This window comes from Providencia sp. PROV033 (assembly GCF_028484855.1).
GTDB classification, from domain to species: Bacteria; Pseudomonadota; Gammaproteobacteria; order Enterobacterales; family Enterobacteriaceae; genus Providencia; species Providencia alcalifaciens.
The window spans coordinates 1-51,113 of the sequence record NZ_JAMPSW010000019.1; the positions used below are offsets into that span (position 1 = coordinate 1).

37 protein-coding genes and 2 tRNA genes are annotated in these 51,113 nt (G+C 42.5%); 12 read left to right on the forward strand and 27 right to left on the reverse strand.

Going from position 1 to position 51,113, the window contains the following annotated elements; genetic code table 11:
* Positions 1 to 163: 163 nt before the first annotated feature.
* A tRNA-Thr gene (locus PSF16_RS05175) sits at positions 164 to 239 on the reverse strand.
* Positions 240 to 244: 5 nt separating this feature from the next.
* Positions 245 to 332, reverse strand: a tRNA-Ser gene (locus PSF16_RS05180).
* A gap of 215 nt (positions 333 to 547) precedes the next feature.
* On the opposite strand from PSF16_RS05180, the gene rcsD reads away from it, so the two are divergent.
* Entirely contained in the window at positions 548 to 3,241 is a 2,694-nt protein-coding gene (gene rcsD / locus PSF16_RS05185; RefSeq protein WP_272688907.1) for a phosphotransferase RcsD, read from the forward strand.
* Position 3,242: 1 nt separating this feature from the next.
* Entirely contained in the window at positions 3,243 to 3,893 is a 651-nt protein-coding gene (gene rcsB / locus PSF16_RS05190; protein WP_272688908.1) for a response regulator transcription factor RcsB, read from the forward strand.
* A gap of 54 nt (positions 3,894 to 3,947) precedes the next feature.
* On the opposite strand, the gene rcsC is transcribed toward rcsB, so the two are convergent.
* Positions 3,948 to 6,803, reverse strand: coding sequence for a two-component system sensor histidine kinase RcsC (gene rcsC / locus PSF16_RS05195; RefSeq protein WP_272688909.1), 2,856 nt, complete (start codon positions 6,801 to 6,803; stop codon positions 3,948 to 3,950).
* Positions 6,804 to 6,950: 147 nt separating this feature from the next.
* Positions 6,951 to 9,554 carry a DNA topoisomerase (ATP-hydrolyzing) subunit A gene (gyrA, locus tag PSF16_RS05200; protein ID WP_272688910.1) on the reverse strand — a complete coding sequence of 868 codons (2,604 nt, stop codon included), beginning with the start codon at positions 9,552 to 9,554 and terminating at the stop codon, positions 6,951 to 6,953.
* Positions 9,555 to 9,883: 329 nt separating this feature from the next.
* Between gyrA and ubiG the strand changes: the two genes are divergently transcribed.
* The 4 genes from ubiG to yfaE all read left to right on the forward strand — a co-directional run bounded on the left by ubiG (position 9,884) and on the right by yfaE (position 14,646).
* On the forward strand, positions 9,884 to 10,606 hold the full coding sequence (gene ubiG, locus PSF16_RS05205; RefSeq protein WP_006660311.1) for a bifunctional 2-polyprenyl-6-hydroxyphenol methylase/3-demethylubiquinol 3-O-methyltransferase UbiG: 723 nt from the start codon (positions 9,884 to 9,886) through the stop codon (positions 10,604 to 10,606).
* Positions 10,607 to 10,940: 334 nt separating this feature from the next.
* Entirely contained in the window at positions 10,941 to 13,232 is a 2,292-nt protein-coding gene (nrdA, locus tag PSF16_RS05210; protein ID WP_006660310.1) for a class 1a ribonucleoside-diphosphate reductase subunit alpha, read from the forward strand.
* Between the two features lie 11 nt (positions 13,233 to 13,243).
* The gene (gene nrdB, locus PSF16_RS05215) at positions 13,244 to 14,380 is read left to right on the forward strand and encodes a class Ia ribonucleoside-diphosphate reductase subunit beta (protein WP_006661379.1); all 1,137 of its coding nucleotides are present in this window, start codon (positions 13,244 to 13,246) and stop codon (positions 14,378 to 14,380) included.
* A gap of 2 nt (positions 14,381 to 14,382) precedes the next feature.
* A complete protein-coding gene (gene yfaE / locus PSF16_RS05220; RefSeq protein WP_036961183.1) occupies positions 14,383 to 14,646 on the forward strand; it encodes a class I ribonucleotide reductase maintenance protein YfaE in 264 nt (87 codons plus the stop codon).
* A 200-nt stretch (positions 14,647 to 14,846) separates the two neighbouring features.
* Here yfaE and PSF16_RS05225 read toward each other — a convergent pair whose 3' ends face one another.
* A complete protein-coding gene (locus PSF16_RS05225) occupies positions 14,847 to 16,187 on the reverse strand; it encodes an anaerobic C4-dicarboxylate transporter (protein ID WP_272688911.1) in 1,341 nt (446 codons plus the stop codon).
* Positions 16,188 to 16,670: 483 nt separating this feature from the next.
* Here PSF16_RS05225 and tyrP point away from each other — a divergent pair, with 483 nt between their 5' ends.
* Positions 16,671 to 17,819, forward strand: coding sequence for a tyrosine transporter TyrP (gene tyrP, locus PSF16_RS05230; protein ID WP_432652901.1), 1,149 nt, complete (start codon positions 16,671 to 16,673; stop codon positions 17,817 to 17,819).
* 206 nt (positions 17,820 to 18,025) lie between these two features.
* Here tyrP and PSF16_RS05235 read toward each other — a convergent pair whose 3' ends face one another.
* Positions 18,026 to 18,568, reverse strand: coding sequence for a YfaZ family outer membrane protein (locus PSF16_RS05235; protein ID WP_006661376.1), 543 nt, complete (start codon positions 18,566 to 18,568; stop codon positions 18,026 to 18,028).
* 335 nt (positions 18,569 to 18,903) lie between these two features.
* On the opposite strand from PSF16_RS05235, the gene PSF16_RS05240 reads away from it, so the two are divergent.
* Positions 18,904 to 20,343: a catalase gene (locus tag PSF16_RS05240; RefSeq protein WP_006660304.1), complete on the forward strand. Its 1,440-nt coding sequence runs from the start codon at positions 18,904 to 18,906 to the stop codon at positions 20,341 to 20,343.
* 55 nt (positions 20,344 to 20,398) lie between these two features.
* On the opposite strand, the gene menE is transcribed toward PSF16_RS05240, so the two are convergent.
* The 6 genes from menE to PSF16_RS05270 form a co-directional block, all read right to left on the reverse strand.
* On the reverse strand, positions 20,399 to 21,838 hold the full coding sequence (gene menE, locus PSF16_RS05245; RefSeq protein WP_272688913.1) for an o-succinylbenzoate--CoA ligase: 1,440 nt from the start codon (positions 21,836 to 21,838) through the stop codon (positions 20,399 to 20,401).
* A complete protein-coding gene (gene menC / locus PSF16_RS05250; RefSeq protein WP_272688914.1) occupies positions 21,826 to 22,797 on the reverse strand; it encodes an o-succinylbenzoate synthase in 972 nt (323 codons plus the stop codon). Before menC ends, menE begins: the two co-directional genes overlap by 13 nt.
* Entirely contained in the window at positions 22,797 to 23,654 is an 858-nt protein-coding gene (gene menB, locus PSF16_RS05255; protein ID WP_006660301.1) for a 1,4-dihydroxy-2-naphthoyl-CoA synthase, read from the reverse strand. The genes menC and menB overlap by 1 nt, the downstream gene beginning before the upstream one ends.
* A 12-nt stretch (positions 23,655 to 23,666) precedes the next feature.
* Entirely contained in the window at positions 23,667 to 24,440 is a 774-nt protein-coding gene (gene menH / locus PSF16_RS05260) for a 2-succinyl-6-hydroxy-2,4-cyclohexadiene-1-carboxylate synthase (protein ID WP_272688915.1), read from the reverse strand.
* Positions 24,434 to 26,113 carry a 2-succinyl-5-enolpyruvyl-6-hydroxy-3-cyclohexene-1-carboxylic-acid synthase gene (gene menD, locus PSF16_RS05265; protein WP_272688916.1) on the reverse strand — a complete coding sequence of 560 codons (1,680 nt, stop codon included), beginning with the start codon at positions 26,111 to 26,113 and terminating at the stop codon, positions 24,434 to 24,436. Before menD ends, menH begins: the two co-directional genes overlap by 7 nt.
* A 127-nt stretch (positions 26,114 to 26,240) precedes the next feature.
* Positions 26,241 to 27,566 carry an isochorismate synthase gene (locus tag PSF16_RS05270; RefSeq protein WP_272688917.1) on the reverse strand — a complete coding sequence of 442 codons (1,326 nt, stop codon included), beginning with the start codon at positions 27,564 to 27,566 and terminating at the stop codon, positions 26,241 to 26,243.
* Between the two features lie 674 nt (positions 27,567 to 28,240).
* On the opposite strand from PSF16_RS05270, the gene PSF16_RS05275 reads away from it, so the two are divergent.
* Together PSF16_RS05275 and PSF16_RS05280 are read left to right on the forward strand one after the other, a co-directional pair.
* Positions 28,241 to 29,452: an alpha-xenorhabdolysin family binary toxin subunit A gene (locus PSF16_RS05275; protein ID WP_272688918.1), complete on the forward strand. Its 1,212-nt coding sequence runs from the start codon at positions 28,241 to 28,243 to the stop codon at positions 29,450 to 29,452.
* Positions 29,453 to 29,463: 11 nt separating this feature from the next.
* The gene (locus PSF16_RS05280) at positions 29,464 to 30,474 is read left to right on the forward strand and encodes an alpha-xenorhabdolysin family binary toxin subunit B (RefSeq protein WP_006660296.1); all 1,011 of its coding nucleotides are present in this window, start codon (positions 29,464 to 29,466) and stop codon (positions 30,472 to 30,474) included.
* A 54-nt stretch (positions 30,475 to 30,528) separates the two neighbouring features.
* On the opposite strand, the gene nuoN is transcribed toward PSF16_RS05280, so the two are convergent.
* The 14 genes from nuoN to PSF16_RS05350 form a co-directional block, all read right to left on the reverse strand.
* Positions 30,529 to 32,040, reverse strand: a complete 1,512-nt coding sequence (nuoN, locus tag PSF16_RS05285) for an NADH-quinone oxidoreductase subunit NuoN (protein WP_006661368.1) — start codon at positions 32,038 to 32,040, stop codon at positions 30,529 to 30,531.
* 9 nt (positions 32,041 to 32,049) lie between these two features.
* A complete protein-coding gene (gene nuoM / locus PSF16_RS05290; RefSeq protein WP_272688919.1) occupies positions 32,050 to 33,573 on the reverse strand; it encodes an NADH-quinone oxidoreductase subunit M in 1,524 nt (507 codons plus the stop codon).
* Between the two features lie 19 nt (positions 33,574 to 33,592).
* A complete protein-coding gene (gene nuoL, locus PSF16_RS05295; RefSeq protein ID WP_006660293.1) occupies positions 33,593 to 35,434 on the reverse strand; it encodes an NADH-quinone oxidoreductase subunit L in 1,842 nt (613 codons plus the stop codon).
* A complete protein-coding gene (gene nuoK, locus PSF16_RS05300) occupies positions 35,431 to 35,733 on the reverse strand; it encodes an NADH-quinone oxidoreductase subunit NuoK (RefSeq protein ID WP_006660292.1) in 303 nt (100 codons plus the stop codon). Before nuoK ends, nuoL begins: the two co-directional genes overlap by 4 nt.
* A complete protein-coding gene (nuoJ, locus tag PSF16_RS05305) occupies positions 35,730 to 36,275 on the reverse strand; it encodes an NADH-quinone oxidoreductase subunit J (protein WP_272688920.1) in 546 nt (181 codons plus the stop codon). The genes nuoK and nuoJ overlap by 4 nt, the downstream gene beginning before the upstream one ends.
* A gap of 12 nt (positions 36,276 to 36,287) precedes the next feature.
* Positions 36,288 to 36,830, reverse strand: a complete 543-nt coding sequence (gene nuoI / locus PSF16_RS05310) for an NADH-quinone oxidoreductase subunit NuoI (protein ID WP_004259834.1) — start codon at positions 36,828 to 36,830, stop codon at positions 36,288 to 36,290.
* A gap of 14 nt (positions 36,831 to 36,844) precedes the next feature.
* On the reverse strand, positions 36,845 to 37,822 hold the full coding sequence (gene nuoH, locus PSF16_RS05315; RefSeq protein ID WP_006661367.1) for an NADH-quinone oxidoreductase subunit NuoH: 978 nt from the start codon (positions 37,820 to 37,822) through the stop codon (positions 36,845 to 36,847).
* A complete protein-coding gene (gene nuoG, locus PSF16_RS05320; protein ID WP_036962981.1) occupies positions 37,822 to 40,554 on the reverse strand; it encodes an NADH-quinone oxidoreductase subunit NuoG in 2,733 nt (910 codons plus the stop codon). Before nuoG ends, nuoH begins: the two co-directional genes overlap by 1 nt.
* 88 nt (positions 40,555 to 40,642) lie before the next feature.
* A complete protein-coding gene (nuoF, locus tag PSF16_RS05325) occupies positions 40,643 to 42,001 on the reverse strand; it encodes an NADH-quinone oxidoreductase subunit NuoF (protein ID WP_006660288.1) in 1,359 nt (452 codons plus the stop codon).
* Positions 41,998 to 42,537 carry an NADH-quinone oxidoreductase subunit NuoE gene (gene nuoE, locus PSF16_RS05330; protein WP_006660287.1) on the reverse strand — a complete coding sequence of 180 codons (540 nt, stop codon included), beginning with the start codon at positions 42,535 to 42,537 and terminating at the stop codon, positions 41,998 to 42,000. Before nuoE ends, nuoF begins: the two co-directional genes overlap by 4 nt.
* A gap of 2 nt (positions 42,538 to 42,539) precedes the next feature.
* Entirely contained in the window at positions 42,540 to 44,342 is a 1,803-nt protein-coding gene (gene nuoC / locus PSF16_RS05335; RefSeq protein WP_006660286.1) for an NADH-quinone oxidoreductase subunit C/D, read from the reverse strand.
* A gap of 74 nt (positions 44,343 to 44,416) precedes the next feature.
* The gene (locus tag PSF16_RS05340) at positions 44,417 to 45,091 is read right to left on the reverse strand and encodes a NuoB/complex I 20 kDa subunit family protein (protein ID WP_004912254.1); all 675 of its coding nucleotides are present in this window, start codon (positions 45,089 to 45,091) and stop codon (positions 44,417 to 44,419) included.
* Positions 45,092 to 45,109: 18 nt separating this feature from the next.
* On the reverse strand, positions 45,110 to 45,553 hold the full coding sequence (locus PSF16_RS05345; protein ID WP_036962979.1) for an NADH-quinone oxidoreductase subunit A: 444 nt from the start codon (positions 45,551 to 45,553) through the stop codon (positions 45,110 to 45,112).
* 965 nt (positions 45,554 to 46,518) lie between these two features.
* Positions 46,519 to 47,436 carry a LysR family transcriptional regulator gene (locus PSF16_RS05350; protein WP_272688921.1) on the reverse strand — a complete coding sequence of 306 codons (918 nt, stop codon included), beginning with the start codon at positions 47,434 to 47,436 and terminating at the stop codon, positions 46,519 to 46,521.
* 790 nt (positions 47,437 to 48,226) lie between these two features.
* On the opposite strand from PSF16_RS05350, the gene PSF16_RS05355 reads away from it, so the two are divergent.
* The gene (locus PSF16_RS05355; protein ID WP_272688922.1) at positions 48,227 to 49,441 is read left to right on the forward strand and encodes a pyridoxal phosphate-dependent aminotransferase; all 1,215 of its coding nucleotides are present in this window, start codon (positions 48,227 to 48,229) and stop codon (positions 49,439 to 49,441) included.
* A 359-nt stretch (positions 49,442 to 49,800) separates the two neighbouring features.
* Here PSF16_RS05355 and PSF16_RS05360 read toward each other — a convergent pair whose 3' ends face one another.
* Positions 49,801 to 50,190: a hypothetical protein gene (locus tag PSF16_RS05360; protein ID WP_036978908.1), complete on the reverse strand. Its 390-nt coding sequence runs from the start codon at positions 50,188 to 50,190 to the stop codon at positions 49,801 to 49,803.
* Positions 50,191 to 50,396: 206 nt separating this feature from the next.
* On the opposite strand from PSF16_RS05360, the gene yfbR reads away from it, so the two are divergent.
* The gene (gene yfbR / locus PSF16_RS05365) at positions 50,397 to 50,978 is read left to right on the forward strand and encodes a 5'-deoxynucleotidase (protein WP_036978907.1); all 582 of its coding nucleotides are present in this window, start codon (positions 50,397 to 50,399) and stop codon (positions 50,976 to 50,978) included.
* Positions 50,979 to 51,113: the final 135 nt, after the last annotated feature.

A 51,113-nucleotide genomic window follows, 5' to 3' on the forward strand; every position in this document is an offset into this window, starting at 1 on the left:
TATATTAATTAATTCTATACTCATTCATTAGCATAATGTATGTATTAGTTATGCTAATGGCTAACCCACCGTCAGTATTACCGATAGTGACCATTATGCAGAGTTAGTTTTTATTGAGACAAGAAAAAACCCACTATCTCTTTCGAGATAGTGGGTTCTTATTTGGTGCCGGCTACCGGAGTCGAACTGGTGACCTACTGATTACAAGTCAGTTGCTCTACCAACTGAGCTAAGCCGGCTAATTTGGCGGAGAGATAGAGATTCGAACTCTAGGATGGTTACCCATCGGCGGTTTTCAAGACCGCTGCCTTCGACCGCTCGGCCATCTCTCCATGGGGCGCGATTATGGAGGAATCCCGAGGGCTTGTCTACCCCTGATAGTAAAATAATTGCATTTTTTTGTTCGTTTGACTAATCTTCACTCAATTGTTCTCTATTCCCCTCAAAAAATGCTAATATCTGTGCAAAATCGGTGTCTATAATGAGTCTAGGCGTATGATTTTTAATCTGATTAATCTAATTTGCCAGTGTGGCAGCGTGGGACTGTATGTACAAACAATCATTATTAAAACCGAATATTCTTTCTCGCATTTTTATTGCCTTTATTGTGCTACTCGTCACAATGCTTTCGCTGTCTCTCTATAATTATTACCACGCTTGGATGCTAGCCCATCAAACTGCGATAAATACCCTTGCTAATCGACTTGCTTACCAAATTGAAGATTATCGCTATCAAGCTACTCATATTTATAAGCTAGCCAATGATAAAGCCACGCCAGATTCGATGAGCGATATTTCAGTCACCGAAATGCGCCATGATGTTTATTGGTTAAGTAGCGCCAATCAAACAATTGATTCCGTTGTCTTTGGCCTCAACAAACCCAGTAGTAAAGTGTTGGCAACTAAATTAGCCAATTACATGGAGATCGTGTGGGGTGCACGAAATGAATTTAACTCTATGTACTATCTGAACGGTCAAGATAATACTTTAATACTGGTGACTACCCATTCCATCTTAAAGCCTGAGCTACGCTATAAAGAAAGCTATTTGACGCTGACCGCAGAGGATAAGCGTTCTGATATGATAGCCCAGTCGACCTTATTGGATCGCCGAGAAGTGCTCTCCAATATGCAGAAAAATGCACAAGATAATGTCTACTTCTATACTTACCGCTTAGTTTTTAACTCCCCTGGTCGTCTAAGCAGCGTCATCTCTTTTGATATCTCCATTAATTCAATTCTTCCATTTACCTTGAAGGGAGATGATATTTCCATTTCACAAAGATCAAACAATCAAGATATGAGTCAGTCTGGCAGTGAGTTGACGGGGACTAACCTCATGCTATCGCAACCTATCGAGGGCACGAGTTATCAGATTAACTATAACCTCTCATTAAAAAGTATTATTTTCGGCGTGATCAGTTACAACTTTTGGCTAATCACCTGTATGTTTGCAGTCAGTATTCTGGCGTTGCTCACCACCATGTTTATTCGCAAACGGATTATTTCACCCAATGCATCCATGCTTGATGAGCTCCAATTCAAGGATGCACTGAATAATGACATTCTCAACCATATCGCTTATGGCATCCTAGTCTTCGATTTCAATAGTAATAAAAAACTATTGAGTAACAGCATTTCTAACCAGTTATTGCCATCGATGGATCTTATTCATATCAAAGAGATGGCAACCGATCATAATGATGTCATTCAGGTCTCCATCGAGAATAATGTCTATGAAATCATTTTGGTAAATAGTCAAATTAAAGAAAATACGGTCTTGTTTATCATCATTGATAAAGATAAAGAAGTTCTTACCCAAAAACATCAAGAAATGGCTACTCGCGAATACCAGCGAAATATTCAGCTTAGAAAAGTGGTCTTCAAAAATATTTGCCAAGAAATTCTGCCCGCTATTGATAAAGTAAACGCTGAGTTTAGCCAATTGGCGATGACGCTCAATGAGCGTAATAACCCATTACTCACTGAAATCCAGAATCACCTATTTTATATCAATAATTGGTTTAAAAATATTGCGTTAATTAGCCAATTAGAAACTCAACAAATTGATTTTAAGACAGAAAAATTTGCAATTAGTCAAGTAATTAGCCAATTCCTTAAATACAATTTATCTCATTTAAATTGCAAAGGACTCTCATTTTATTTCTATAATAATATCAATCCTGATTCATTAATCGAAAATAACCCTGCTTATTTCCAGACTTTATTCCAATTAATTTGGGAATATTCAATAGAAACTACAGCCTTTGGTAAAATTATCATTTCTATTGACTACATTGAAGACAAAAATGAAATATCCATTGATATAAAAGATACAGGCATTGGATTAACGAATATTGAATTAAGTAACTTACAAAACCCATTTACGGGAAAAACTCAAGATTCAAATAAATTTAGGCGTTCTGGCATGACATTTTATCTCTGCAAGTTATTGACTAATAAAATGAAAGGCTCATTTACGATTAAATCTAGTGACGCTATTGGTTGCCACTATCAAATCCGGCTTCCGGCACTCATTCAGCAGCATGAATACCCTGCATTGCTTGAGGATGTTTTTATTCGTTTAAATATTCAGAATATTGATGCTCGTCGAATTGTTAAACAAACTTTATCCCATTATGGTGCTGAATTTCTTGATATAGATGAAAGTTCACCGCATAACCATTGGGATCTTTTGATCGCTGACAATGATGATGTTCCATTTAGTAATATTATTAAAATTAACGGTAATATATCTTCACTAAATTGTATTAAGTCAAATTACATTGAAGTTAACTACAATTTTGCAGATGAACTTATTGATGCTATCTCATTATTGATAGAACAAGCCGATAATGTAGAAGATAATAACGAATCAAGCCAACACTCATCGCAAAATCTCCGCGAAAATAGTCAAAAATCAAATGAATCTACCGATAACATTCTTTCTGAGTATCATTTAATTCTGGCAAATAGCGATTATAAAGATTTGTTTATCTCAACAGTACCGATAGATATTAATAAACTGTATAATAGTGAAAGTGTTGCGAATTTAGCCGAATTAAAAGACACTGCACATCGTTTAAAAGGAGTTTTTGCTATGCTTGAATTCCATTATCTTCATAAACTTTGTGAAGATTTGGAGCATTTCATAGCAGATGAAAACGGATTTGAAATAAAAAATTGCATTAGAGAACTGGATGTCTCAGTGAAAAGACTAATGCCAGAAGGTAACCAATAATATGAATAACCTAAATGTCATTGTTGCCGATGATCATCCTATTGTTCTTTTCGGTATAAGAAAGTCTCTTGAACAGATTGAATGGGTAAACATCGTCGGTGAATTTGAAGATTCTACTTCTTTAATTAATAACTTAGCACGCCTTAATGCAGACGTTCTGGTTACTGATTTGTCTATGCCTGGCGATAAATACGGTGATGGTATTACGTTAATCAAATACATTAAACGTCACTACCCTGACTTATCGATTATTGTCCTAACCATGAACAATAATACTGCGATCTTAAGTGCTATTCTTGAGCTTGATATTGAAGGTATCGTGCTAAAACAAGGCGCACCAGCTGACTTACCAAAAGCACTCGCCGCTTTACAAAAAGGGAAAAAATTCACCCCTGAAAGCGTCAGTAAATTGCTTGAGAAAGTTAATGCCAGTGGCTATGGTGACAAACGTTTATCACCAAAAGAAAGTGAAGTTCTTCGCTTATTTGCTGAAGGCTTCTTAGTCACTGAGATTGCTAAAAAACTGAATCGCAGCATCAAAACCATCAGTAGCCAGAAAAAATCAGCAATGTTAAAACTGGGTGTTGAAAATGATATTGCCTTACTGAACTATCTTTCATCAGTCAGTATTGATAATACCCCAACAGAATAATCCTTATTCTGACACCAAAATAAAAGCCCGTTATAGGGCTTTTATTTTTTCTATTCAATGTGTTATTGATTCGCTCGGCTTCACGTATTTTACCAACGATTCACGCAATATGCTGATAGACGTTGGCTTCGATAAGCAATCATTCATGCCAGCATCCAGACAGCGCTGTTTCTCTTCTGCCATCGCATTGGCAGTTAATGCCACAATTGGCTGTCTAAAGCCTTGTTCACGTAATGCTCTCGCCAATTGATAGCCATCCATATTTGGCATATTCACGTCTGAAAGCACAATATCGGCATGACAATGTTCAAGGTGTTTTAGTGCATCTAATCCATCTACAGCCGTGCTTGTCATGAATCCTATGCTTGCTAATTGTTCTGTCAGAAGCATACGGTTAATCGGATGGTCATCAACAATTAAGACTTTAAATTCATTCAGATCTGCATCCGCCCCTTCAAGCTCATTATTTTCTAAGCTTTCTTTTGTCTCTTGAGTCAATTTAACGATAAATTTATCAATCAGCATCGGCAACTTATCGAGCTGATAAGTGTTATACAGCCATTCGTTAGATTGCGTTTCAAATAACTCACCTGAATATAAACTACTGAGTCGAAGTAGATTTTTACCCTGTGCGACAAGGTATTCTGAATTATCCGTAATCATCAAATCATACGTTTCATTCTCACTCGCCTTTACCACATTAAAATCATGGTGTTCCAGCAACCTTGTGATGAAATCAAGCAAAAATGAATTCAATCCGGTCACAGCGATACGATAACTTTTGCGATATTCAGGGATATTGGACTCAATATATTGCTGACCATAAAGTGGAATGCGGATCGTAAATCGACTTCCTAATCCCGCTTGAGAATCCACGGCAATATCACCATCCATTAAGTTAATGAGTTTTTCGCAAATAGCTAATCCAAGTCCTGTCCCTTTATGCCCATTATTTTGATCGTAAACTTGGAAGAATGGATCAAAGAGTTGCATCACCACCGCCGGTGTCATACCTATTCCTGAATCTTTGACCTCTATTTTTAGGTAGTTTTCATCTTTCCACACATGCAGCATGACAAACCCAGAATCGGTGAATTTAATACTGTTATTCACAATATTAGAGATAACTTGTTGTAAACGTACCGGATCGCTGAGCATTAAATCAGGAATATTAGGCTCAATATACGAATAGAGTGAGACTTGTTTTTTCGTTGCCAACGGCACATAGTTAGCAAGTACATAAGCAAACACATTACGACAATTGAATAATTTATTTTCTATTTTCAGTTGTTTAGATTCAATTTTGGAAAAATCTAAAATATCACTAATGATTTGCAGCAGTAGCGACGAAGAGTTATCCATTGTCGAGACTAATCGAACCGCTTTATCCGATAATTCATAGCGTTGTAGCAACTCAATATTACCGATGATTCCATACAGCGGTGTTCTTAATTCATGGCTAACGGTCGCCAAGAACATGGATTTGGCTTGGTTCGCTTGTTCTGCGGCATCCGCGACGTCCTGTAATGATTTCTCCATCTGAACGCGGATGCTGATATCAATCAGTACACAAATCGCTACATCTTCATTTTGATAACGTGAATTCACGAAACTAATCTGTAAATGGGTACCATTCGTCGCCACAACATCAATGTAGTTGCTGGATTTCTGGCGAATAATTGTCAAAATGCGCTGCTTATCATCATCATTGAGCAAACGAAAATAGTTATGAGCAAGCTCATTACTCAGAATATTTCCGCCATCACTTAGTCTTAAGATAATGATCCCAACAGGTGCTGATGCCACAATTTTGTGGTTAAATTGCTCATGCTCCTCCAAGCGAATCGCCGTATTTGCCGCTGGCTCTAACATACGCCGTTCTAATAACCAAATTAAAAAGAAAATCAACGCACCTGATAAAATATTGATCAACAGTGCATAAATGATTGAAGTTTTAAGATTATCGATTAAATACGACGTTGAAATAGAATAAATAACAGTAAGCTGTGAAGGTGCTAAACGTTTCTTGAAAAAAAGTTTTGTGTAATCAGAGTTAAAACCAAAGTAGTTTATTTCCCCTGACGTCAGTAAGGGTGAGTTTTTAATGTTCACATCTGACGAGGTATAAAGGACTGGTTGATTTAAGTTGTTAATTAACGTGATTTCAACCGCTGCATTATTACGCAAATTGAATTGGTTTAAATTAATAGTACGCTCTATACCAATAAATCCAACAATTATGCCTTTCTCATAAATAGGGATCATCAAATAAAGTTGACCATTTGATGGCTGAGAATTGTGAATGATGGTATATAAATTTCGCTCTTGCCCCTGCTGCTTTAATTGCTTGTAGAGACGCGTGTTGTCATAAACGACTTTCTTTAACACGTCGATATCAGAAACCGCAGCACGAATAGAGTAATCCATCATGCAATAACTACCTGTACCAAAGACAAATACGTGATTTACCCCTTGAGGGATCGCAATACTGTCTTTCCAAAACATATTGAGTTGTTCAAAGGCAGAAAGATAGTTTCGCGTTCTTTGCTTAAAGACTTCACAGTCGGCTGTTGGGCTCAAGGGATATAAAGCATATGAGGCAGATGTCGGTAGCGTAATTTCTTCCTGTTGAATACCCATTTTTTGTTGATATTCTTGGTCTTTAAATTTCTGTTGCCTCGTCATCGAGTGAATTAGACGCAACGTAGCATTGGACTGTTGAATGTAAACTTGCAGATTTTCATAACCGGAATGGAATTGTTGGCGTAGGTCCGATTTATGCTCATTGAATTGCGTATAGAGGAAAAATAGCGTGATGAAAAGCCCCATTCCCCATAGCATAATGCCTAGGACACGAAAAAGATCTCTAGATAATCTGAGGGATGTCTTAAACGAGGGTAAATATCTCAATCCGTTACCTACAAGTACATTATCACTAACCCTGAGTATACTCGATTAACTCAATGAAAAGCGACAACCAATAACTTCCATGTATATTGCCAGTGTAAACATATAAAAACGGGCGGATAATCCGCCCGTTTAATTTGTGTTTTATACTTACTCTTCAGTGTCTACGCTGGTATCAATATCACCGTCAACATCAATACCATCTTCATCGGTATTTTCATCGTCTTCAGTTTCAGCAACACGTTGCAAACCAACCACTTTTTCATCTTCAGCAGTTCGGATCAGAGTAACACCTTGGGTATTACGCCCTACCACACTCACTTCGGAAACACGAGTACGAACCAAAGTACCTGCATCCGTAATCATCATGATTTGGTCTGTGTCTTCCACTTGGATTGCACCCACCACATGACCATTACGCTCGCTCACTTTAATGGAGATAACCCCTTGAGTTGCACGAGATTTCGTTGGGTATTCAGCCTCTTCTGTACGCTTACCGAAACCATTTTCAGTGACCGTCAGAATATGCCCTTCACCACGTGGGATAATTAAAGAAACAACTTTGTCGTTGTCCATTAATTTAATACCGCGAACACCTGTCGCTGTACGTCCCATCGCACGAACCGCATCCTCTGCGAAACGAACGACTTTACCTTGCGCAGAGAACAGCATGACTTCGTTACTGCCATTGGTTAAATCAACACCAATGAGTTCATCGCCTTCATTCAAGTTCACCGCGATAATACCCGCGCTTCTTGGACGACTGAAATCTTGCAGAGGCGTTTTCTTCACAGTACCGCTCGCGGTAGCCATAAAGACATAATAGCCTTCTTCGTACTCACGCACAGGCAATATAGCCGTAATGCGCTCATCTTGTTCCAATGGTAGTAAGTTAACAATTGGGCGTCCACGAGCACCACGGCTAGCTTCAGGCAATTGATACACTTTCATCCAATATAAGCGACCACGACTTGAGAAACACAAGATAGTATCGTGGGTATTGGCAACCAGCAGACGCTCAATAAAGTCTTCTTCTTTAATACGTGCTGCGGACTTACCTTTACCACCACGACGCTGTGCTTCGTAGTCAGACAATGGCTGATACTTCACATAACCTTGGTGAGATAACGTCACAACCACATCTTCTTGGTTGATCAAATCTTCAATATTGATATCTGCGGTATTTTCTGTGATCTCAGTACGACGCGGGTCATTATAAGCATCACGAATTGCTTCTAACTCTTCACGAATGACTTCCATCAAACGCTCTGGGCTACGCAGAATAAACAATAACTCTTCGATTTGTTTCAGAAGTTCGCGGTACTCTTCCAGCAGTTTTTCATGCTCAAGACCAGTTAATTTCTGTAAACGCAGATCCAAAATCGCTTGTGCTTGCTGTTCAGTCAGGAAATATTGACCTTCATGAACACCATATTGTGGCTCTAACCACTCAGGACGCGCAGCATCATCACCCGCACGTTCCAGCATTGCAGCAACATTACCCAGAGCCCAAGAACGGGCAATCAGCCCAGCTTTTGCTTCTGCTGGTGTTGGTGCTTTACGGATCAATTCGATAATTGGGTCGATATTCGCCAGTGCCACCGCCAACGCTTCAAGGATGTGCGCACGGTCACGGGCTTTACGCAGTTCGAAAATAGTACGACGTGTAACAACTTCACGACGATGGCGAACAAACGCGGCAATAATATCTTTCAGGTTCAAGATTTTTGGTTGACCCTGATGCAGAGCCACCATGTTGATACCGAAAGAAACTTGCAGTTGAGTCAGTGAATACAGGTTATTGAGCACCACTTCGCCAACAGCATCGCGTTTAATTTCAATAACAATGCGCATACCGTCTTTGTCAGACTCATCACGCAGTGCACTGATGCCTTCAACACGTTTTTCTTTAACTAATTCTGCAATCTTTTCAATCAAGCGCGCTTTGTTCACTTGATATGGAATTTCGTTGACAATAATGGTTTCGCGACCATTTTTCTCATCAACTTCGACCTCGGCACGTGCACGAATGTACACCTTACCGCGACCTGTACGATATGCATCGATGATACCACGACGACCGTTGATAATTGCAGCTGTCGGGAAATCAGGTCCCGGAATGTGCTCCATCAGGCCTTCAATGCTAATATCTTCATCTTCTATATAAGCTAAGCAACCGTTAATCACTTCCCCTAAGTTGTGAGGAGGAATATTGGTTGCCATCCCGACAGCAATACCGGAAGAACCATTCACCAATAGGTTAGGTATTTTGGTTGGCATCACTTCAGGGATTTGCTCTGTACCATCATAGTTAGGAACAAAGTCTACGGTTTCTTTTTCTAAATCAGCCAGCATTTCATGGGCAATTTTTGCCATACGGATTTCCGTATAACGCATTGCAGCGGCGGAGTCTCCGTCAACTGAACCAAAGTTCCCCTGACCATCTACCAGCATGTAACGCATAGAGAAAGGCTGCGCGAGACGGACGATTGTCTCATAAACGGCGCTATCCCCATGTGGATGGTATTTACCGATGACGTCCCCGACGATACGGGCAGACTTTTTATAGGGTTTATTCCAATCATTTCCCAGTACATTCATCGCAAATAAGACTCGGCGATGTACTGGCTTCAGCCCATCTCGAACATCTGGAAGTGCACGACCGACGATAACGGACATTGCATAATCCAAATAGGAACTTTTCAGTTCTTCTTCGATATTGACTGGGGTGATTTCTCTGGCAATCTCGCTCATGGAACCACTGTCCCTCATAACTTCAGATTCAAAGAGTAAACTATACCACAACTCCCTTATTTAATTAAGAGATAAGAGAAGTGAGTATTTGTCTTTCAAGCTATGTATAATAGCGGAAAAATGAGCTTATGTGTCCGAATCTTGTAGAATTTCAAGCAATAGTCTCTCAAGGATTTTCATATTTGGTCCATAATCCCAATAAATCAACTCACGGGCGGCTATCGTCCCATTACTGATTTAAGCCTATATCTGCATTTTGCAAATTAAATATAGTTCAATAGGTAAAAATAAGTAATGCGCGGATAGAAATAGATATAGGAGTTCCTCAGATGAATGATACCCAAGACCAAACGTATTTAAATGTCGATAAACACGAAATTGAAAAGTTTGAATCGATAGCGTCGCGTTGGTGGGATCTTGAAGGCGAATTTGCCCCACTGCACCGAATTAACCCTCTCCGTTTGGGTTATATCATGCAACGCGTAGACGGTATTTTTGGTAAAAAAATTCTCGATGTGGGCTGTGGTGGTGGAATTTTATCTGAAAGCATGGCGCGTGAAGGTGCAGATGTCACGGGGTTAGACATGGGCGCAGACCCTTTAATGGTCGCTCGGCTACATTCTCTGGAATCAGGGATCCCTGTCGAATATGTTCAAGAAACAGTGGAACAACACGCTGATAAACATCCACAGAGCTACGATATTGTCACCTGTATGGAAATGCTTGAGCACGTTCCTGACCCTGAATCTGTCGTTCGTGCCTGTGCGAAGTTAGTCAAACCGGGTGGGCATGTCATATTCTCCACCATTAACCGTAATAGAAAAGCATGGTTAATGGCTGTCGTGGCAGCAGAATATGTGATGAAAATGGTTCCGAAAGGCACCCACGATGTCAATAAATTTATCCGTCCATCTGAATTAATCAGTTGGGTCGATAAAACGCAGTTAAAAGAACAACATATGATGGGATTACATTATAATCCAATCACCGATAAATTTTGGTTAGGACCTAACGTTGATGTGAATTATATGCTTCACACGGTCAGCGAATAAATAGCAAGCGGTACGTTTAAGAAAACAGCAAACGGTCTCAACTTTACAAAATAATTTTTAGGTTAATGTCGGTAAGTCAATTTTTAGCAACTCCACTTCTCATGCAGCTTACCGACATGATCAATTTTTCTTATCCAGTTGTTATCCACAAAAACTATCAGATTTGTACACTTGATAAAATCACACATTAACATTATCTTGTTATTAGATTCTTAACAAACTACTACATATAGTGGTACTCACAAATTTAATATACAAGTCTCATGATCATCCATCATGAGCTTTTTTACGTTTGGGACCCTCTATTTGTAACCCAACCAAGGTGTACTTGCTCATGAACCAGAGTCTGTTAGTCACAAAACGTGATGGACATAAAGAACGCATTGACCTAGACAAAATCCATAAAGTTATTACATGGGCAGCGGAAGGTCTTAGTAACGTATCAGTTTCACAGGTGGAGTTACGTTCTCAGATTCAGTTTTATGATGGGATCAGAACTTCTGATATTCACGAAACGATGATTAAAGCCGCTGCTGACTTAATCACCGGTGAAACACCAGATTACCAATACCTTGCTGCGCGTTTAGCGATTTTTAACCTGCGCAAAAAAGCCTACGGCCAGTTTGAGCCACCAAAATTATATGCCCACGTAAAACATCTGGTTGAAATGGGTAAATATGATAAGCATTTGCTGGAAGACTACACCGAAGCAGATTTCGAGCAAATGGATGGTTTTATTGACCATTGGCGTGATATGAATTTCTCTTACGCAGCGGTTAAACAGTTAGAAGGGAAATATTTAGTTCAAAACCGTGTCACCGGTGAAATCTACGAAAGCGCCCAGTTTTTATATATTCTGGTTGCGGCATGCTTGTTTTCTCATTACCCACAAGCAACCCGTTTAGATTACATCCGCCGCTTCTATGATGCGGTATCAACATTTAAAATTTCTTTACCTACGCCAATTATGGCGGGGGTACGTACACCGACACGTCAATTCAGCTCTTGTGTTCTGATTGAGTGTGGTGACAGCCTTGATTCTATCAACGCAACCTCAAGTGCTATCGTGAAATATGTGTCTCAGCGTGCCGGTATCGGTATCAACGCAGGTCGCATTCGTGCACTGGGTAGCCCAATCCGTGGTGGTGAAGCTTTCCATACGGGTTGTATTCCATTCTATAAACACTTCCAAACTGCCGTAAAATCTTGTTCTCAAGGTGGCGTACGTGGGGGTGCAGCAACTCTATTCTACCCAATTTGGCACTTAGAGGTGGAAAGCTTACTGGTTCTGAAAAATAACCGTGGTGTTGAAGGTAACCGTGTTCGCCATATGGACTACGGTGTTCAGCTCAACAAGTTAATGTATGAACGCCTAATCAAGAACCAAAACATCACTTTGTTTAGCCCTTCAGATGTCCCAGGCTTGTATGACGCATTCTTCGCAGATCAAGACGAATTTGAACGTTTATATGTGCAATATGAACAAGATGAGACAATCCGCAAATCCAGCGTGAAAGCGGTTGAGTTGTTCTCATTAATGATGCAAGAACGTGCGTCAACAGGTCGTATCTATATTCAAAACGTTGACCACTGCAATACCCATAGCCCATTTGACCCACAGATTGCTCCTGTCCGTCAATCCAACCTGTGTCTGGAAATTGCGCTACCAACAAAACCATTAAATAACGTCAATGACGAGAATGGTGAAATCGCACTGTGTACGTTGTCTGCCTTTAACTTAGGTGCGATTGAAAGCCTTGATGAATTAGAAGAATTAGCAATCTTAGCCGTTCGTGCGTTAGATGCACTGTTAGACTACCAAGATTACCCAATCCCAGCCGCGAAAAAAGGCTCAATGGGGCGTCGTACTCTGGGTATAGGTGTGATTAACTACGCTTACTACTTAGCGAAACACGGTGTGCGCTACTCTGACGGAAGTGCCAATAACCTCACTCACAAAACATTTGAAGCGATTCAATATTACTTGCTGAAAGCGTCGAATGAATTGGCTAAAGAGCAAGGCGCTTGCCCATGGTTCAATGAAACCACTTATGCACAAGGCGTGTTACCTATCGACACTTACAAACGTGAACTCGACAAGTTAACCAACGAACCACTGCATTATGACTGGGAAGCACTACGTGCAGAGATCAAACAGTATGGTCTGCGCAACTCGACGTTGTCAGCATTAATGCCATCAGAGACCTCGTCTCAGATTTCGAACGCGACCAATGGTATCGAACCACCACGCGGTTATATCAGTATTAAAGCATCAAAAGACGGTATCCTACGCCAAGTGGTGCCAGATTATGAAAACCTAAAAGGTGCTTACGAGCTATTATGGCAAATGCCTTCTAATAGCGGCTATTTGCAGCTAGTTGGGATCATGCAGAAGTTTATCGACCAGTCGATTTCTTCCAATACAAACTATGACCCAACCCGCTTCCCAAATGGCAAAGTACCAATGAATCAGCTGTTAAAAGATTTATTGTTAGCCTATAAGTTTGGTGTGAAAACACTTTACTATCACAACACCCGCGATGGTGCTGAAGATGTTCAGGGGGATCTGGAAGAAGTTGTAGAAAGCGCAGATTCTGATTGTGAAGGCGGGGCTTGTAAAATTTAATAGGGATGGTTATGTCACATTCATACACGATTTTTTCTCAGAAAAAGAATAACCAGTTGCTGGAACCGATGTTTTTCGGTCAGCCTGTAAACGTTGCTCGATTTGATCAGCAAAAATACCCTATTTTTGAGAAACTGATTGAAAAGCAACTCTCATTTTTCTGGCGTCCAGAAGAAGTTGACGTGGCTCGCGACCGTATTGACTACAACGCGCTGCCTGATCATGAGAAACACATTTTTATCAGTAACCTGAAATACCAAACGCTGCTCGACTCTATTCAGGGTCGCAGCCCTAACGTGGCATTTTTGCCACTGATTTCAATCCCAGAGTTAGAAACTTGGGTTGAGACTTGGTCATTCTCAGAAACTATCCACTCACGTTCATACACGCATATTATCCGTAATATCGTGAATGACCCGGCGATCATCTTCGACGATATCGTTGAAAACGAAGAGATCCTCAAACGTGCCCGTGATATCTCTGCGTATTACGATACGCTTATCGAGATGACCAACTATTACCATATGTTTGGTGAAGGAACGCATACCTTTGAAGGTAAGGAAATCACTGTTTCACTGCGTGCACTCAAGAAACAGCTGTATTTATGCTTAATGAGCGTAAACGCTCTCGAAGCTATCCGCTTCTACGTCAGCTTTGCGTGCTCTTTCGCTTTTGCAGAACGTGAACTCATGGAAGGTAACGCGAAAATCATCAAACTGATTGCTCGCGATGAAGCTCTGCACTTAACGGGTACTCAGCATATGCTAAACCTGCTACGTTCAGGACAAGATGATCCTGAAATGGCCGAGATTGCTGCTGAGTGTGAAGAGGAATGTTATCGACTGTTTGTAGATGCCGCAGAACAAGAAAAAGAGTGGGCTGAATATTTATTCAGTGAAGGCTCTATGATTGGTCTGAACAAAGATATTCTGTGCCAATATGTGGAATATATCACCAACATTCGTATGCAAGCAGTTGGCCTGAAATTACCATTTGAAGCGCGCTCCAATCCGATTCCGTGGATCAACGCATGGTTAGTGTCTGACAACGTTCAAGTGGCACCACAAGAAGTCGAAGTCAGCTCTTATTTAGTCGGTCAGATTGACGCTGAAGTTAATACCGATGATTTGAGTGATTTCGAACTGTAATTATGGCAAGTCATAAAATCACCCTGCGTCTTACGCAGGGTGTGCAAGTTCCCTACCATACCGATGTTCACTCAAGTTTATTGGAAGCACTTGAAGACAGTCGAGTCCCCGTTGAATACCAATGTCGAGAAGGCTATTGTGGCTCGTGTCGCGTAACATTACTCAAAGGTAAAGTCGGCTATAAACGTAAACCCATTGCGTTTATTCAAGAAGGTGAAATTCTACCTTGCTGTTGTCACCCACTTTCCGATATTGAAATCGAGTAGCGGTGCTAGTAATACTGTGTATCTAGCCATAACATAATAAAAAGCGACTGCTTTGATAACTCGAGCAATCGCTTTTTGCTTATAAAATAATACCCAAAATAATTCGAGTTACAGGTAGGGTGCAAATGAAGCTAGACGGGGAGCACCCGACTAGCTAAGTGAAGCTAACACCCCTGCGGCTTTAAGTATGATGGGGATTTTTATAAATAACCGTACATCGCGGCAAAAATCCATCCAAACACACAGGATACACCTACCCCAATTAAGCCTGGCAGGATAAAGCTATGGTTGATAACAAATTTACCAATACGTGTTGTACCCGAACGGTCAAACTGGATAGCAGCAAGGTCACTTGGGTAAGTCGGTAGGATGTAGTAACCATAACACGCTGGCGCAGATGCAATAATATACGCAGGATCAACACCGATACCCAATGCAATTGGCACTACTGCGGCTAATGCTGCAGCTTGTGAGTTAACAAACTTAGAGACTAACAATAAGATAACCGCATAAGCCCATGGGAAATCTTTCACTAATGAACCTAAAGTGCCTTTTATTTCATCCATATGGGCACCGAACATGGTTTCAGCCATCCATGCGATACCATACACGGCAACAATCGCTATCATCCCTGAACGGAACACTTCGTTCTTAGAAATTTGCCCTGGATTGGTTTTACAAATGATAATAATCAGTGCACCCGCCAGCAGCATAAACATCTGAATGACCAGAACCATGGATAATGGTTTACCGTTATTCAATGGTCTTAATTCCGAGAATGCCCCCAGCAATGCCACGACGACGATAGACGCTAAGAAAATCCACATTGCTACCCAGTTGATTTTCGGTAACTTTTTATCTAGTAGCGTGACGCTATCGCCATAAACGTAATCATGGTTTTCGGGAACAGAAATAAACTCTTGAAAAACAGGGTCTTTATCTAAATCCTTCCCACGGAACCAACTAAAGATACCAATGGCTAAAATACCAATTAACGTTGATGGGATGGTAATCGCGAGTAAGTCTAAGAATTCTAAAGATTTACCATTGATAGAAACGCCATTTAGCATCGCAACTAATGAAACAACTGCCACAGAAACAGGGCTGGCAATGATCCCCATCTGCGCACCGATACTACTCGCCGCCATCGGTCTTTCAGGGCGAATATTATTTTTGATCGCTGCATCATAAATGATGGGCAAAATGGTATACACCACATGCCCTGTACCACACAAAATGGTTAAGATGCAGGTGACAAAAGGTGCAACAATGGAAATGTATTTTGGATTTTTACGCAGTAAACGTTCTGCTATTTGTAGCATAACGTCCAAACCGCCTGAGGCTTGTAAGGTTGCTGATGCGGCAACAACAGCAATAATAACTAACATGACGTCTACAGGCGGTTTTCCTGGCGGTAAACCAAAACCAAAGACGAGAATAACTAGGCCCACACCACCTAGCAGTCCGAGCGCCATCCCCCCTTTTCTTGCTCCGTAGAACAAGCAGACAAGAATAATGGCAAGTTGAATCATAAAGTCCATAGGTCCATCCTTTATTTATAGGTTTCCACTATTATCCAGATGGTCTTAACTTATTAATTTGATTTATATTAATTTAAAAAACAATATTGTTTTATTTTCATTCGCAATATTTTGCCTTCATCACAATATTTGCCTTTAGTTGCTGCCATAATGCTCAGTTAAATAACATAATGAGTAAAATCAATCTAATACACTCTTATTTTTAACATTTAAAATCTATAAATTTCACATAAATTCCACTTCATTAACCCGCTTTTACACTTCACGATCAACACACTTTCCGACGCAATCATTAAGGAATCTTGTCTCTTATTTTTAATGTAAATAATACATTACACCAGCTGTAATTCAGATTTGACAGGATAAACGCAATCGCATAATCTGCTTAAATTATTAATAACCCGAATTCAATCAGAGGAATTTGTGAAGAATCGTACCCTTGGCAGTATTTTGATCGTAGCAGGAACAACAATTGGTGCAGGAATGCTAGCAATGCCGCTAGCGGCAGCAGGTGTTGGCTTCACTGGAATAGTCTGTTTATTAATTGGTTTATGGATGCTGATGAGTTACACCTCATTGCTGCTCGTCGAGGTTTATCAACACAATCCTGCCAATATGGGTCTCGGTAGTGTCGCGAAAAAATACCTCGGTCCTGTCGGTCAAATTGTCACTGGCTTGAGTATGCTATTGCTGATGTACGCTCTGACGACTGCCTATATTGGCGGTGCGGGCGTGCTGATCGCTGATAGCCTATCTTCTTGGTGGGGAGTTACTGTTTCGACTCAAAGTGCCATTATTATGTTTACTGTTGTGGGTGGTGCAATAGTCTGTGTGGGTACGCATTCTGTTGATTTCATTAACCGCATTCTGTTTACAGCCAAAACGATTTTCTTAGTGATTATGCTTGCCGTCATGATGCCCCATGCAGAGGCGATTAACTTAAGCACTATGCCGCTAGAAAAAGGTCTTGTATTAGCCGCGGTGCCAGTCATTTTTACCTCTTTTGGATTCCACGGAAGCGTACCAAGTTTAGTCAATTATATGAATGGTGATGTACGTAAGCTGCGTATCATTTTTATTACAGGGAGTGCGATCCCGCTCGTCGCCTACATTTTATGGCAAATTGCAACCCTTGGTGCTATCCCATCCGATACTTTTATGGGTATCTTGGCACAATCTTCCGGATTAAATGGGCTATTAACGGCAATCCGTGATGTCGTCGCGACTCCTCGAGTGAACATGGCTGTTGCACTGTTTATGGACTTAGCATTAGCGACTTCATTCTTAGGCGTTGCGTTGGGCTTATTTGATTACCTTGCAGATTTGTTTAAGCGTAGTAATAACTTTGCTGGTCGCGTGCAAACGACGCTATTAACATTTGTACCGCCGTTACTCGCAGCACTATTCTTCAGCAGCTTTGTACAGGCATTAACTTACGCCGCTGTCGCATTATCTGTCCTCGCATTAATCATCCCAGCACTGTTAACGATGCGAGTTCGTAAATTAGAGGCCAAAGGAGTTTATCGCGTCAAAGGTGGCACACCAATTTTAGGTTTAGTTCTGCTCTGCGGTATTGCGGTCATCGCTATCCAATTTGCCATCGTGGCCGGCCTCCTACCGAATGTTGGTTAATCCCCACAAAATTCCACTCATAAAAAAACACCCCAATATGGGGTGTTTTGCTTTTTAAGCTTTTAAAAATGTCTCAATCTATTTTTCAAAATAGTTCATGTTGTAGCTAGGCGGCAAACGCGCTAATCCCTAGGAGCATACACAAGTATGTGACTAGGGTTAGCAAGAGCAGCCAACAACGCTACAACGTGAAGTATGAAGAAAAATTAAAAGGACAGGCCGGCACCTACATACCACCCGTCTGCTAACTTCTCATTACGATCATCATGTGCACCTTTCATTTCAATCAGGCGGTAACCTGCATCCACTGAAAGTGGTTTAAATACGGTGTAACGAGCACCAGCTTTCGCTTCCATGTAGGATTTGCTACCTGAAGTCAGTGATTCTGGTGCGCCGTACGCTTCACCATAGAAACTTAAAGATGGCAGAGCTTGCCAGCTTAAACCACCACCTAACGCTGCAGCCGCACCATTGGAACCATCTTCAGGAGATAAATAGAGTGCTTTACCACCGACATAGGCATTGAATGGTCCTAATGGCAGACCGAAAGTTGCCCCTAGGCTACCTAACTCACCATTGTGGTCACTGCGCGCCCAAGAGCCATTAAAGGCTAAACCTGAACCTTGAGTTCCTAAACCAGCACTTAATTCTGTAAAATGTTCACCCGCGCTGAAATCAGCAGAAATGGCTTGAGCAGCACCCATGTAAAATGCAGAGGTCGCTGCAACAGCTAAAAGAACTTTGCGCATCATTATTTCCTTTATTATTAAAAATTGAAGTATCGTGACGATGTTACGTGATTTACTGCACACACTCAGTCTTTTTTGCTTAAATTTACGTTAGAACACCTTGTAACGCACAATAAGTGAAATTGATCAGTAGTTTACTTCAATCTCGCCCGCCTTTTTCTGATAAAACCTTGGACTATGATTACAGTGATTGGTCAGAGCGATTAGCTAATTAATTCTTTGCTTATTATACTCTTCATCAAGTTTATTATAGAGATGAAGTGATATTCTACAAATATTCATCCAGTTAGTTACTTTTGTGTAGTCTATAAATCTAATAGCTTGGGAGTATTGTGATGAAAAAAAGAGGTCTAACTACCGCTTCAGGTGCACCTGTTGTGGATAACAATAACGTGATGACTGCAGGTAAGCGTGGTCCGATGTTATTGCAAGATGTGTGGTTTTTGGAAAAGCTCGCCCACTTTGACCGTGAAGTGATCCCTGAGCGTCGTATGCACGCCAAAGGTTCAGGTGCATTCGGTACTTTTACGGTAACCCATGACATTACTCGCTATACTCGCGCTAAATTATTTAGCGAGATCGGTAAGAAAACGGATCTGTTTGTTCGTTTTTCTACCGTTGCTGGTGAGCGCGGTGCTGCCGATGCAGAGCGTGATATTCGTGGCTTCGCGATGAAGTTTTATACCGAAGAAGGTAACTGGGATATGGTCGGTAACAACACCCCAGTCTTCTACTTACGCGATCCACTAAAATTCCCTGATTTAAACCATGTGGTAAAACGCTGCCCTTATACCAACATGCGCAGTATGGCGTACAAATGGGACTTTTTCTCTCATTTACCCGAGTCTCTTCATCAGTTAACCATTGATGTCAGTGACCGTGGACTGCCAAGAAGCTATCGCTTCATGCACGGCTTTGGTAGCCACACCTATAGCTTTATTAACGCTAACAATGAACGCTTCTGGGTAAAATTCCATTTCCGCAGCCAACAAGGCATCGAAAACCTGATGGACGACGAAGCTGAAGCATTAATTGGTAAAGATCGCGAAAGTTCTCAGCGTGACCTATTTGAATCAATCCAACGTGGTGACTACCCTCGCTGGAACTTACAAATTCAGATCATGCCGGAAAAAGAGGCATCTACCGTACCTTATAATCCATTCGATTTAACCAAAGTTTGGCCACATAAAGATTACCCATTAATTGATGTGGGTTATTTTGAATTGAACCGCAACCCAGACAACTATTTCTCTGATGTAGAACAAGCGGCATTTAGCCCAGCAAACATCGTTCCGGGGATCGGTTTCTCCCCAGATAAAATGTTGCAAGGTCGCCTATTCTCTTACGGGGATACTCAGCGTTACCGTTTAGGTATTAACCACTATCAAATCCCAGTTAACGCACCACGTTGCCCATTCCACAATTATCATCGTGATGGTGCAATGCGTGTGGATGGAAATAGCGGTAATACCGTCACTTATGAGCCAAACAGCGCAGGAATGTTCCAAGAGCAGCCAGATTACAGCGAACCCCCATTATCCATTGAAGGGGCTGCCGATCATTGGAATCATCGCGAAGACGAAGATTACTTCAGCCAACCGCGTGCTCTGTATGAATTACTGGATGATGCGGAACATCAGCGTATGTTCCAACGTTTAGCTGGTGAGTTGATTGAAGCATCAGAAGAAACACAAAAACGTCAAATTGACCTGTTTAAAAAAGTGCACCCTGAATATGGTGCAGGGGTTGAAAAAGCGTTGAATGCACTGAAATAATTCAGTGTTTTAAGTACACCAAGCGCTAGAATTCTCTAGCGCTTTTTTTATTTGTTCATACGGTACGTTGAGCTAAGACCCATCGTTTAACTTGCTGGCGAGACACTTTAATCCCGCCCGCTTTCAAATCCGGGTCTAAACGATAAAATGCCATCGGAAACTGGTAGGGTGCTAACTTATCTTTTAGCCAATCCGCCAGCATGTTTAAGTCAGTTGATTCCTCAGCGTCAATCACCGCAACAGGTCGTTGTCCAAATTGCACATCATCAACCGGAATAATAAAGCTTTGGTGTACATCAGGATACCCATTAATGACTGCCTCAATATCTTCAGGCTGGACACATTCTCCACCACTGATAAACAGATTATCTAGACGCCCTAAAATCTGATATTCACCTTCTATGAATGCGCCTTTGTCATTCGTTTTAAACCAGCCATCAACCCGTTTTAGGGGATACAGTTGCCCGTCAAACCAATATCCTAATGATTGACTATCTGACTGGATTTGGATTTCCTCATCCACAAGGCGAACTTGCTTACCTTTGAGTGGTAAACCAACCCCTTTTTTACCATCCGCGCGTTTCGCACAAACCGTTGACGCCATTTCTGTCATACCATAGCCACTCCAGCAGACAATGCCTTGCGAAGCAGCCAGTTCAGTTAATGTCGTTGGGATCATTGCCCCACCAAGTAGAACTTCTTTTAATGCGACTTGCTCAGGCATTGTATCATTTAGCAATCGCCATAATTGTGTCGGCACTAATGATGCATGACTCACACACTGTAACGCTTCGGATAATGGTGTTGAACGTACGGCAATTTTTGCCCCTCTGAATAACCAGCGCCACACAATGCCTTGACCAGAAACATGAAATAATGGCAATGAAAGTAACCAACAATCATCTTGTTGATAATTCATGGCATCAAGGACACCGGCTGCGCTATTGAGATGAGCTGAAACACTGTGAACAGCCGCTTTAGGTAACCCTGTCGAGCCAGAGGTTAAAATTAACGTTGCAGGTTGTTTATAGGTATTCTGGAAACAAATAGAAGGAAAATCATCATACTCAGTAAAATGAGCATACAGTTGATAATCCAAGTGACGATAATCCGATAACACATTGTGCTCATTCGTAAAATCAATCACTGCGCTAATATCAAGATGCGGAAGTAAGTCATTTAACAACCGCTCAGGAAGACGAGGATTAAGTGGTAACACCCTCACCCCGCAAGCGATCAGTGCTAGCTGGCTGAGTAACAAATCTACCGAATTTTTACCACGTAACGCCACACATTGCCCTTCGCTCACCCCTTGCATGGCAAAGTAAGTCACTAAATCAGCAATATGTTGGTTTAACTCATGCCACGAGACTGATTCAGTGTCAGTCAGTAATGCCGTTGCATTTGGCTGAAGACTGGCCCAGTGCTGCCAAGGCCAGTCAGTGAATGGTGTAATCGTGGATTCTGTTACAGTAGATGGGGTTAACTCTGCCATACAACCGTCAGTTCATCTAACTGTTGAACAGGAATTTGGCACCCAGGCCATGGTCGAATCAACTGAGATTGGATCAGTGAAACGGTGTCTAACCCCGGAATGGTATCAGGCGTCAGCCAATGTGCGATGCGCGCTAACTGAGTTAAACCAAAGCTGGATTCAATGGACGAGCTAATGACGGCCTGCATACCTAACTGATGCGCTTGCTCCACTAAACAACGACAATAACTCAAACTGCCAGTTAGTGTTGGTTTAATGATGATCGCAGCAACACCCGCTTGTGCTTCCACTTTAAAACCGTCTTCTCGTACACTTTCATCCCATGCAATGGCAATGCCGGTATCCGCAGAAAATTGCAAAGACTCCTCTCGGGTTTTGCAGGGTTCTTCAAGAAAAGCAATCCGACTACGGTAATCAGGATTCACATATTTGGCGAAGCCATCCGCTTTTGCCCGAGTCCAACTGCGATTAGCATCTAAACGCAATTTGAGTTCAGGAACGGCTTCCAATAACAAGTTAGCCACCATACCATCACGTACAGCTTCATAGAGCCCCACCTTCACTTTAGCCACCTTTTCCCCTTCCATGGCATCAAGGCTGAGGATTAGATCGTCAGGGTCACCGCTACATAATGGCGCTTTACGATAGTCGGCTTGTTGAGGAAGTTCGCCCGTTAATTCCGCTAACGCGCAGCTACAGCCAAAGGCGACAGAAGGTAAATGGCTTGACGTCATTGTGCCTTCATTCACCCATCCATTTAGCCATGCGATGGTTTCAGCAGTTGCTTCCTCCAATGTTTCACGGCTAAATTCAGGTAAAGGAGAAATTTCCCCCCAACCTTCGCTATCCCCATCTTGTAAACACACTAATAACCCATCTCGAGTTTTCAGTCGTTGATAGCGAAGGATAACGCCTGCCTCCATTGGCAGGCTGAACGAGTAAAGTTTGGCTTTTCTCATTATGGATTACGCTTATATTTAGAGAAATCTGGAGCACGTTTTTCGTTGAATGCGTTACGACCTTCTTGACCTTCATCCGTCATATAGAACAGCATAGTCGCGTTACCTGCTAATTCTTGCAGACCGGCTTGACCATCACAGTCAGCATTCAAGGCAGCTTTCAGGCAACGTAATGCCATTGGGCTGTTTTCCAGCATTTCACGACACCAACGCACAGTTTCTTTTTCGAGATCAGCATAAGGAACAACGGTATTGACCAGTCCCATATCTAAGGCTTCTTGTGCATTGTATTGGCGGCATAAGAACCAAATTTCACGTGCTTTCTTTTGACCGACAATACGCGCCATATAAGATGCGCCCCAACCGCCATCAAATGAGCCTACTTTTGGACCTGTTTGACCAAAAATAGCGTTATCAGCCGCGATAGTTAAGTCACACATCATGTGTAAAACATGACCGCCACCGATAGAGAAACCCGCAACCATTGCTACCACAGGTTTCGGACAAGTACGAATTTGACGTTGGAAATCTAATACGTTCAAATGGTGTGTGCCGCTTTCATCACGGTAGCCGCCGTAGTCACCCCGGATTTTTTGGTCACCGCCTGCGCAGAAGGCTTTTTCGCCTTCGCCAGTGAGGATAATTGTGCCAACATGGTCATCATAACGCGCATCAGACAATGCTTGGATCATCTCTTTTACGGTCTGTGGACGGAACGCATTACGCACTTCAGGGCGATTAATGGTGATTTTAGCAATCCCTTCAGGGGATTTATGATATCGAATATCTTCAAAACCTTCTGAGCAATCTTGCCACTCAATCGGTGCGTACAATTTTTCTTCGCTTGGATAAATCATTATCAAGTTCCTTTAACCACAGTGTGATAAAAAATGGTGAAGTGCAATCACATAATGTTGGGGGTTTTCCCGATGCGCATTATGCCCTGCATTCTTAATTAGCGTAAACGGCAATGCATATTGTTGCGAAACGCTTCGAAATTTTTGGTCCTTTTCACCGCAAAAATAGCAGTAAGGGACCGATAAATGCATCAAGGGTTCGACTAAAAACGGCTGTTTGGATAATGAGGTATTTTCCAACATATCCGCTACGGCTAAGGGGTTATTCAGGGCGCGTAATGCAACCAAATTAGCACGTTGTTCGTCGGTAAGATCGGCAAAAACCGCTTGCTGATACCAGTCATTCAGTACTCGCTCAATAGGTTGGTGGCGAAAACGTTCCGCCCATTGATGGTCATGATTCTCTCGAGCTTGGCGTTCTTGTGCATTCTGTAAACCCACATTCCCACCTTCAATCACCAAGCCTTGTAATCCTTTATGATTTGCAAAGCAGGCAAAATGCATCGCCAAACGAGCACCGAGTGAATAACCGACCAAAACAAACCGTTGAACGGCGTACTGCTCCAGCAAGCGAGACAATTGCTGATTAAAATCACTAAAACCTTGGCAAGTAATGTGACACGAGTCGCCATGCCCCGGTAAATCGACGACTAATCGGGGATAATTGGGGCAAGCTTCTACAATGGATGACCAGTCATCCGCACTACCAAACAACCCATGTAGAAAAACTAACCAAGGTGTTTGGTCATTTTTTTCTTGGCTGGGATAACTGTGCGCGGCTAACACGGCAAACTTTCCACTTCTTGCAGTAATTTTTTCAGAGTGCGAGCCCCTTCATCACCGTCAACCACCAGCTCAACAAGCAGCGTTCCGTGCTGGTTATGCCAAAATTCATCAAGCGTCTCTTTTAAGCTTGTCCAATCTGTCGGGGCGCAATATTGCAGACCAAACATCATCGCAGCGCCAGCAAAACTCACATTTTGAGGCATGCAGTAATAATTTTGTCGAGCCTCAGGTGACGTTGGCAACATGGAGAATATTTGCCCACCATTATTATTCACGATAATCAAGACGCTCGGCGCGGAAGGCTCACGTAATAACGCTAAACTATTTAGGTCATACAGCGCTGAAATGTCACCAACGATACCTAACGTCGGTTTAGCAGTAGCGCGTTGCACCCCTGCCATCGTCGAGATCAGCCCATCAATACCACTTGCGCCACGGTTACTGAACACAGGATATCCTGCCGGTAACTGGGCGAAGGCATCAATTAAACGAACAATTAAACTGTTCCCCACAAAAAGTTGCCCACGAGGAGGAAGAAGATCGGGCAATTGATGCGCGACAGCAGCTTCTGAAAATTGGTTTTTCAACTGTATTTCAATATGTTGTGAAGTACGATTCGCTAAATCAGCAAGATCTGCACACCATGGGCTACGTGGCTGAGTTGGGTGTTGTTCCAACCATCTTTTAATGCTGCACGTGAGCTTGCGCCCCTGATGATTGGCTGGGTCTAAACGTCCCGGTATTGAATCCACTATCCAATACTCTTGGGGATGACATTGACTTTGCCATTGCAATGCGCGTTTTCCAGTCAGGCTTGAACCAAATTGCACCACTAATTCAGCCTCATCTAGCCAAGCCTTAGCGTTCGGGTGCTGTAACCATAAATCAGCACAAGGGTAAGGCTGCCCGGTTTGAGAAAGTACGTCACCAATAAGTGGCCAGCCTAATTCGTCAGCCCATTTAGCCACGAGCTCGCCATCACTGCTGCTCATACGCCCAGCGACTACCACGCCTTTTTTCTGACGCCAGAAATACCAATCAGCAACCAGAGCCACAGTATGGGTCAATGGCTCAATCAACCATGGATGGGATGATTGCCACCAATCACCCAAACTTGCCTGCCAGTCAGTATCGCCTTCTGTTTCTCCGTACAATGGCTCAGCAAAAGGGCAATTCACATGGAATGCACCATGTCGCAACTGATTCATCCCATTATCAATCGCGGAAACCAGCCATTTTGCGGAAATATCACGGGTTGGTCTTGGCAGCATTAAATTTTCGAAAGGATGACTCGCAAAAATATGAGTTTGGCGAATAGCCTGATTCGCCCCGCAATCAATCAACTCAGGCGGCCTATCGGCGGTGAGAAAAATAACTTTTTCCCCTGTTAATCCAGCTTCAATGAGAGACGGATAGAGATTGGCTACCGCAGTCCCTGAAGTCACAATAACGCCAACAGGCTCGCTACTCGCCTTCGCAAGCCCTAGCGCAAGGTGCCCTAATCCGCGCTCGTCAAAGTGCGTATGGCAATGAAGTTTCGTGTTATTGATCGCTGCCAACGTCAATGGTGTGGAACGAGATCCTGGTGCAATACAGATATTTTTCATTCCGTGACGGGCGAGCGCCTCAATAATTACCTCAGCCCAACGGAGATTAAATGCTGAATTAGACATAATGTGCTCGGTAAATTATTCATGATGCTGAGTGTAATAGGATTAAGAAAAATTTCTTGATCTCAGAACAATTTTTCATGAACTAATTGAAAATAAAAAAGAAATAACCATTTTAGCTATAGGGTTTTTAGTGTATTTTGAGTAAGGACTTTAGCCCAGCAGCTTTGTTTTCAATTTCTTCCCATTCTTGTTCAGGATCTGAATCTCTCACAATCCCCGCGCCTGAATAGAGCGAAATTTGTCTATTATCAATTTGAGCACAACGCAGCGAAACCGCAAATTCACTTCGATTCAAGCTGACAAAACCTCCCGTTCCCGCATACCATCCTCGAGAAAACGGTTCATGCTGAGCTAAAAACTCACGAGCCACTGAGCGAGGTAAACCACAGACCGCAGCCGTTGGTTGTAAACGTTGTAAACAGTCGCTATCCGAAGGTGTTAATAATGTCGCCGCGATAGAGCGATACAAATGCTGGATTTTTCGAAGGCGGATAACTTTTGCAGATGAAACGTCAATACCTGTAACTGCACCTTGTAGCTGTTGGCAAATATCATCAACCACCACCAAATTTTCATGTTGGTTTTTACTGTCTTCCATTAACCACTTAGCATTTTCAGCCGCAATCACATCATCAGTATGATTTGCGACGGTTCCGGCTAATGCTTCTGAGTTAAGTTGAGTTCCTTGGCGCAAATAAAGGCGTTCTGGCGTCGATGACATAAACCCTGAATGAGCGCTAAAGGCCATCATAAAGTGGTAGCAATGATGATTGACTTTTTGGCTGGCGGATAAAAATTCAGCGACAGTAATAGGCTGGGTTAACGATAATTTCGTTTCCCTCGCCATCACGACTTTTTCCATTTTACCTGCGCGCATATCTTGGATAGCGCCAGTTAATCGCTCACACCATTCATCATGATCGGGGATATGTTGCTGCCCAATAATCTCAGTTGATAGTATAGACAACGTATTCGATGTTGATTTCAGCTGCTGTAAAAATGCCATTGCATGCGGTATGTCTTCAGCACCGTCGATGTTTAATGTCACCGTAACGGCGGAACGTAAACGAAATATTTCTAAGCGAGGTAAAAAATAGAATGCGGATTCCCGTTTAAGCGCATCGCTAATCCCTTCACCCACTGCGTTCCAACCATTCAAACCCCATAATCGCATATCCGGCATTTCTGCATGTTCAGCGATAAATTGTTCGGCATCAGTGATGGAATTAAACGATCTTACCGTCCCCAGAGCACTGCACTCTTCGGAACCGGTACGATGATACCAATAAAACTGAGGATAGCTATCTTGGGCTGATAACCATGCTAACCCTGGGAATACCTCTTTCGTGTCCATTTGCCACACTAAACGGGTATATTCGTGAGGATTAAGTACTAATGTCGACAAATGATTCAGAATTTCAGTTAATAATTTATCAATTTTTGTTTTTGTCACTTTAGATTCCCACTGCTACATCACAACGACATCGATTTACTTATAATTATTATATATCGCAATGTAATTTATTAACACATTCATTATTAATGACATAATCCGTTCAAAAAACAGCCACAAAGAGAGCGAAAGTGATACTTTGCAAGTCATTTAAGATCACAAAAATTATTGATTATCAAAATGTTAAGTAAGCTTTTTTCTCGCTACCTCACTTTAAATGAAAATCTCAGAAACAGATAGAAAATATAAAATAGCAATAATTTATATTATAAATTATTTTTATTCTTATCTTTTTTAGAGGATAGGCTTTCTATTTCAGTACTTTTAATTTGCATATAGAAATCTATTTTTTTACATGATTTGCATTTTTACCTGTCTGAATAACGGTAACTAGATTAATTGTTAAATATTAAAAACTACAACCAAGGAGTTATTTTTTAGCGAGGATTTTCATTTTTTAATATCAACGTAAGCTCTACGTTTCTAGTAGGTTATGAACTATAAACTTGAAAGAGTAAATCCTCCTGATCATGACCATTAAAAACTCATTATGATTAGAAAATTACAACTATTAACAATGAAATATTCAAAAAACAAATCGTCATATAAGTGAAAAGATAATTAGTTTTCTAATTTTATCATTCTATCTTCATTCAATTAATTGGAAATCCACAATGAATACTCAGTTTAATTATGACAGAATCATTGAAAAGGAAAGTATTGGTGACGCAACTCTTGCATTATTAACCAATCAAGATTCTCTATCCGCAAGATCAGCGGGTATATTCACCCTTGAAGACCTCATCAGTATTCATCGGCATGTTCAATTCGCATTGGCACTTCCGGTAAAAGACAGTGACATCTTAAAATGGTTTGGCATTAATGATGAAAATAGCGCATCACTTCCTGCAATTGAACTAATGGATATCATCATTGATATTCGCAAGCATGCTAATTCCTGGAATAATGTCGAATTGAAAGTTAAAGAACAATCCGTCGATTTATCGCTAACAAGTCGAAATATCATGCAAACTGGCGGTCAAGTTCTTGAATATATTAATCACATGCCGATTATTAAAAAAATTTCTGATACCTTAGAGGATTTATCTGAAGAAAGTTTAAGTCAGATTACTTATCAAAATGATGACCAACAAATTGCCACTGAACTTTTAAGTATTTTACATTTAATTAAAGGAGATATAAAACAACAGTCAATTAAAACCATTCATATTAAAAATACAGTCTCTGATTTTCGCGCCTATATTACTGGTGGATATCTTTCAGACTATACCCATGTAGAATCATTACTTTTCACTTTAAAAGGACTATATCAACAATTAGAATCTAAAGAGGATCCAAGTAATAATGAGTCATTCTTAAAAGAATTGATTACTTTTAAGAAAAATGAACTGCACCAACTCGAGCAAGAATATAGCCACTTTGTCAAACTCTGCTTTACAGGACTTGCAGGCGGCATTATAGGTTTAATCATCACAGGCAGTATTTTTGGTTCAAAAGCAGAAAATATTCGTTATCGAAAAAACATGCTGATTAAAGAGATTGAAGAAATAAACCATAAATTGCATCAAGAGCAGTTATTACAAAAAACCATTTTCGATATCCAAATTAATTTACAGAAAATTGATGGCTTATTTAAAGATGCTCGTCTCGCAATTGACCATTTAGATTATATGTGGCTGGTGATCCTCACAGAAATCAAACAATCTATTGATATATTTGCAAGGATAAATAATGCAGAAAAACTGATCCAATTTATCACGCAATTCAAACGTATCATCATGTCTTGGTCCGCTATTCAAGACTATTCAATTCATTTGATTAAGCTATTTGACGAGCTACAAATCAGTGAAAAAAATTCACAATAAAAGGCGTTAATATGCATGATAATCTTGATTTACCTATGTTACCTTCCATTGATATTTATCAATTAAGGTGTATTTCAAATAGTATTAGCTCTTTCAATAAAAATATTCTCAATTATGATTATATCATCTATGGTCGAATTCAAAAAATTGCTGCTAAAGTTGAAAGGCTTAATGAACTCATTCGCAATTCAGTCCCTATTCTGAAAATAAAACTAAATTACATTATAAAGAATGATGCCTATGAGTTACTTACATTAGAGGACAATAATGATGCCTACTCAGACATTAGACGGAAGATAGTCATGACTGGCTTTATTGATGACTTATTAGATATTAAATCAGAGTTGGAAAAGCTTATTGCAAAAACCCGCTATGCTCTAGAATCACTACTAGTATTCCATTTAAATGAACCTAATAAATTGAAACATTCTCAATATCTGAAACAAAAAGAATTTTTGGTTAATTCTAAAAATGGAAAACAATCAAAAATTAATGAATTAAACAATCATCTTTCGATTATTCTTGCAGCAGAAGAGATTATCTTAAAGCACAGAATTACAGACTTCTTCGATAAGTATTTTCAGGGTAAAGAGTTAATTGATTCTATTGATATTCAACCCAATAAAAAAGATATTTTAAAAGCCGCTATTAGTTATATACGTAACCTACTCACTATGGTTGATGATGGGCTTGAGTTTTCCCAACTTGTGGATGTCAGAATCTATGTTAGTGACCAAATTATTGAAGCACGTGAAGAAATCAATACGATTGATAATAATATATTTCGGATCTCCCAAATCATAAGCTATGCCAATGATATTAGCCAAATTGAGAGCCACAAACAAACCATTATCACACAGACTGGCGCTTTAAAATCCTATTGGGAATCTTGGTGTGGTTTTATGAGTGAAAAGATATCTGAAGAGTGCCTAAATCTTGAACATATTAAAACCATGAGTCAAATGTTCATGACCTATTTAAATGACATTGAATACCAATATCAACGGCAATTACCGGATTAAAAAAAGCCCCGTTACTGTAAAGTAACGGGGCTTTTACTTGAAGCAGATAAGAACTTAGTTCACTGCCGCCATTGTTAATGTTGCAATATTAATAATCGGTTGTGGCCACAGACCAAACACAATCACCGCAATTGCACACACAGCAGCAAACACTGTGCCTAATGTCATTTTTTCTGGGCCAGTATAACGATCTGCATGCTCTGCATCACGGCTATATAAGCTCGCCATAAAGCGCAGATAGTAGAATAACCCTAATGCACTACCTACCACGATAGCACCCGTTAACCACCACAGTTCCGCATAAACCACAGAAAGAATCGCGTAGAACTTACCGATGAATCCGAGTGTGATTGGAATACCCGCCAGAGATAACAGCATTACCGTCATGACCAACGCTAATACCGGCTTATGCCAGAATAAACCACGGAACGCACTAAAATCATCTTGGTCATCACCACGGTATGGACTTGAAATCACGCTGACCACACCAAATGCACCCAAACTTGCCAGTAAGTAGCTCACCAGATAGATAGCAATAGTGACTTGTGCCAATTGTGCATCAACACGCATTGCCACTAATGTCACCAACAGGTAGCCCATATGTGCGATGGATGAATAACCCAGTAAGCGTTTTGCGCTCTTCTGAGTTAGTGCCAATAAGTTACCAAACAGAATCGAAGCGACCGCAATCACACCGACAACCACTAATAATGTGTCGGTTTGCGCCAGTCCATCTGTATGGGCGATTGGTGCTTCTAAGAAGATACGAACCAATACGGCAAAAATAGCAATTTTACTGCCCGTTGCTAAGAAAGCCGCAACCGGTGCTGGCGCACCTTGATAAACATCAGGTGTCCATAATTGGAATGGGAACAGCGATAATTTAAAGCCAAAGCCCACAATCATCATTCCTAAACCAACTAAAATCAGCGGAGCATGAACACTGCTATTCGCTAAACTTTGACCGACGACGCTAAAGCTTAAGCTGCCTGATTCTGCGTATAACAAAGCGATACCGAACAGCAGGAATGAAGAGGCTGCTGCGGATAACACCATGTACTTGATACCCGCTTCTAAAGTGCGACTACGTTCGAAGGTATAAGCCACTAAACCGAACAGTGGGATAGAGATCAATTCAATACCGATAAACATCGACGCCATATGGTTCGACATCCCCAGTAACACTCCACCGGTTACTGCAATGGTCAGTAATAAGTAAAACTCTTCTTTGTTATCATTGAAACCTTCTAACCAATGATAAGCAAAGATAGCCGTACCCATACCCGCGATCAGAACCAATCCTGAGTAGAACAGTGCAAAACCATCAACTAACAGCAGTGAAGTGACTGCTCTTGGTAGGAGTGTTTCTTCGCCCAGCTCTGTCGGAAAGGTATAACCGTAAACCCAAATCAGTGAAACTAGCGTTAAAAGAAAGCCAACCACTGTTATCGCGGCACTGGTTAAATGATCGCGCCGCCACGCAATTGACAGCATCACAATCACTGCAGTTAATCCAACGAGGATCAACGGCAGCATTGCTAACAATTCTAAAGGTGTTATTGTCATGGCGAATTACTACCCTTGTGTTGAAAGTGAAGCAGAATACAGGTTATGCAGTGTTTCCATCGAGCCCGCTGATGTATCCAAGATAGGCTGAGGGTAGAAACCAATGATAACCAATAAAGCCGCCAGAACCAGTAGAACACCAAACTCACGGGCGGTTAGCCCTTTCAGTTCAGTGTCTGATTTCGGCGTTCCGTAGTAAGTCTGCTGCATCATCCATAGTGCATAGATAGAGGCAAACACCACACCAAATACCATAATGCAGGTCACTAATGTGAATTGGCTGAAGCTACCGAAGAAGATCATGAATTCACCGATAAAGTTACCTGTGCCTGGCATACCTAACGTTGCTGCTGCAAAGAACAAGGATAAACCCGGTAACCATTTGATGCGCTTCCATAACCCACCCATCATGCGCATATCACGCGTTTGAGTACGCTCGTAAAGCTGACCACTGATAATAATCAGCGCTGCACCGGACAGACCGTTTGTGATCATTTGGACCACAGCGCCTTGATACGCCAGCGTTGATCCTGCGTAGATAGCCACAGTGACAAATCCCATATGAGATAAGCTACTGTACGCCGCTAAACGCTTAATATCTGTCTGTTTAAACGCTAACCATGCACCGTAGAAGATACTGATAACACCCAGTGTCATCGCCACAGGTGTAAATTGCAGTGACGCTTCTGGGAACAGAGGTAACGTAAAGCGTAATAAGCCATATGCCGCTGTTTTCAGCATGATACCGGAGATATCCACGGAACCCGCAGTTGGCGATTGTTCTTGGGTATCTGCCATCCACCCATGGAATGGCACTAATGGCATTTTGACGGCGAAAGCAATAAAGAAGCCCAGCATCAGTAAGAAGCTAGTCGTTCCAGACAGCGCGCTTTCCGTACCCAGTAACAAGTTATAGTCGAATGTCAGCTCACCGGACTCAATAAAGTGAACGATAACTAAGCCAATAATCGACACCAGCATGATCAAACCGCTGACTTGTGTATAGATAAAGAATTTTGTCGCGGCATTCACATGCTGACGGTTACCTGAACCTTTGTGTCCCCAATTCGCAATCAGGAAGTACATCGGAATCAGCATCATCTCCCAGAAGAAGAAGAATAAGAACAGGTCAACCGCAGTAAAGATCCCCATCACACCCGCAATAATCCATAGCAGGTTAAAGTGATAAGCACCTTGGTTTTCTTGCTGTTCGCTCCACGAACTGAGGATGGAGAACGATCCCATAATGGCCGTTAATACCACCATTAGTAGAGATAACCCATCAACCGCTAGCGAGAAGTTGATACCCAGCGCAGGGATCCACTCAGTTGAGTATGTATTCTGCCACTCTGGAATACCTTGTGGGTTTACCAGCGAATAGTCCCCTTGCAGCCAAAATAGTACTGCGAGGATCAGCGTCGTTCCCATTGTCCCCAGCGCAACCCAACGAGGTGCGCGGTGACTGAATCGGTCAGCCTGCCAGCTTAGCAGGGCACCGATAAAGGGAATAAGTATTAGCCAATATAATTGCATGGCGCAATGTGTCCCTTAATTAAACCAAAAGCAGCAGAGCAAGAATCAGCACTGCACCCAGCCCCAGAGAGGCAACATACCAACGGATCTGACCGTTTTCACTCACTGCTAGCCCTTTATTTGCCCAACGTGAAAGATGTGCAGGGATATTCATCAGTGAGTTAATCGGATCGCTTTCGAGCAACCATGCGATACCTTTGAATGGTTTCACAAAGATAACGTCATACAGCCAGTCGAAGCCCCATGCGTGATACCACCACGTTGAGAAGAAACGACCAATCGCTGTCTTAGCAATCGCATCAACGATAGAACGTCTAAACAGGTAGAGGAACGTCGCAATCAACAGACCAGCGATAGCAAAACCACCCGAGATAGCTTCGATAAACAGTTTACCGTCTCCAGCTTCCATTGGTTTTGCAGGGAAAACGCCCTCTAATGGCTGATGGATCATCGCACCCACAAAGGTCGCGAGGATAGCCAAAATAGCCAGTGGTACGGTGTGAGTGATGCCTTTAACTTTATGCGCTTTGATTTTTGCTTCACCATGAAACACGATGAAAATCATACGGAAGGTATAAATAGCGGTCATCAGAGCACCGATGATACCTGCCCATAACAGCACAGTTTGTCCATCCACTTTCGCGCCCCACAAGATGGCATCTTTACTGTAGAAACCAGAGGTAAACAGCGGCAACGCTGCCAATGCACTACCACCGATTAACATTACAATATAAACGAATGGAATTTGCTTACGCAGCCCACCCATCTTGAAGATGTTTTGCTCGTGGTGACACGCGATGATCACCGAACCTGCGGACAGGAACAGTAACGCTTTGAAGAAGGCGTGTGTCATTAAGTGGAAAATTGCCGCATCCCATGCTTGAACACCCAGCGCCAAGAACATGTAACCAATCTGGCTCATGGTGGAGTAAGCAAGAACACGTTTGATATCCGTTTGTACCAGTGCAGCAAAGCCTGCGAACAGTAACGTTACTGCGCCTATGACACCCACTAAATGCAGAATGTCTGGCGTTAACAGGAATAACCCATGAGTACGTGCGATTAAGTACACACCTGCCGTTACCATGGTTGCGGCGTGGATTAATGCAGAAACCGGTGTTGGACCTGCCATTGCATCGGCTAACCATGTTTGTAATGGTAACTGAGCCGATTTACCCACAGCACCACCCAATAACATCAGCGTTGCCCAGTTCAGCATGGATAAGCCTTCTGGTGACAGCTGAGTTGCACGTTGCGCCATTTCGCTGAAGTTTAATGTGCCCAGTTCGTTGTACAGGATAAACATGCCGATAGCCAAGAACACGTCACCGATACGGGTCACGAAAAAGGCTTTCATCGCTGCTTTGCCATTTTCTGGGTTGGTGTAATAGAAACCAATCAACAGATAACTGCACAGCCCTACCCCTTCCCAACCGAGATACATCAGCATCATGTTATCGGCCAGCACTAATACCACCATGCTCGCGATAAACAGGTTAGTGTAAGTGAAGAAACGTGAGTAACCTTCCTCGCCACGCATATACCAAGAGGCATACACATGAATAAGGAAGCCCACACCCGTTACCACACCTAACATGGTCAAAGAAAGACCATCGAGGGATAAGCTAAATGGGATAGTGAAATTACCCACAGACATCCAAGTCCATAACATTTGTGGATAAACATACCCAGCTTCATGAGTTAGAAACTCAGAACCAGCATAAAATGCAACTAGAGCGGCGAGCCCCACTGAGCCTGCGCCGATAATCGCGGATACATTTTCTGACCAACGACCGCGGGAAAATGCGAGAAGCACAGACCCTAACAGCGGGAACAGAATCGTTAAATAGAGTAAGTTCATTCGCGCATCTCACTGACTTTATCAATGTTCAGGTTTTGACGATGACGATGGAGTTGCAGTAACAACGCCAATCCAATACTCGCCTCCGCTGCCGCCAGAGTGATTGCCAGAATATACATAATCTGACCATCTGGTTGCCCCCAAAAACTGCCCGCGACCACAAAGGCTAATGCCGTTGCGTTCACCATGATTTCCAGTCCGATCAGCATGAAAAGCAGGTTGCGGCGAATAACGAGGCAGCTAAGTCCCATTACGAAAATAATTGCCGCTAAAATCAGACCATGTTGAAGAGGTATCATTGTTTCTCCCCCGCATTACGGCTGTTGCTGACAAGATCAGCACTGTTTTCTGAACGGTCACGACCCACATGGAATGCAACAACCAAACCTGCGAGCAACAATAACGATGCCAATTCAACCGCTAAGACGTAAGGACCAAACAAACTGATACCCACGTCTTTCGCCGTGATAATTGCACCTTCCGTTTTATCTTGGTGAGAAAGGCTAGTGATCCCGTAAACTAAAATGCCCAGTAAAACGGCAGATAGCACTGCGGGACCTATCCACGTTTTCGGTGTTAACCAAGCGCGCTCTTGCTCTTGTACAGAGCGCCCTAAGTTCAACATCATCACCACGAAAACAAACAGAACCATAATGGCGCCTGCGTAAACGATAATCTCCAACGCACCCGCGAAATACGCGCCTAGCGAGAAGAACACCATTGACAGTGCCAGCAGAGAAACCACCAGATACAGTAGCGCATGCACTGGATTGGTATTGGTTATCACCCTCAAAGTTGCTAAAACAGCAACCAGACCGGCGATATAAAAAGTAAATTCCATGAATATCGCTCCTTACGGCAACAGGTCTTTGACGTTGATTGGTTTGGCTTCGTTATCCGCTTCACCTTTATCTTTACCTGCAATCGCCATACCTGATTTACGGTAAAAGTTATAATCAGGATATTTACCCGGACCCGAAATCAGCAGGTCATTCTTTTCATAAACCAGATCCTGACGACGCCAATCTGCCATTTCAAAGTCTGGCGTTAATTGGATTGCCGTCGTTGGGCAAGCCTCTTCACACAGACCACAGAAAATACAGCGAGAGAAGTTCACGCGGAAAAATTCTGGATACCAGCGTCCATCTTCATGTTCCGCTTTTTGCAGTGAGATACATCCCACAGGGCAAGCCACCGCACATAAGTTACACGCAACACAACGCTCTTCACCGTCAGGATCGCGCGTTAGCACGATGCGTCCACGGTAACGGGGTGGCAGATAAACCGGCTCTTCTGGGTACATCTGCGTTTCCCGTTTATCGAACGCATGTAGACCCACCATCCAAATACTGCGTACTTGGGTGGCGAAACCGACCAATAACTCTTTTAATGTCATGGTTCAATCACCCCTTACTGAGCGTTGTATAAAATCACTGCTGCGGTACCCAGCAGGTTAAGCAGTGTCAACGGCAGGCAAATTTTCCAACCGAAAGACATGACTTGGTCATAACGTGGACGCGGTAAAGACGCACGGATCAAGATGAACATCATCATGAAGAATGCTGTTTTAATCGCAAACCACAAAAAAGCAGGCAAGAATGGACCATGCCAACCGCCAAAGAACAGTGTCACAATCAGAGCAGACACTGTCACGATACCGATATATTCACCCACGAAGAACAGACCGAATTTCATACCGGAATATTCAACGTGATAACCGTCGGCAATTTCTTGTTCCGCTTCGGGTTGGTCAAATGGGTGACGGTGACACACCGCAACACCCGCAATCGCAAACGTAATGAAGCCAAAGAATTGTGGGATAACGTTCCACATGCCCGCTTGGGAGTTCACGATGTCAATTAAGTTGAATGAACCCGCTTGCGCGACGACACCCATCAATGACAATCCTAAGAACACTTCATAGCTGACGGTTTGAGCGGATGCACGCATCGCACCCAATAATGAGTATTTGTTGTTACTTGACCAACCTGCAAACAGCACCGCGTAAACAGCCAGACCCGCCATCATCAGGAAGAATAAAATTCCGATGTTCAGATCCGCAACATGCCAAGTCGGGCTGACTGGCACAATCGCAAATGCTAAAAACAGTGAACAAAATGCAATAACTGGCGCCAGCGTAAAGATTTTCTTATCCGCAAACTCTGGGATCCAGTCTTCTTTAAACAGCATTTTGAACATGTCGGCAATCAGCTGACCCATACCAAATGGGCCAACACGGTTAGGACCGTAACGGTTTTGGAACAAACCGAGAATACGGCGTTCGCCGAGACTCATGTATGCCCCGCAGGTCACAACAACCAGCAAAATAACAACGGATTTAAGGATGGAAATCAGGACTTCCATCACCGCCGGAGAAATCCAATCCATCATGCGCCCCTCCGCAGATTATTCACTGACACGCCAGCCATAACAGGTGCAATTCCCGGCATACCAAGAGGTAAACCGATTTGACCCACTGCAAGGTGCTGGCTGATGCGTACTGGCAGATTAAACGTTTGACCTGCATGGCTAAACTCAGCTTTTACGCCTGCATTTAAGCCCAGTGTCGCCGCATCTTGTGCATTCAACATGATATAAGGCTCTGGCATACGTTGCTGAATCACATCGGCACGTTGTGAGGTTTCATCACTGCCAAATAGATGATAGTAAGGTGCAACGACCCATTGAGATTCACCGCCTTGGTAAGCCGCTGGGATCTCAGTGAAGTAAGCCAATTTACTGTCTTTGGAATTGAATAAACGCACGCCTGGGTCACCAAATAACAGGTGTCCACCCACTTCCGCTTGGAACTTGTTCCATGCTTGTGGTGAGTTCCAGCCCGGTGCCCATGCAAATGGAATTTGCTGACGTGGTGCTTTCGGTTGGTTATTCCCTTCCATTGAGAACGCAAATGGTGAGTCGATATCTTGCGGTTGACGCGGTTCGTGAACCGATTTGTCCGCCAGCATTGCCGTACGACCGCTGTAACGATGTGGTTCACGCGCCAATTTCTGTCCACGAATGCGGAAAGAGGCTTTTGGTGCGGTATCTCTGATACCTGCAAATTGCGGCAGTGCAGCCACACACTCTTCAATAACGTGATCTAATTGCGACCAATCCGCATCACGTTGCTGCGCTTCAGTTTGCAGTGAATGCATCCAACGCCAGCTTTCGTTCATCACAATGCTGTTATCGTAGTAAGTTGGGTCAAACACTTGGAAGAAACGTTGAGCACGACCTTCTTGGTTGATAAGCGTACCATCTGCTTCAGCAAAACTGGCTGCTGGCAGCACTAATGTCGCTTTATCCATAATGTCAGTGTGCTGGTGGTCTGCCACAATTAGGTGTTTCAATTTCGCTAATGCGCTATTGACGGCATCCACGGTGCTATGACGGTAAAGGTCATTTTCCATCACAATCGCAACATCGGCTTCTTTGGCTTCAATGCGAGCAAAGGCGTTTTCTAACGGCAGTGCGTTCATCATCGCCAGACCGAAGCTATTTGCATGAGATGCGACATAAGACAGACCGACGTTTGCACCTTTCGCTTTCAGCGCAAATGCCACGTTCGCTGCGGCTTCAATCATCGCATCACTAGCGCTATGGCTACCACTGATAATCAGAGGTTTTTTCGCACCAGCTAAGGCCTGAGCCACAGTTTCTACTTTCGCTTTCACATCAGCCGGTAAATCATTCACCGCTGGTGCGTCACCGTTGATCAGGTTAGCAATCGCAAAACCGAAACGCGCTTGGTCAGCCACTGGCGCACGGTAATTGTATGCCGCGACATCATCTAAACGCGTGTCATCCACGTTGGTGATAAACAGTGGATACTTGGCGTGTTGACCAATGTTTTGAATCGCTGCGATTTGCCAGTCAGCGACTTTCTGTGCCGCTGCCATTTCACGGGCTTTGCCCTTCACGGCTTGGCGAACAGACAGCGCCATACGCGCACCCGTCTGGGTTAAATCTTCACCCAGCACTAACACCGCATCATAACCTTCGATTTCACGCAGTGTTGGGGTGTAGATGCCACCATTTTGCAGGATATTTTGCATCAACGATAAGCGACGTTGCTCGTCCGCAGAAATGCCCGAATAGAAGTTTTCCGCACCAACCAGCGCACGCAGAGCATAGTTACTTTCAACGCTCGCACGCGGAGACCCGATACCAATCACTTTTTTCGCTTGATTGATAATCTGCGCACCGCTTTGCATCGCTTCAATTGCTGAAATCACTTGCTGCACGCCATCTTTAGTGAATAGTGCTTGGCGAGGACGGTCTTTGCGGTTTACATAACCATAACCAAAGCGACCGCGGTCACACAGGAAGTAATGGTTTACAGAACCGTTATAGCGGTTTTCAATACGGCGTAGTTCACCATAACGCTCACCTGGGCTGGTATTACAACCGATACTGCATTGTTGGCAGATACCCGGTGCAAATTGCATATCCCATTTACGGTTGTAGCGTTCTGAGTGAGTTTTGTCGGTGAATACCCCTGTTGGACACACTTCGACGAGGTTGCCAGAAAATTCGCTTTCCAGCGTACCGTCTTCAGTACGACCAAAATAGACATAGTTATGCGCCCCATACACACCTAAATCAGTGCCATCCGCATAATCTTTGTAATAACGAACACAGCGGTAACACGCGATACAGCGGTTCATTTCATGACTAATGAAAGGACCAAGATCTTGGTTAACGTGAGTACGCTTAGTAAAACGATACTTACGCATCGTATGACCAGTCATGACCGTCATATCTTGTAAGTGGCAGTTACCCCCTTCCTCACAGACTGGGCAGTCGTGTGGGTGGTTGGTCATTAGCCATTCAACAACACTTTCACGGAATTGTTTGGCTTCTTCATCATCGATTGAGATGTAAGTGCCTTCCGTTGCCGGTGTCATACAAGACATTACGAGGCGACCACGAGTGTCATCTGCGTTTTGATACTGCTTCACCGCACACTGGCGGCAAGCGCCAACGCTTCCCAGCGCCGGATGCCAGCAAAAATAAGGAATATCTAGCCCCAACGATAAGCAGGCTTGTAACAGGTTTTCTGACCCGTTTACGTCATATTCTTTGCCGTCTACATATATCGTAGCCATAGTCAGCATGCTTCCCAAAGGCCCGCGTTAGCAGGCGTTAAACATAAATACGTTCTTCGTTAAAAATTCGTTTAGCGGTTGCTCAATCGCTAAATGCTTACCAACGCTGCTTCAGCAGGTTTGGTTGGATCCCGGCAATCTGCACGATGTTACGCAGATCTTTTTTCGAGATACCCGCTTCGAACTCTCCACGGAAATATTTGATGGCGCTTTGTAATGGCTCAACCGCACCCGGTGCGTGTGCACAGAACGTTTTACCTGGACCTAAGAAACGGCAAAGTTGCTCAAGAGTTTCGATATCCCCTTCTTGACCTTCGCCTTTTTCCAGTGCTTGTAAAATTTTCACGCTCCATGGCAAACCATCACGGCATGGTGTACACCAACCACAGGATTCACGTGCGAAAAAGGTTTCTAAGTTACGCACTAAAGAAACCATATTGATTTCGTTATCCACTGCCATTGCCAGTGCAGTCCCTAAACGGCTGCCCGCTTTTGCAATATTTTCGAAATCCATCGGTAAATCGAGGTGATCGTTGGTCAGGAAGTCAGTTCCTGCACCACCCGGTTGCCATGCTTTGAGTTTTAATCCATCGCGCATACCGCCCGCGTAGTCTTCTAAAACTTCACGCGCTGTCGTACCAAATGGCAATTCCCATAAACCTGGATTTTTCACACGACCTGAGAAGCCCATCAGCTTAGTGCCGGCATCTTTACTCTTACCCGCACTTAAATTGATATACCACTGGTCACCGTGCTCTAAAATCGCAGGAACGTTACAGATGGTTTCCACGTTATTCACGCAAGTCGGTTTACCCCAAGCCCCAGAACTCGCAGGGAATGGTGGTTTAGAGCGTGGGTTAGCGCGGCGACCTTCTAATGAGTTAATCAGTGCGGTTTCTTCACCACAGATATAACGACCTGCGCCCGTGTGCACAAACAGCTCAAAATCAAAACCTGAACCAAGAATATTTTTACCTAACAGACCCGCTGCTTTTGCTTCTTCAATGGCGCGACGTAAATTTCTTGCCGCTTCCACATATTCACCACGTAGGAAGATGTACCCGCGATATGCTTTAAGTGCATATGCGCCAGTAATCATCCCTTCAACTAAAAGGTGAGGAAGTTGCTCCATCAGTAGGCGGTCTTTATAGGTGCCCGGCTCCATTTCATCCGCATTACATAAGAAATAACGCAGTTTCATGTTTTCGTCTTTTGGCATCAGGCTCCATTTCAGACCCGTTGAGAATCCCGCACCACCGCGTCCTTTCAGACCCGCGTCTTTAACGAGATTAACAACTTCATCCGGTGCCATGCCTTTAAGTGCACGCTCAAGACCTTTGTATCCGTTTTTACTGCGATACTCATCTAACCAGACTGGCTGCGCATCATCACGCAGGCGCCAAGTTAGTGGATGAGTTTCTGCAGTTCGGATCACTGGATTAACAGAATTTGTCATGGATACTGCTCCAGTAGCTTTTGAATATTTTCAGGCTGGACGTAACTGTGGGTATCCTCATCGATCATCATCGTAGGCCCTTTGTCACAATTGCCTAAGCAACAGGTTGGCAGCAGCGTAAAGCGACCATCAGCCGTTGTTTGTCCTGGGCGAATATTCAGCTGTTTAATAATTTCAGCTTCTAAGCCTTGGTAGCCGGTAATATGGCAAACAACGCTGTCGCAATAACGAATAATATGGCGACCAACAGGTTGGCGGAAAATTTGGCTATAGAATGTCGCAACCCCCTCAACATCACTTGCGGGGATACCTAAAACATCAGCGATAGCGTGAATTGCGCCATCTTCAACCCAGCCACGGTTCTTTTGCACAATTTTCAGCGCTTCAATCGACGCTGCGCGTGCATCTTCGTAGTGATGTTTTTCGCCTTCAATTTCCGCACGTTCGTGTTCAGTTAACACAAAACCGTGGTTCACTTGCGGTTCAAAGACATTCACAACGTCTAATTGCTCGTGTTTATTTTGTTCATTATGCATGGTTAGCGATCCACATCCGACATTACAAAATCAATACTACCCAGATAGACAATCAAGTCAGACACCAAGCTACCTCGAATAACCGCCGGAATTTGCTGTAAGTGCTCATAGCTCGGGGTACGAATTCGTGTACGATAACTCATGGTGCTACCGTCACTGGTCAAGTAGTAGCTGTTGATCCCTTTGGTTGCTTCAACCATCTGGAATGATTCGTTCGCTGGCATCACCGGCCCCCACGACACTTGTAAGAAGTGGTTAATCAGGGTTTCGATATGCTGCAATGTACGCTCTTTTGGTGGCGGCGTAGTCAGTGGGTGATCCGCTTTAAATGGACCTTCTGGCATATTCTTCAAGCACTGCTCAAGAATACGGATACTTTGACGCATCTCTTCCACTTTGATCATCACGCGGTCATAGCAGTCACCGTTGTGAGCGATTGGGATGTCAAATTCAAAGTTTTCGTAGCCAGAATATGGACGCCATTTACGCACGTCGAAATCTACACCTGTTGCACGTAAACCTGCCCCTGTGACGCCCCACGCTAACGCTTCTTCTTTGGTATAAGACGCTACGCCAACAGAACGACCTTTCAGGATGGAGTTTTTCAATGCAGAGGTAACATAAGATTCTAGGCGCTTCGGTAACCAATCGAGTAATTCGCGCAGCAGTTTGTCCCAGCCACGAGGTAAATCATGAGCCACACCGCCAATACGGAACCATGCTGGATGCATACGGAAGCCCGTGATAGCTTCAATCACGTTGTACACTTTTTGTCTATCGGTAAACGCGAAGAAAACTGGCGTCATCGCACCAACGTCTTGGATATACGTACTGATATATAGCAGATGGCTATTGATACGGAAAAGTTCTGACATCATGACACGGATAGTTTTTACGCGATCCGGTACTTCAATACCTGCCAGTTTTTCAACCGCTAAAATATAAGGCATCTCATTGACACAACCGCCAAGATATTCGATACGGTCTGTGTAAGGAATGTAGCTATGCCATGATTGGCGTTCACCCATTTTTTCTGCGCCGCGATGGTGATACCCAATATCTGGCACGCAGTTAATAATTTCTTCACCATCGAGTTGCAGAACAATACGGAATGCACCGTGGGAAGATGGGTGGTTTGGACCCAAGTTAAGGAACATGAAATCTTCGTTTTCATTTCCTCGAGACATGCCCCACTCTTCTGGTTTGAAAGTCAATGCTTCCATTTCCAGATCTTGTTTCTGCTTAGTTAGCACAAACGGGTCGAATTCAGTGGCACGCGCTGGGTAATCTTTACGCAGTGGATGACCTTCCCAGCTTGGTGACATTAGAAGGCGGCGCAGATTCGGGTGACCTTGGAAGGTAATACCGAACATGTCCCAAACTTCACGTTCATGCCAGTTAGCATTAGGGAAAAGAGAAACCACGGACGGCACGTTTAAGTCATTCTCGTTAAGAGCCACTTTCAACATGATATCGCGATTTCGGTCAATAGATATGATGTGGTAGAACACACTAAAATCTGCTTCAGGCAGACCTTGGCGATGGATACGCTGGCGTTCATCGACTCCGTGTAGGTCGAATAACATCACATAAGGTTTAGGCAGTTTCTTTAAGAAATCTACAATTTCCAGTAATTGTTCACGGCGCACCCAAATCACTGGCATGCCAGTACGGGTCGCTTGAACAGAAAAGGCATCCGGGCCAAATTGATTGCGCAGTTCCAGAAGCACAGGATCATTAATGTGATCCTGTGTCTGCCATTCTGGCTGGTTACGACTCGCTTGCGCTATCTGATCTGTCATCATTCTTCACCATAACGCTTGATCAGGTTTATTATTTCGCAACAACATTGCTCTGTTACGCTGTATGGCTAAAAGCCTTAAATTTCGTCTGGGGTACGCAGGTTAGTCACTGCGATACGTTCACCGTGTTTTCTTTCTCTTTCTGACTGCATGTTCGCACGATAAACACCCTGATCACCGACAACCCATGAAAGTGGGCGACGTTCTTTGCCGATGGATTCTTGTAACAGAAGGAGAGCCTGCATATAGGCTTCAGGGCGTGGTGGGCAGCCTGGAATGTACACATCCACGGGAATAAATTTGTCGACGCCTTGCACTACAGAGTAGATGTCATACATCCCACCCGAGTTTGCACATGAACCCATGGAGATAACCCATTTTGGTTCAAGCATTTGGTCATATAGGCGCTGAATGACGGGAGCCATTTTAGTAAAACAGGTTCCCGCAACAACCATGAAGTCGGCTTGACGAGGAGAAGCACGTAGTACTTCCGCACCAAAGCGGGCTACGTCATGAACAGCCGTGAACGACGTCACCATTTCTACATAGCAACATGAAAGACCAAAGTTGTATGGCCACAGGGAGTTCTTACGACCCCAGTTCACCACATCATGAAGTGCATGGGATAATTTCCCCATATACACACTGTTTTCAACTTGCTGCTCAAGAGGATCAGTAACGATTTCTTGAGTTTGCAGTGGGTAACGGTCGTTCTCACCGTTCGGATCTATGCGGGTGAGCGTATAATCCATTGTATATTGCCTCGCTTTTTACTGCGGATGACGATTGCTGATTTTAATAACTTCACTAGGACCTTTAACTGCGCGACGTGAACGGATTGGAGTCCAATCCAATGCACCAACGCGGACCAGATAAAATAATCCCGCCAACAATACCAAGATAAAAATAGCGGCTTCGATGAAACCGACCCAACCCGCTTCGCGGATGGCGACAGACCATGCAAATAAGAACATAGCCTCCACATCGAAGATCACGAAAAACATCGCGACCAAGTAGAACTTGGCTGACATACGAAGACGAGCACTACCGACTGAATCAATACCTGACTCATAGGGAACGTGTTTTGTTCTGGCTTTGGCGCGGCTACCCAAGAAATGACCAGCGGTCAACATGAAAGCGCAAAGACCAATAGCGCCGAGAAGGAATATAGCAAAGCCCCAGTTATGGGCTAACTCTAGGATTGATGTAGACATACTCGTTGCTTACTCATTACTTATGATGCGTAACTGCTCTTTTTAACAACATGGCAGTGTTGCAGCACAATTGCCCAGTTAATCGAGAAGAAAGACCAATATGATCCCCAAACTGCAAGATCACCAAACTAAAATCAGTCTGACGACTGCCGTTTGGTTCGTCCTCTCCCACTACATTTTATTTTGCTCAAATGAACAAAATAACCCGTACTTATTACAAAAAATTCACACGCAAAAAACATCAGCGAAACAAAAAGTACTCATTATCTGCTAAAACGTGTCAGTGTTACTATACACAAATAAACACGCAAAGTAGTCTAACTGATTATTCGTTTTTACTACACCATTATCTCAGGAAAAACCTGTCTTAACAGACGAAAAAATGTGCTTTTTATTTGATCTAACGCACAGATTTATTGAAAAAATACTCAATTTGTTTACATAACATCCGAATTTAATTTAAGAGGCAATAACGATTTTTTATTCATCATGCCCACTAAGCCACTGAGTACTCTCAGCTATTTTATCAATTCAGCAAAAAATTATTGTTAACGACGTAACAAATCGTTAACTAACTAATGAATTTCATGTTATGCCATATACATCACAATTATTTCATGCTCTTACGCGTTAATCCATACTTAATAAGTGGGTAATACGTGTATTTTATCACCTATTGAACAGAAACTTTGTTCACTTTTTTATCACCTCACTCTTAAGTAAAATATCGTACGACTAAAATTGACTTAAGTCTCTATTAACCACTTGATGAGTAAGGAGAGAAAATTGGCATTAAGATCATTTTGATAACAATCGAGAGGCGGTATTGCGCAGAGGAAAAAGCAATAAGTAAAAAATAAAAACGGCCGAATCAGATACACTGATCCAGCCGGATAAACATAATACTGTTTTGCCACTTACTCTTGATAAAAAACCTATTTTATCGGTAAGGACAAAGAGTGACCTTATTGACCACTGTTCTCTACTTGCTCAGCCGCAGGGGCTACTGCATAAGGGATTTTTTTGTTTTCAATCGCGCTAAAGACGGTAAGCACAAAATCTTTTTGCTCATCCGCATTTTTGTATAACCAGTATTGGATATCTGGTAAACGCGGTAAACCATCCGCTTCACTCAAAATACGCAGATCCGCATTTTGCATTTCCATTGGACGCGCCGTCACACCGACTTCAGCATTCACAGCAGCGCGAACAGCTGGCAATGATGCCGCTTCATACGCCACATGCCATGGTAAACCAGCCTCATCTAATGCATGAGTACATAATTTACGGTATGGGTTAGTTTCATCCATCATTACCAATGGAATCGGTTCATTTGGGCGTAACTGAAAATCTGGTGCACTGTGCCATAAAATAGGAACAGTTCTTAATGCAGTTTTCGGGTGTTGAGGAATACGGCTCGTCGTTAAGGCTAAATCAATTTCGTGGTTATCTAACATTGATTCAATAAACTGAGCACGTTTAATTCGAACTTCTACCGCGATACGTGGAAAAACGGAAGCGATACGGTTCAATAAAAATGGGAGTAAGATATCGACTGTGTCATCGGATGCTCCGATGCGTAATTCACCATCTGCATCGTTATACGTTAATGATGCCGTTGCATCATCATTGGCGCGTAGAATTTGTCTCGCATAACCGAGTAATTGTAAACCATGGGCAGTTAATAGCTTATTACGCCCGTGGCGTGCAAATAATTCACGACCAACTAATTGTTCTAAACGTTGCATCTGCTGACTAACAGCGGACTGAGTACGACATACTGCGGCAGCGGCAGCGGCGAAAGTGTTAAGATCAGCCACTGCGACAAATGTGCGTAGTAAATCGAGATCTAAGTTCATTATGGGACGATTGGAATTTATCATCGTACATTCTCTTTATATAATTTTATGATACCTGGTGTTTCTGCTCTCCTCCGTGAGAATCAGCGAGTCTTAAAAATGATCCAACTTTTTGCATTTCTAATCCATAGATCTGCATTTATTGTATTCAAATACTCTACATTGCTATACCTATCTGATAATTAACTAAAGTTACTTTAATTATCTAAATAGCATTTTAAGTTTCTATCAATAAAGCGGGCGCTGATTAACAAAAAGCGCAATAAACCCGCAATAATTGAATAGGACTAAATAGTAACATATTTAATGTAGTTGCAATTATTTTAATGTAAGCTCTTTATGTAACATATGATGTAAATTAACAATTTTATTAATTATCAATACGCTAAACATTATAAACACGTTTCCATTAAGAATATTCTTATTAAAATAATCAATATTGCTAACAAAAAAAGCCAAAAACTATCAAAAATCCCCCGACCAATAGTTAAATTTATTTCTAGTTTAATGATTTAAGATTCAAACTTACAGAGTGATACAATTTTGACACGTTTGTCATAGCGTCATTTTTTTACTTTTCCACTCCAAAACAGCGATAATTATCAGAATTAGATTCCAACTTAACAACCACAACCAGAATCAACATCTAACTTATTCAATACTTTAAGATAGCATATATCTGATTTATGTCTAAACCAACCTTTTGCACCAAAAATTATCTAGCATCTTCAAAAGCTTCCGAGGGAGGAGTACAGTAGATAACAACGCCGGAAATCCCCTATCATCGCAAGCCCGTTAGGGTAATGAGAGAACCATGAACAACATACTGAAATCCAATAAGCTCGATAATGTCTGCTATGACATTCGTGGGCCAGTTTTAAAAGAAGCAAAGCGCTTAGAAGAAGAAGGCAATAAAGTCCTAAAACTGAACATTGGTAACCCGGCACCGTTTGGCTTTGAAGCACCTGATGAGATCCTCGTTGATGTCCTGCGCAATCTGCCAAGCTCGCAAGGTTACTGTGATTCCAAGGGCTTATATTCTGCGCGTAAGGCAATTGTTCAACACTACCAAGCCCGTGATATCCACGATATGACGGTTGAAGATGTGTATATCGGTAACGGCGTTTCTGAACTTATCGTTCAAGCGATGCAAGCACTGCTTAATAATGGCGATGAAATGCTGGTGCCTGCTCCTGACTATCCACTTTGGACCGCAGCGGTTTCCTTATCGGGTGGTAACGCAGTGCACTATATGTGTGATGAGCAACAAGGTTGGATGCCGGATATTGACGATATTCGTAAAAAAATCAGCCCACGCACCCGTGGTATTGTCATCATCAACCCGAATAACCCAACAGGGGCGGTGTACAGTAAAGAACTGCTGATGGAAATTGTCGAAATTGCCCGTCAACATAGCCTGATTATTTTCGCTGATGAAATCTACGATAAAATTCTGTATGACGATGCGCAGCACCACTCTATAGCAGCACTGGCACCTGATTTACTGACAGTCACGTTCAATGGGCTATCAAAAACCTATCGCGTTGCAGGTTTCCGCCAAGGATGGATGGCGATAAACGGCCCGAAAAAACACGCTAAAGGCTATATTGAAGGCTTAGAAATGTTGGCCTCTATGCGCTTGTGTGCAAACGTTCCGATGCAGCATGCTATCCAAACTGCGTTAGGCGGCTATCAAAGTATCAGTGAGTTTATCCAACCAGGTGGACGCTTATATGAACAGCGTAATCGTGCATGGGAATTGATTAATCAAATTCCAGGCGTCTCTTGTGTTAAACCACAAGGTGCCCTGTATATGTTCCCTAAAATTGATATTAAACGTTTTAATATTCACGATGACCAAAAAATGATCCTTGACTTATTACTACAAGAAAAAGTGCTATTAGTTCAAGGAACCGCATTTAACTGGCCAGAGCCTGACCATTTCCGTATCGTGACGCTACCTTATGCTGATGATTTAGAAATGGCTATCAATAAGTTTGGTCGTTTCTTAGAAAATTATCGCCAATAATATTGGCGGCTTGGTGAAAAATAAAAATAGCCCGATATGGGCTATTTTTATAACTGAAAATTTAATATCTAAATATGAGGCTCTTTATTGGATAATCAAATAATGGAAATTAAATAAACAGCCGCTAAGAAAAACAACACCAATATTACTGGGAAATATTTCATTTCATCCTCGATCAGTTTAATTATCTACCTCTCGATTATAGTGACTAAAAATATCAAATCAATTTATTATTGGATGATAACTTGTTTACTCTTGCACGTCTTATTTAGATAATTGAGTATGGACACTCTCAATTTAACTTTTTTATTTCATTCTTTTTTGATCATTTCATTGCATGATTATGAATCGAATATTAATTATAGCCAAACTTGATTCATACTGTCAGAACAACGATCTCCACTGTCTAGAACTGTGTAAATTCGTTTAGACTCGCCATTGACTCCAACAATTACATGCCCCTCCGTCGGACTTCCCGTTTCATCAATAGAACAATCATACATAGGTTCTGAGCGATAACGTGTATTGTCTTGAGTCACAATGTCTAAAATCCAGTAATCTCGCGGCTTTCCAATACCCCTTTGATAAATAAACTCCATTGCATTTTTAATAATCGCCCCTTGAGGTACATCCTTTAGTTCAACAGTGGATGTTCGTAATGATAAGTGTGTAAGTTTCATCAATTTTAAGGGCTCTCCCCAAAAGTTCTCTAATGTAACCGTACCTTTTGCTGATAACGCGACTTCCATATAATCTCCTCGATGCTATTGGATTGATGCTTGGATAATTAATGGGAATTTTAATGCATTTCTTCCTATACTTAATTCATTTAAAACATTAGCTTTCATTAAGTTATATTCACTTATTCAAAATAGAAGCGCTTAATATTAAATATAAATTTACTTGTATCTGATGTATGATTTTCACATATGATTATTTCAATCAAGGAGGAGTTATGAGTTACTTTTTTGCCCATCTTGCTAGAATGAAACTCATTCATCGCTGGCCCCTAATGCGTAATGTGCGTACTGAAAATGTGTCAGAGCACAGCCTACAAGTCGCGATGGTGGCACATGCACTCGCAATCATTAAAAACCGTAAATTTGATGGTAATGTTAACGCCGAAAAAATTGCACTATTCGCCATGTACCATGATGCAAGTGAAGTCATCACCGGTGATTTACCCACGCCAATTAAGTACCATAATCAGCAAATTGCCCATGAATACAAAAAAATAGAAAAATTCGCGCAGCAAAAATTACTGGATATGTTACCTGAAGAACTGCAAGAGGATTTTAAATGCTTGCTGGTGGAAGATCTTCAATCTGAGGAAGAACATTTTATTGTAAAACAGGCTGATACCTTATGCGCCTATTTAAAATGTTTAGAAGAACTATCTGCTGGCAATAGCGAATTTAAGCTCGCTAAAAAGCGCCTTGAAAAAATGCTCGCTGAGCGCAATAGCCCTGAAATGGAATATTTTATGAAAACGTTTGTCCCGAGTTTTACGCTTTCATTAGATGAAATCAGCCACTAACTAAACAAAATATAAGGAATGGCATATGCCATTCCTACTTTTAACATCCGGCGGATTCAAGTCCGAAGTGCAACGCTAAGCCGCCTTTCTTAGCTCCGCAAACACCACCGAAGGTTGTCTGAACCCCAGACACTT

Coding starts and splice junctions, on each gene's coding strand:
- nuoF (WP_006660288.1), bottom strand. CDS start 42,001: ATGACAAATTCTGTTAATCCAGTGATCCGAACTGCAGAAACTCATCCA.
- yfbR (WP_036978907.1), top strand. CDS start 50,397: ATGAGTTACTTTTTTGCCCATCTTGCTAGAATGAAACTCATTCATCGC.
- PSF16_RS05345 (WP_036962979.1), bottom strand. CDS start 45,553: ATGTCTACATCAATCCTAGAGTTAGCCCATAACTGGGGCTTTGCTATA.
- nuoE (WP_006660287.1), bottom strand. CDS start 42,537: ATGCATAATGAACAAAATAAACACGAGCAATTAGACGTTGTGAATGTC.
- yfaE (WP_036961183.1), top strand. CDS start 14,383: ATGGCAAGTCATAAAATCACCCTGCGTCTTACGCAGGGTGTGCAAGTT.
- PSF16_RS05275 (WP_272688918.1), top strand. CDS start 28,241: ATGAATACTCAGTTTAATTATGACAGAATCATTGAAAAGGAAAGTATT.
- nuoC (WP_006660286.1), bottom strand. CDS start 44,342: ATGATGACAGATCAGATAGCGCAAGCGAGTCGTAACCAGCCAGAATGG.
- nuoJ (WP_272688920.1), bottom strand. CDS start 36,275: ATGGAATTTACTTTTTATATCGCCGGTCTGGTTGCTGTTTTAGCAACT.
- gyrA (WP_272688910.1), bottom strand. CDS start 9,554: ATGAGCGAGATTGCCAGAGAAATCACCCCAGTCAATATCGAAGAAGAA.
- nuoH (WP_006661367.1), bottom strand. CDS start 37,822: ATGGATTGGATTTCTCCGGCGGTGATGGAAGTCCTGATTTCCATCCTT.
- nuoL (WP_006660293.1), bottom strand. CDS start 35,434: ATGAACTTACTCTATTTAACGATTCTGTTCCCGCTGTTAGGGTCTGTG.
- menC (WP_272688914.1), bottom strand. CDS start 22,797: ATGAGAAAAGCCAAACTTTACTCGTTCAGCCTGCCAATGGAGGCAGGC.
- PSF16_RS05240 (WP_006660304.1), top strand. CDS start 18,904: ATGAAAAAAAGAGGTCTAACTACCGCTTCAGGTGCACCTGTTGTGGAT.
- PSF16_RS05225 (WP_272688911.1), bottom strand. CDS start 16,187: ATGGACTTTATGATTCAACTTGCCATTATTCTTGTCTGCTTGTTCTAC.
- menB (WP_006660301.1), bottom strand. CDS start 23,654: ATGATTTATCCAAGCGAAGAAAAATTGTACGCACCGATTGAGTGGCAA.
- nrdA (WP_006660310.1), top strand. CDS start 10,941: ATGAACCAGAGTCTGTTAGTCACAAAACGTGATGGACATAAAGAACGC.
- PSF16_RS05355 (WP_272688922.1), top strand. CDS start 48,227: ATGAACAACATACTGAAATCCAATAAGCTCGATAATGTCTGCTATGAC.
- nuoI (WP_004259834.1), bottom strand. CDS start 36,830: ATGACATTAAAAGAGTTATTGGTCGGTTTCGCCACCCAAGTACGCAGT.
- nuoN (WP_006661368.1), bottom strand. CDS start 32,040: ATGACAATAACACCTTTAGAATTGTTAGCAATGCTGCCGTTGATCCTC.
- PSF16_RS05235 (WP_006661376.1), bottom strand. CDS start 18,568: ATGCGCAAAGTTCTTTTAGCTGTTGCAGCGACCTCTGCATTTTACATG.
- nuoG (WP_036962981.1), bottom strand. CDS start 40,554: ATGCTGACTATGGCTACGATATATGTAGACGGCAAAGAATATGACGTA.
- nrdB (WP_006661379.1), top strand. CDS start 13,244: ATGTCACATTCATACACGATTTTTTCTCAGAAAAAGAATAACCAGTTG.
- PSF16_RS05360 (WP_036978908.1), bottom strand. CDS start 50,190: ATGGAAGTCGCGTTATCAGCAAAAGGTACGGTTACATTAGAGAACTTT.
- menE (WP_272688913.1), bottom strand. CDS start 21,838: ATGGCAGAGTTAACCCCATCTACTGTAACAGAATCCACGATTACACCA.
- PSF16_RS05340 (WP_004912254.1), bottom strand. CDS start 45,091: ATGGATTATACGCTCACCCGCATAGATCCGAACGGTGAGAACGACCGT.
- tyrP (WP_432652901.1), top strand. CDS start 16,671: ATGCTAGCAATGCCGCTAGCGGCAGCAGGTGTTGGCTTCACTGGAATA.
- nuoK (WP_006660292.1), bottom strand. CDS start 35,733: ATGATACCTCTTCAACATGGTCTGATTTTAGCGGCAATTATTTTCGTA.
- menD (WP_272688916.1), bottom strand. CDS start 26,113: ATGTCTAATTCAGCATTTAATCTCCGTTGGGCTGAGGTAATTATTGAG.
- nuoM (WP_272688919.1), bottom strand. CDS start 33,573: ATGCAATTATATTGGCTAATACTTATTCCCTTTATCGGTGCCCTGCTA.
- PSF16_RS05280 (WP_006660296.1), top strand. CDS start 29,464: ATGCATGATAATCTTGATTTACCTATGTTACCTTCCATTGATATTTAT.
- ubiG (WP_006660311.1), top strand. CDS start 9,884: ATGAATGATACCCAAGACCAAACGTATTTAAATGTCGATAAACACGAA.
- PSF16_RS05350 (WP_272688921.1), bottom strand. CDS start 47,436: ATGATAAATTCCAATCGTCCCATAATGAACTTAGATCTCGATTTACTA.
- rcsB (WP_272688908.1), top strand. CDS start 3,243: ATGAATAACCTAAATGTCATTGTTGCCGATGATCATCCTATTGTTCTT.
- rcsD (WP_272688907.1), top strand. CDS start 548: ATGTACAAACAATCATTATTAAAACCGAATATTCTTTCTCGCATTTTT.